This is a genomic window from Neisseria subflava (assembly GCF_024205745.1).
Lineage (GTDB): Bacteria > Pseudomonadota > Gammaproteobacteria > Burkholderiales > Neisseriaceae > Neisseria > Neisseria flavescens_B.
In genome coordinates this window covers 1,264,364-1,322,034 of the sequence record NZ_CP073117.1, presented here as the reverse complement: position 1 = coordinate 1,322,034, position 57,671 = coordinate 1,264,364, and the positions used below count along the sequence as shown (strand labels likewise).

Sequence of the window (57,671 nt, the reverse complement as noted above, 5' to 3'; positions counted from 1 at the left end):
TGCGGTTGTGGGGCTATTGTTCAGCAAACAAATCAAATTACACCTTTTCAACCCAATTACCGTTGCTACCATGCTGGTACTGGGTGGTTTCTTCATTTTATGGGTTGAAAAACGCCAAGCAACAGCCAAACCCAAAGTCAATCATGTAGATGATATGCGCCCAATCGACGCATTTGTTGTAGGATGTGCCCAAATTTGTGCCCTTATACCTGGTACATCACGTTCAGGCAGTACGATCATGGGCGGTATGTTGTGGGGGCTGGAACGTAAAACAGCTACTGAATTCTCATTCTTCCTTGCTGTACCGATGATGATTGCGGCAACAGGTTACGACATCTTAAAAAACTACAAACTCTTTACCTTGCAAGATGTCGGACAAATTGCCATCGGCTTTATCGCAGCATTTATCGCCGGTTTATTGGCAGTAAAAGCTTTACTGAAATTTGTCTCCAGTAAAAACTATGTGCCTTTTGCCTACTACCGTATTGTATTTGGTGGTCTGATTCTCCTTACTTGGATGCTGGGCTGGGTCAGTTGGAGCGAATAACCCCTCTCCCTCTAAGGACGTGCCTGAGCACGTCCTTTTTCTTTATCCGCATCCTCCCTTTAGATCAGATTTCTACCCCATAAAAGGCCGACACTCCGCATCATTACCCCTAAATATCTCCTCACCGTCCGTACAGCTTCCCTTCCCCTTCATCTTCCCGCACACCACCGCCGTCAGCGACTCATTCAAGCGCAATACCCTCGGTTCCGCCTCCCTATCCAGCGCCACCGCCTTCAAAGTAAACTTCCCCTCCAAGATCCCCTTAGCCTGGCCGCTCATCCTGATACAGAAACCGCCCGCCTCCTTGACCGGCAACTCCGGCCACTTCGTCGACGTCAGCTTAAAGCTGCCCTTTTTCGTATAGAACTGCTCCATAAAGCGCGCATTTTCCAGCAGGGCGGCATGCGCCGCGCGCAGGTTGGCCGAGCGGACCGATTCCCGATAGGCCGTAAATGCCACCGTCGCCAAGATCGAAACCACCAGCATCACCACCAGCAGCTGTATCAAAGAGTAGCCCCTCTGCACAGTTGTCCCATTCCGTTTTCCGTCAAATACCTTTAAGTACATATCTTTAATTCCCTTTATCTTTTTATCCCCATCCGACAGGATGGCTATCCGTTTGTCCCTTTTCACCCAATGGCCCCCATTGGTCCAAGCTCTCATTGCCGGCCCCATACAAAGCCGCCCGTCAGCCCGAACCGGCAAACGGTTCGGCATCAGGGCGGCGTACGGCAGTTAACCGTCAGGCTTATTTTTTCACGGCAGGCTGTGCGGTCTTAGGCGCGGCAGAAGAAACCGTCGCCTCCGCCTTCAACTTGTTCAGCACCGCATCACCGATGCCCTTCACGTTTTTCAGCTCCTCCACCGATTTGAACGCACCGTTCTTCTGACGGTATTCCACAATCGATTTCGCCTTAGCCGGGCCGATACCCGGCAAGGCCTCCAGTTCGGCAGAAGACGCGGTATTGATGTTCACGGCAGCCAAAGAGAACGCTGCACAGACGGCGGCAAATGCACCAAATAAAAATTTCTTCATCAGATTTTTTCCCATAACATATTTGATTGAATCAGTCATAAAGTCTACCGAATGGTTTTATCCCACTCTGTAAACACTGCACATACGCAGATAGGGCAACAGCCTATACCCGCATAAATGCTTACGACATATTAACGCAAATATCGTTTGATTTCAAATATTCTAAACAGTTAACCGTAACTTTCGGTACTTTTGTTCAAGAATAACAACAGGGCAATCATACAATACCTGTTACCCATCACCAAACCGACAGAAACGACAGGCATGTAAAAAGCCCCCGACATTAGTCGGGGGCTTCAGAATGGGTGTTTGGCGGTGACCTACTTTCACATGGAAGAACCACACTATCATCGGCGCTGAGTCGTTTCACGGTCCTGTTCGGGATGGGAAGGCGTGGGACCAACTCGCTATGGCCGCCAAACTTAAACTGTTACAAATCGGTAAAGCCTTAATCAATTATTTGGTGATGACTGAATCAGTCAGTAAGCTTTTATCTTTTGAAGTTCTTCAAATGATAGAGTCAAGCCTCACGAGCAATTAGTATGGGTTAGCTTCACGCGTTACCGCGCTTCCACACCCCACCTATCAACGTCCTGGTCTCGAACGACTCTTTAGTGTGGTTAAACCACAAGGGAAGTCTCATCTTCAGGCGAGTTTCGCGCTTAGATGCTTTCAGCGCTTATCTCTTCCGAACTTAGCTACCCGGCTATGCAACTGGCGTTACAACCGGTACACCAGAGGTTCGTCCACTCCGGTCCTCTCGTACTAGGAGCAGCCCCCGTCAAACTTCCAACGCCCACTGCAGATAGGGACCAAACTGTCTCACGACGTTTTAAACCCAGCTCACGTACCACTTTAAATGGCGAACAGCCATACCCTTGGGACCGACTACAGCCCCAGGATGTGATGAGCCGACATCGAGGTGCCAAACTCCGCCGTCGATATGAACTCTTGGGCGGAATCAGCCTGTTATCCCCGGAGTACCTTTTATCCGTTGAGCGATGGCCCTTCCATACAGAACCACCGGATCACTATGTCCTGCTTTCGCACCTGCTCGACTTGTCGGTCTCGCAGTTAAGCTACCTTTTGCCATTGCACTATCAGTCCGATTTCCGACCGGACCTAGGTAACCTTCGAACTCCTCCGTTACTCTTTGGGAGGAGACCGCCCCAGTCAAACTGCCTACCATGCACGGTCCCCGACCCGGATTACGGGTCTGGGTTAGAACCTCAAAGACACCAGGGTGGTATTTCAAGGACGGCTCCACAGAGACTGGCGTCTCTGCTTCAAAGCCTCCCACCTATCCTACACAAGTGACTTCAAAGTCCAATGCAAAGCTACAGTAAAGGTTCACGGGGTCTTTCCGTCTAGCAGCGGGTAGATTGCATCTTCACAACCACTTCAACTTCGCTGAGTCTCAGGAGGAGACAGTGTGGCCATCGTTACGCCATTCGTGCGGGTCGGAACTTACCCGACAAGGAATTTCGCTACCTTAGGACCGTTATAGTTACGGCCGCCGTTTACTGGGGCTTCGATCCGATGCTTGCACATCTTCAATTAACCTTCCAGCACCGGGCAGGCGTCACACCCTATACGTCCACTTTCGTGTTAGCAGAGTGCTGTGTTTTTAATAAACAGTCGCAGCCACCTATTCTCTGCGACCCTCCGAGGCTTACGGAGCAAGTCCTTAACCTTAGAGGGCATACCTTCTCCCGAAGTTACGGTATCAATTTGCCGAGTTCCTTCTCCTGAGTTCTCTCAAGCGCCTTAGAATTCTCATCCTGCCCACCTGTGTCGGTTTGCGGTACGGTTCGATTCAAACTGAAGCTTAGTGGCTTTTCCTGGAAGCGTGGTATCGGTTACTTCATGTCCGTAGACACTCGTCATCACTTCTCGGTGTTAAGAAGACCCGGATTTGCCTAAGTCTTCCACCTACCGGCTTAAACAAGCTATTCCAACAGCTTGCTAACCTAACCTTCTCCGTCCCCACATCGCATTTGAATCAAGTACAGGAATATTAACCTGTTTCCCATCGACTACGCATTTCTGCCTCGCCTTAGGGGCCGACTCACCCTACGCCGATGAACGTTGCGTAGGAAACCTTGGGCTTTCGGCGAGCGGGCTTTTCACCCGCTTTATCGCTACTCATGTCAACATTCGCACTTCTGATACCTCCAGCACACTTTACAATGCACCTTCATCGGCCTACAGAACGCTCCCCTACCATGCCAGTAAACTGGCATCCGCAGCTTCGGTTATAGATTTGAGCCCCGTTACATCTTCCGCGCAGGACGACTCGACCAGTGAGCTATTACGCTTTCTTTAAATGATGGCTGCTTCTAAGCCAACATCCTGGCTGTCTGGGCCTTCCCACTTCGTTTACCACTTAATCTATCATTTGGGACCTTAGCTGGCGGTCTGGGTTGTTTCCCTCTTGACAACGGACGTTAGCACCCGCTGTCTGTCTCCCGAGGAACCACTTGATGGTATTCTTAGTTTGCCATGGGTTGGTAAGTTGCAATAACCCCCTAGCCATAACAGTGCTTTACCCCCATCAGTGTCTTGCTCGAGGCACTACCTAAATAGTTTTCGGGGAGAACCAGCTATCTCCGAGTTTGTTTAGCCTTTCACCCCTATCCACAGCTCATCCCCGCATTTTGCAACATGCGTGGGTTCGGTCCTCCAGTACCTGTTACGGCACCTTCAACCTGGCCATGGATAGATCACTCGGTTTCGGGTCTACACCCAGCAACTGTTCGCCCTATTAAGACTCGGTTTCCCTACGCCTCCCCTATTCGGTTAAGCTCGCTACTGAATGTAAGTCGTTGACCCATTATACAAAAGGTACGCAGTCACACCACAAGGGTGCTCCCACTGTTTGTATGCATCAGGTTTCAGGTTCTATTTCACTCCCCTCCCGGGGTTCTTTTCGCCTTTCCCTCACGGTACTGGTTCACTATCGGTCGATGATGAGTATTTAGCCTTGGAGGATGGTCCCCCCATATTCAGACAGGATTTCACGTGTCCCGCCCTACTTTTCGTACGCTTAGTACCACTATTGAGATTTCGAATACGGGACTATCACCCACTATGGTCAAGCTTCCCAGCTTGTTCTTCTATCTCGACAGTTATCACGTACAGGCTCCTCCGCGTTCGCTCGCCACTACTTGCGGAATCTCGGTTGATTTCTTTTCCTCCGGGTACTTAGATGGTTCAGTTCTCCGGGTTCGCTTCGCTTATCCTATGTATTCAGATAAGGATACCTCCTAAGAGGTGGGTTTCCCCATTCGGACACCGCGGGATCATAGCTTTATTGCCAGCTCCCCCGCGCTTTTCGCAGGCTTACACGTCCTTCGTCGCCTATCATCGCCAAGGCATCCACCTGATGCACTTATTCACTTGACTCTATCATTTCAAGAACCTCTTTGACTTCGTTTGCCTACCCGTTGACTAGGGAAGCAAACTTGAAATTCCTACTTTGATAAAGCTTACTGCTTTGTTGTGTCTTAATCCTGCCTTTTGTGTTTCAGGATTAAGTCGATACAATCATCACCCAAATACTGTGTTTGTTTTCTTTTCTCTTGTGAGAGATTTTTTATCCTTTGCAAAGAACAAAAAATCAAAACAAACTCATTGTCTTTGTTTGTTGATTTCGGCTTTCCAATTTGTTAAAGATCGATGCGTCGATATTTCACTTCGCAAATCAAAATAAGCTGCTAAGTATAGCAGGCTTCCTTTGATTTGTAAAGTTCTTGGTGGAGGCAAACGGGATCGAACCGATGACCCCCTGCTTGCAAAGCAGGTGCTCTACCAACTGAGCTATGCCCCCGTTCTTGGTGGGTCTGGGAGGACTTGAACCTCCGACCCCACGCTTATCAAGCGTGTGCTCTAACCAGCTGAGCTACAAACCCGGATTCTCTTCTTAAGCGAATCTTGTCTTCACTCAAGCTTTTCTCTTCCGCATCTTTTACAGTTTACCGATAAGTGTGAATGCATCAGACCTCTTCTTTCTCTAGAAAGGAGGTGATCCAGCCGCAGGTTCCCCTACGGCTACCTTGTTACGACTTCACCCCAGTCATGAAGCATACCGTGGTAAGCGGGCCCCTTGCGGTTACCCTACCTACTTCTGGTATCCCCCACTCCCATGGTGTGACGGGCGGTGTGTACAAGACCCGGGAACGTATTCACCGCAGTATGCTGACCTGCGATTACTAGCGATTCCGACTTCATGCACTCGAGTTGCAGAGTGCAATCCGGACTACGATCGGTTTTGTGAGATTGGCTCCACCTCGCGGCTTGGCTACCCTCTGTACCGACCATTGTATGACGTGTGAAGCCCTGGTCATAAGGGCCATGAGGACTTGACGTCATCCCCACCTTCCTCCGGCTTGTCACCGGCAGTCTCATTAGAGTGCCCAACTAAATGATGGCAACTAATGACAAGGGTTGCGCTCGTTGCGGGACTTAACCCAACATCTCACGACACGAGCTGACGACAGCCATGCAGCACCTGTGTTACGGCTCCCGAAGGCACTCCTCCGTCTCTGGAGGATTCCGTACATGTCAAGACCAGGTAAGGTTCTTCGCGTTGCATCGAATTAATCCACATCATCCACCGCTTGTGCGGGTCCCCGTCAATTCCTTTGAGTTTTAATCTTGCGACCGTACTCCCCAGGCGGTCAATTTCACGCGTTAGCTACGCTACTAAGCAATCAAGTTGCCCAACAGCTAATTGACATCGTTTAGGGCGTGGACTACCAGGGTATCTAATCCTGTTTGCTACCCACGCTTTCGAGCATGAACGTCAGTGTTATCCCAGGAGGCTGCCTTCGCCATCGGTATTCCTCCACATCTCTACGCATTTCACTGCTACACGTGGAATTCTACCTCCCTCTGACACACTCTAGTCACCCAGTTCAGAACGCAGTTCCCAGGTTGAGCCCGGGGATTTCACATCCTGCTTAAGTAACCGTCTGCGCTCGCTTTACGCCCAGTAATTCCGATTAACGCTCGCACCCTACGTATTACCGCGGCTGCTGGCACGTAGTTAGCCGGTGCTTATTCTTCAGGTACCGTCATCAGACAGGGGTATTAACCCTGTCCTTTTCTTCCCTGACAAAAGTCCTTTACAACCCGAAGGCCTTCTTCAGACACGCGGCATGGCTGGATCAGGCTTGCGCCCATTGTCCAAAATTCCCCACTGCTGCCTCCCGTAGGAGTCTGGGCCGTGTCTCAGTCCCAGTGTGGCGGATCATCCTCTCAGACCCGCTACTGATCGTCGCCTTGGTAGGCCTTTACCCCACCAACTAGCTAATCAGATATCGGCCGCTCGAATAACGCAAGGCCCGAAGGTCCCCTGCTTTCCTCCTCAGAGAATATGCGGTATTAGCTAATCTTTCGATTAGTTATCCCCCATTACTCGGTACGTTCCGATATATTACTCACCCGTTCGCCACTCGCCACCCAAGAAGCAAGCTTCTCTGTGCTGCCGTTCGACTTGCATGTGTAAAGCATGCCGCCAGCGTTCAATCTGAGCCAGGATCAAACTCTTATGTTCAATCTCTAACTTATAACTTCTGGTCTGCTTCAAAGAAACCGACAGGACAATGTCTAAAACATCATCTTGTCTGTCTTTCAAACAGTGTGAGGCCTAATGCACTCACACTTATCGGTAATCTGTTTTTTAAAGAGCGAATCGAATTATACAGTACATTTAGCAAATGTCAACTAAAATTATCGAAAATTTCAACCAACTGTGTTATACTGTCTGCTTCGTTTTCTTCACCGCGTCAGCAGCGAAGAACCGAACTATACGCCTCACAACAAAACCAGTCAACACCTCTCGCAAAAATATTTTCAAAAATCCAACCACCGCCCTGTTTTAACAGGGTTTTTATTTTATAAAAAACTCCAGCAACCTTCCTATACAATCCATACATACAAAAAACACAAAACAAAGGCCGTCTGAATTGCTCTTTCAGACGGCCTTTTGAATTTGACCCTCGCTTTAATTTATATTGTTGGTGCTTGTTTTTTGGTATGATGTTTCTTTGATTCTTTTATATCAGCCTCGAGTTTGCTATGTCTGTCTATACCAGTGTTTCCGACGCCCAAATGCGTGATTTCCTACTGCAATATGATTTGGGAGATTTTGTTTCTTTGCAGGGGATTGCTCAAGGAATTACTAATAGTAATTATTTTTTGACAACTTCAACGGGTCGTTATGTATTGACTGTTTTTGAGGTTTTAAAATCAGAAGAACTGCCTTTCTTTTTAGAACTGAATCAACATTTAAGCCTGAATGGTGTTGCTTGCGCCGCTCCGATTGTTCGTAAAGATGGCGGACTGCATTCTATTTTGGCCGGGAAACCGGCCTGTTTGGTTACTTGTTTGAATGGTTCAGATACCGGCTGGCCAACTGAAGCTCAATGTTTTCATACTGGTGCAATGCTGGCCAAAATGCATTTAGCCGGTCAAAACTTTCCTTTAAAAATGAAAAATCCTCGTTATGATGACTGGTGGCATGATGCCTGCACTCAATTGCTACCTGTTTTAGATTCCGAGGATGCCGCACTGCTTCAATCTGAAATTGCTGCTTTAGATAAAAATCTAGGGGGCATTTGCCTTCCGGTATTATCCATGCCGATTTATTTAAGGATAATGTATTGCTTAATGGAGATGAAGTTTCCGGCTTTATCGATTTCTATTATGCGTGTAACGGTAATTTCATGTACGACCTGGCAATTGCGGTTAACGATTGGGCACGAACAGCTGATAACAAATTAGACCCAGTCCTTTATGATGCCTTTATCCACGGCTACGAAAGCGTACGTCCTTTATCCGATGAAGAACGCGCATATTTCCCTACTGCACAAAGAGCCGGATGTATTCGTTTCTGGGTATCTCGCCTGCTTGATTTTCATTTCCCTCAATCAGGAGAAATGACGTTTATTAAAGATCCGAATGCATTTAGGGATCTGCTCTTGAGTCTTAAATAATATATAGATAAAAGGCCGTCTGAGATTCAGACGGCCTTTTATCTAATGCCCTCCCCCGCCGGAACCGTTAAACGGAGGTCTTGCCAGCCAAATAATGGGGATCATGCTGATGAATATGATACTGCCTGCCAAGAAGATTTCATTTGAGCCAATAATAAAGCCTTGTTGGGAAATGGTGCTATTTATTGCCACCAAAGCCTGCTCCTTGCTCAGACCATTGGCCATCATGCCTTGAATAGATTGGTTACTGATTGAGGACAATAAGTTAACATGTTCGGTCAGTTGAGTATGGTGCAGAGCTTCGCGTCGTTCCCACATGGTACTGACAACAGATACTCCGACACCGCCCATAAAGACACGCAAGAAGTTAGACAAGCTACTGGCCGAGGCAATTTGGTTGCCTTTCATATGAGACAAGGTGATACTGGTCAAAGGCAGGAAGAACATGGCTACGCCTAAACCCTGCCAAAACTGCGGCCAAACGACGTTGCTCATATCCATACCGGCATAGAAATCGGTTCGCCAATGGAATGTGTAGGCAAATACCAAGAAGCTGGCACTGACAAACAAGCGCATATCGACACGATTGCCGAACTTACCGATAATCGGCGACAGAATAATCGGCAGGAAGCCCACCGGTGCAGCAGCCAGACCAGCCCAAGTAGCGGTATAGCCGAGATTTGATTGCAACACCAAAGGCAGCAGGGTCAATGTGCCCATATAGACCATAAAGCCCAACGATGTAGCAACAACGCCTATCGTGAAGTTTCTATTTTTAAACAATGACAAATCGACAATCGGGTATTTCTCGCCCAGCTCCCAAACGATAAAATATGTCAGGAACACCAAAGCGGTAACGCCCAAAACGATAATCTCTCCCGAGGCAAACCAGTCCAATTCCTTGCCCCTATCCAGCATCATTTGTAATGCGCCGATACCGACGATCATCAACACCAGCCCGACATAATCGATTGGCGCCCTGACGATTTCAGTTTCCCTGTGTCTAAGCTGCTTCCAAGAAATAGTTGCAGACAAAATCCCGATCGGGATATTGATAAAGAAAATCCATCCCCAATGCCAGTTATCCGAAATCCAACCGCCCAAAATTGGCCCCAATACAGGGGCAACAACGACGGTCATCGCCCATAATGCCAGTGCCAATGTTCGTTTTTCAGGCGGATAGGAAGCCATCAACAGGCTTTGGGACAAGGGAATCAATGGCCCGGCGATGAAGCCTTGCAATACACGGAAAAAAACCAAGGCTTGAAGATTATGTGCAATGCCACACAGCCATGACGTTACGACAAACCCGATTACAGCAGCGATAAAGATTTTGACCTCGCCAAACCGCTTAGCCAAAAAACCCGTCAGGGGGACGGAAATGGCATTGGCTACGGCAAATGAGGTAATCACCCAAGTTCCCTGCGTGGTAGCCGCACCCAAATCCCCTGCAATAACAGGCACGGCGACGTTGGCGATGGTGCTGTCCAAGACTTCCATAAATACGGCCAAGCTGAGCGCCAAAGTTGCCAACACCAGCTTAAACCCTTGTAACGGCGGATAATTCATATTTTTAAACTATAAGACAACCGCCAAAGCGGTCGATTGAAGAGAATCAATATTTCAGACGGCCTGAGCCTTCAATAAAAGACTCAGGCCGTCTGAAAAGATTATTTTGCGTATTGCTCGAAGATTTTATCGACTAAAGCATCGGCGGCTTTCCAATCCACACTTTCCGTTTCCGGCAATGCAGTATTTCGTTCCGCTTCGGCAGTCATGGCTTTACCGCTGCCCTTCTCGGCAATATCGACTTTAACAGTCATCGACAAACCGACACGGAGCGGATTTTGTTGCAATTCTTTGGCATCCAAACTGATACGCACCGGCACACGTTGCACAACTTTAATCCAGTTGCCCGTTGCGTTTTGCGCCGGCAGTAATGAGAACGCACTACCCGTACCGGCCGACAAGCCCATTACCTTGCCATGGTAAACTACTTTACTGCCGTACAAATCGGCTGTCATTTCAACAGGCTGGCCGATTTTCATTTTGCGCAGTTGCGATTCTTTAAAGTTGGCATCCACCCACAATTCAGACAGGGGCACAACGGCCATCATCGGCGTACCTTGTGCGATACGTTGGCCGACTTGGACATTGCGTTTGGCAATTTGGCCGCTAATCGGCGAACGGATTTGCGTACGTTGCAGGTTCAGCCAAGCGTCTTTGATGTGGCTGATGGCCGTCTGAACTGCCGGTTGTTGGCGCAGAGGAATATTGTTGCCCAACGATGCCTGAGCAGAAACTTCTTCCGCCTCAACCGCTTTCAATGCAGCCTGAGCCTGAACTACAGCGGCGCGGGCATGGCTGAGTTCTTCGCCGGAAACCGCTTCCGTACCCGCCAAAGATTCACGGCGGCGCAAATCGGCTTGTGCACGGGCCAAATCGGCTTTACGCAACAACACTTGCGCTTTGGCTTTTGAATTGACCGCAGTTTGCTGTTTGTTTTGACGAATGGCCTGAATTAATTCATTTTGCGCGCGATCGTATGCCAGCTGAAAATCGCTGTCGTCCAAAGCCACCAAAACATCACCTTTTTTCACGACATCCGTATCGTCATACATAACTTTGCGCACCGTGCCGTTCACCTGCGGCGTAATCATCACCAAATGACCGGCCACATAAGCATCTTCAGTTTCTTCTTCATGCTGCCAAAACAGGAAATACGCCAAAGCGAATCCGGCTGCCGTAATAAGGAATAGAAGTGTAACGATGACCAAATTGCGTTTGCGATGCGTTTTAGCGCCGGAAGCGGCTACTTCCGGTTCTTTTTGGACATTATTTTTTTCTGATTGAGTATCCATAAGTCCCAACTTTAATTCTGCACATGTGATAACGATATTATTGTTTGCTGGGCGCTGACTTATACTATCAGTCCCCAATACGCGTGTTTAACGCGCTAAAGGGTCATATTCTATAGTTACACTCTATTCATTACAATAATTTCTTCCGGTAGCAAATGTAAATAAGGTAAGCAAAAGGCCGTCTGAAAGTAATTTCAGACGGCCTACGTTTTGATAAAACGTCTATTTCTGATTTAATTTAAAGCCTCCGCCCAACTGGGCATTGAGGTTACTCCAAGCTGTCAGATATTCTGCATGGTATTGAGCCGCAGACATTTTCGTACGTGCAGCTTCGTCTTGTTTTTGCAAGGCGGTTAAGCCGTTATCCAAGCCTGCACGAACACGTCCTTTCGCATTTTGCACAGATTTATCGGCGATATTGACCATCTTATTCCAAGTATCTTGTCTGCTTTTCAGGCTTTGATAGTCGACTACAGCGTCTGCCGCCGAACGCATAGCATTCAAAACAGTTTGGTCATACACGGCAACCTGTTCGTTATACTGGGCACGTTTACCCGCCAATTTGGATTGCAGCGCCCCGGAAGTAAACAATGGCAGATTCAAAGCCGGAACGATGCCCAACATACCGGAAGTTCGTCCGCGAATCAGATTGAACGCATCAATGTGCGTCATACCTGCCAAAACTTTTAATTCGATATTCGGGTAAAACTCTGCTTCGGTCGATTTGACGATATGCCATTTCTCTTCAAGCAAGGCTTTTTGTGCCGCGATATCGGGACGGGCCGCCAACAAGTCCGCTTCAATACGGCTAACCGGCAATGACGGCACAGCCGCCATTTTTTCCGGAACCTGTCCATTCAATGCACCCGGCACTCGGCCGGTCAATACAGCCAGACTGTTGCGGATTTTCTCATTTTTCTGAGCCCATGCCGATTTTTCAAGCTGTAATTGCTGTTGCGCCATTTCCAGAGCGTGCAAGGCATCGGCAGGAGCCAGCTGCGCTTTAACGCGTTGTTGCATCAGTTTCAATGCCTTATCTGCCAGCTCTATGCGCGTATCCAGCAAAGCCAGTTGTTCTGTCGCCATCTGCCACGCAAAATATTGGGCAGCAACGGCATGAGCCAACTCGGTGCGAATGTGCTGCGCTTCATATACTGCTGCCCGGCTTTTTCCCAAAACGGCTTGAATCTGCTCTCGGTTTTTACCCCAAAAGTCAAAAACCAAGCTGCCTTGCAAGGCTGCGTTCGCCAAAACCAATGTATGGTCGGTATCAACCATACCGGCTTGAGGTTTGGGTGAAACATAAGCACCCAGACCTGTAACGCCCAAGCCGACTTGCGGTTTGTTTGCGGCTCCCACAACGCCCAGCTGCGCCTGAGCCTGCTCAAACCTTGCCTTGACGACACGCAGATTGGTAGACGTCTGAATGGCGGAAGCAATCAAATTGTTTAATTTTTTATCTTTCAGCTTCATCCACCAGCCGTCTTGGGCAGTAGCGGCAGATTGGCCTTGCGGCAGCGGATAGACTGTTGTCTCATCCAAAGGCGACTGTTTGCCGAACGGCGCACATGCCGCCAACAGCGAAACAGCGGCAACGCATACGCTTGATTTGACCAAACCTAATTTCATACAGACTCCGTTTATGTGTGCCAGCCGCAGACCATCAGGCCGTCTGTTGTTAATTGCCCAAACGGTTCAACAGCTTACCTAATAGGTGTTGCAGCGTGTCATAATCCTCTTTCGTGAAATCTTCCCACGCCTGACCGCTCTGACGGGCAATTTGCGGCCATACTTCGTGGATGAAGGTCTCACCCGAAGGGGTCAATTTTAGCACAATCTGACGGCGGTCTTTTTGATTGATATAACGCTCTACCCAGCCGCGCTCAACCATATCGTCCGACAGGCGTGTCGCACTGGTGCGCGTCAAGTCCATCAGGTCGCTCAAGCGTGAAGGCAGGATTTCGCTGTTTGGGCTGACGTAAACCGCCATCAGGGAAAACCACAGGTTTTCATTGATGCCGAACGCTTTCAGGTTTTCGTTCAAATGGCTGCTCAAACGTTCGGTTACGATGCGCAACATGCGGGATACTTGGTTTTGCTGCTCCGGAAACTGCGGCAGACGGGTAGAAAGCAAACGCATTGCGTTGACTAATTCGGTTTGTGAAAAACTCATAAATTCCTTCTTTCTGAGTGAGTTATTTTATTCGATATCAATCAAAATAAAATATGATGTAATAATTTACTTTAAGATACCAATTACTTACTTTAAGACGTTATACTAATTCAGATGATTATTTTAGTGTATGAAAATCTGATAATCGGTTATATGCTCCTACCAAACGGAGTTTTCTATGCCTAAATCATGAAAATTCGATCATAAAAAAGGCCGTCTGAAACCTTGATGACAACTTTCAGACGACCTCCATAACGGATTAAAATAAGCTTTTCCACTTGTACCGGATTCAAACCATGAACACTTCCGCCTTTTTCCCCCACATTACCCTTATCGGTGTCGGTTTAATCGGCGGCTCGTTCATGCTCGACCTCAAACGCTTGGGACTGGTGCAAACCGTTACCGGTATCGACACCAATGCCGACAACCTCAATTACGCACTCGAATGCGGCATCATCGACCATGCCTATCCGAATATTTGCGCCGAAAGCATCGGCAATGCCGATTTGGTTTTGATTGCCACACCTGTCTCCGTCCTGCCTGACGTATGCCGCGACATCAAGCCCTTCTTAAAAGATACAGCCTGCGTTTCCGATGTCGGCAGCACCAAACAATCGGCACTCAATGCCTTTCACACCCACTTATCCGACCGCCTGCCGCAATGTTTTGCCGCCCACCCGATTGCCGGCTCGGATCAAAGCGGGGCAAAATCCGCGCGTTGCGGTTTGTTTCAAAACAGCCGCCTTATCATTACGCTACACGGCCAAGAGGCTTCAGACGGCCTGAGACGGCTGAAAAGCCTGTGGCAGGCGGTTGGTTCGCAAATTTCGACCATGAGCGCCGAAGAACACGACAATATTTTTGCCGCTGTTTCCCACTTGCCGCACTTGGCCGCCTTTGCCTATGTTCATGCTTTGGTTGACCATCCACACGGCAAAGACTATCTCCCCTATGCCGCCACCGGATTTCGCGACTTTACCCGCATCGCCTCCAGCCACCCTGCCGTTTGGACCGACATCTGCATGGCCAACCGCCCTGCCCTGCTCAAACTGACCGGAGATTTGAAAGAACAATTATCCAAATTGGAACAACTCCTTTCAGACGGCAACAAAACCGAGCTTTACCGCTATTTTGAAGAAGCCGCACAAATGCGTAATGACTGGCTAAAAAACCGTTAAATCTGTTTTCAGACGGCCTGACGCCTTCTCAGCTAAAATCTTCATCACAATAAAAAGGGCATCTGTTTAGATGCCCTTTTGGATTTCTTACGACTTCAACGTTTCACTCAGCCTGAGACCTTTGCAAAATTCCTTTCCTTCCAACAGCCGAAATCCAAACACAGGTTTTCGGCTGTTTTCGCCTCCAATTACTCCTGATTTTACCCAAATTCCCCCTTTTTTCTCCCCGGACACCCCATAATCAGGCATCCGGCCGCCTTTTAGGCAGCTACAGGCGCACTTAGCCTGTTGGCGGCTTTCAAAAGGTTCAAACACATCGCCTTCAGATGGCTTTGCGCACTCACTTTGAGCAGCCCGAAATAGGCTGCCCGCGCATAGCGGAATTTACGGTGCAGCGTACCGAAGCTTTGTTCGACCACATAACGGGTCTTCGACAAATATCGGTTGCGTTTGGTTTGCGCTTCCGTCAGCGGATGTTTACGGTGGGCTTTGCGCATAATGCCGTCCTGCAGTCGACGCTCTTCCAGATATTGACGGTTTTCCGCACTGTCATAGCCTTTATCGGCATAGATAGTCGTGCCTTCGGCTATCCCTTCTAGCAAAGGCGACAGATGTTTGCACTCATGGGCATTGGCGGGGGTAATGTGCAGTTTCTCGATATAGCCTTCCCCATCGGTACGGGTATGTTGTTTGTAACCGAGTTTGTAGAGGCCGTTTTTCTTTATCCAACGGGCATCGCTGTCTTTACTCGGTGTGGTTTGGCTGCTGACTTGTCCTTCTTCATCGACTTCTATGGCCTGGCGCTGTTTGCTGCCGGCGGTCTGGATAATGGTGGCGTCAATGACGGCGGCGGATGCTTTCTCTACTTTTAAGCCTTTTTCGGTCAGTTGGCGGTTGATCAGTTCCAATAATTCGGACAGGGTGTTGTCTTGCGCAAGCCAGTTGCGGTAACGGCATAAGGTGCTGTAATCGGGGATGCTCAGTTCGTCAAAACGGCAAAACAGGTTGAAATCGATGCGGGTGATGAGGCTGTGTTCGAGTTCGGGATCGGAGAGGCTGTGCCATTGTCCGAGCAGGATAGCTTTGAACATGGACAACAGGGGATAGGCGGGACGGCCGCGGTGGTCTCTAAGGTAACGGGTTCTTTGACGATTCAGGTACTGTTCGATCGGTTGCCAATCAATCACCTGATCCAACTTCAATAGTGGGAAACGGTCGATGTGTTTGGCAATCATGGCTTGTGCGGTTTGCTGGAAGAAGGTGCTCATGGAAAATCCCCTAAATGTCTTGGTGGGAATTTAGGGGATTTTGGGGAATTTTGCAAAGGTCTCAGCCTTTCAAACGAAACTCAGCCGCTCTGGCGTGCGCGGTCAAGCTTTCGCCATGCGCCAACACGCTGGCGGTTTTGCCCAACTTCTGCGCGCCTTGTTCTGAAACCTGAATCAGACTGGAGCGTTTTTGGAAATCATATGTTCCCAAAGGAGAAGAGAAACGCGCCGTGCGGCTGGTCGGCAAAACGTGGTTGGGGCCTGCGCAATAGTCGCCAAGGCTTTCACTGGTATAGCGTCCCATGAAAATAGCGCCGGCGTGGCGGATTTTTTTCGCCCACGCTTGCGGATTTTCAACCGACAATTCCAAGTGTTCGGGAGAAATATAGTTAGCGATTTCGCAGGCTTCGTCCAAGTCTTTAGCCAAAATCATTGCGCCGCGGTTACCCAATGAAGCTTCAATAATCGCACGGCGCGGCATGGTTTCAATCAAGCGGTTCATGGCCGTCTGAACTTCGTCCAAATACGTTTGAGAAGTACCAATCAAAATTGCTTGTGCAATTTCATCGTGTTCCGCCTGACTGAACAAATCCATGACCACCCAATCGGCAGGCGTCGTGCCATCGGCAATCACCAAAATTTCAGACGGCCCTGCCACCATATCGATACCGACCACGCCGAACACGCGTCGTTTGGCCGCGGCGACAAAGGCATTGCCCGGGCCGGTAATCTTATCGACTTGAGGTACAGATTCCGTACCATAAGCCAAAGCCGCAACCGCCTGCGCGCCGCCGACTGTAAACACTTTGGTTACACCGGCCACAAAAGCAGCCGCCAACACGATATCGTTGCGCTCGCCTTTCGGAGTGGGAACGACCATGATGATTTCTTTCACGCCGGCAACGTGGGCAGGCATGGCGTTCATGATGACGGAACTCGGATAAGCGGCTTTACCGCCCGGAACATAAATACCGACTCGGTCAAGCGGCGTAATCTGTTGACCCAAAAGCGTGCCGTCTTCGTCTTCGTAAGTCCACGACTCCATTTTTTGGTGTTTATGGTAGCTTTCCACCCGTCGCGCGGCCGTTTTCAAGGCCGTCTGAATGTTTTCAGGCAAACGCTCAAACGCAGACTGCAAATCATCTTGTGTCAGGATTAAATCATCGATGGTTTGAGCGGATGTACCGTCAAAGCGGTTGGTATATTCAATCAGCGCCGCATCGCCGCGCTTTTGAACATCGGCGCATATGTCGGCAACAATACGGTCGATTTCAGGGTTTTGCGCGGTTTCAAAAGCGAGTAACGCTTTAAGTTCGGCTTGAAAATCAGGGGATTGGGTGTTGAGTTTTTTCATGGTTTGCTCTCTTCCTTGTTTCGTTCCTATTGTTTTCAGACGGCCTCATTCACTCAAAGGCCGTCTGAATATTATCTTTTCAAAAAACCTTTTTTCTGCAAAAACGCCAACATATGCGGTCGCACGGGATTACCCAAGGTTTTGGCCAGCGATTCCTTCCAAGGTATCGGTCTTCCCTTGCGTAACTCATAATAATCCGCTACTGCCTGATTATAAGCTTCAACCGCCTCAGCATTCAGGCTCGGACAAGCGTTTTCGGCATAGACCATTTCCTTAGGTAGGCGCGGTTTGAGCGGCGGGTCTTGATCAGGATAACCGAGGCACAACCCCACCAAAGGCACGCAATAATCCGGCAGGTTCAACACATCCGACACTTTTTGCGCATTATTGCGCAGCGCGCCGATATACACACCGCCCAGCCCAAGCGATTCGGCGGCAAGCAATACGTTTTGCGCCATAATGCCTACATCGACCGCGCCAATCAGGGTTACTTCCGCCCAATCAATTTGCGCATCGGGAAACATTGCCTTGTGTTTGGAAAAATCGATGCAAAACAATAAAAATTCCGCACAATGGACAATATAAGGCGCACTCCCTGCCGCTTCATGTATCCCCTGCCTCAACGCAAGGTCGGATACGCGTATGATGGAAACGCATTGCAGGTTGTTGGAGGTCGAAGCCTGCTGTCCGGCGCGAACCAGCGTATCGAGGATTTCATCGGCAATCGGCTCGGAAGTAAACCTGCGGATGGAACGATGGGAAAGAATCGTATCGAGTGTCGGTTTGCTTTGCATCATGACAGGGCTTTCAAACTGGGTTGGCAGACAGTTTTTGCAAAAAACTTTTCAGACGGCCTTAGCGGCATTTTCAAATGCCTGAATAATCGGATTCAACAGCGCATATTTGGTTTTCAACGCCGCTTTGTTGACCACCAAGCGGCTGGAAATATCAGCCACATGTTCCACAGCTTCCAAACCATTGGCCTTCAATGTATTGCCACTGGAAACCAAATCGACAATCGCATCGCTCAAACCGACCAAAGGCGCAAGCTCCATCGAGCCGTACAGTTTGATGATGTCCACATGCACACCCTTGTCGGCAAAGTGTTCGGCGGCAATGTCGGGGTATTTGGTGGCAATCCGCAAGCGGCTGCCGGGTTTGGAAGCGGCGGCGTAATCAAAACCTTTTTTTACCGCAACCATCATGCGGCATGAGGCGATGTGCAAATCCAAAGGTTGATACAGGCCATCTCCGCCATGCTCGATCAGCACGTCCTTACCGGCAATCCCGAAATCCGCCGCACCATACTGCACATAAGTCGGCACATCGGTTGCGCGTACAATCACCAAACGGATATTGTCATGATTCGTACCAATAATCAGCTTGCGCGATTTTTCCGGCTCTTCCGCAGGCACAATACCGGCGGCAGCCAACAGCGGCAGGGTTTCCTCAAAAATTCGCCCCTTGGATAAAGCAATCGTTAAAAGTGTGCCGGTCATTTTTTTATTCTCCTTTGCCGTATCATAAAGTAAGAAGGCCGTCTGAAATCCACAACCCATTTCAGACGGCCTCAACTACGTTTTTACAATAAAGTTTTCACATCAGCCGCAATCGTTTCCGGCTCGCTGCCATAAGGCGAGAAAATCGCCACTTCACCGTTTTTATCAATCAAATATGCACCTGAAGAGTGGTCGACCAAATAGTTTTCGCTGTCTTCTTTTTGGTTTACTTTAGCCGATACCACACGGTATTGCTGTTTGATGACAGGCAGGCTTTGATCGCCGGTTGCCGTCAGGCCGATAAAATCAGGGTTGAACTGTTTGACGTATTTGCCGATTACTTCAGGCGTATCGCGCTCAGGGTCGATGCTGACAAATACTACTTTCACGTCTTTAGCCTGATCGCCCAATTGTTTCAAAGTGTCGCTGTAAGTCAGCAACTCGGTTGGGCATACGTCAGGACAGTGGGTATAACCAAAAGACAGAATGACCACTTTGCCTTTCAAATCGCTCAGACTGAAAGGTTTGCCGTCGCCATCGGTCAATGTGAAATCACCGCCAATGTCTTCTTTGCGCATATCGGTACCGCGCGCTTGCACTTTGGGCGCAGACTCACCGGAAGCAGCAGGCGCGGCAGAAGCGGCAGGTGTCGAAGAAGCCTCTTTGGCCTCTTCTTTAGGCTGACAAGCAGCCAGAGCAGCCAACGCAAAAGCACTGAGTAGGAAAGTTCGTGTAACGGAAAGCATAAATTTTCTCCAAAACCGTTTCAAATTAAGTGAAGCCAAACAACCGCCCGGCCGATATAAAAACAAAACATCTTCATATTAACGCGTTTGACACATTAAATGTAGCCCTTTTTGCAGATAAATACTGCCTTTTTTGTTTTAAAAATCTGTCCTCCATTTAGATAGCATCAAACGAAAAAAGTTTAATTCATTAAAAATCAAACAAATATAAAAATAATCCAATTTTTTTTCAATTACTGCTTTACAAGATTCGAGAACTCGCTATAATGACGACTTCTTCGCTAGCCCAGGTGGCGAAATTGGTAGACGCAGGGGACTCAAAATCCCCCGCCGCAAGGTGTGTCGGTTCGAGTCCGACCCTGGGCACCAAATTAAAAAAACCTCTTGATTCAGTCAAGAGGTTTTTTGCTATTTATCATTTGTAAAAACCTTCTCCTTACTCAAACTGTCAACAATCCACCCACATCAAGCTCAATAAAACTGTTTTTTTATTTCTTTAAAATCAAACGATAATCTATTTTCTCTCCTTAAACGTTAAAAGATGAAAGATTTTGTCTTGCTTGTACAGTCGGATTGCGTTATCGTTTCTACTCTTTTTCACAAACTCTGTGTTTCTTCCCAATTGCTTGGATAGTCTGACTGTCATCGTATTCCCTCAGTGCGCGTACCCTAAATCGCTGCTTGGTGGAATTGCATTACAGGTGCTGTGGTGAGGCGGATTATTCCTATTGGTTTGAGGCCATATAAAAGAGGTCAATATGCAATTATCTGGCGCACAAATCATCGTGCAAAGTCTCAAAGCCGAAGGTGTCGAGTATGTATTCGGCTATCCGGGCGGCGCGGTTATCGAAATCTACGATGCCCTTTTCCAACTCAATAAATTCAAGCACATCCTGGTTCGCCACGAGCAGGCAGCCGTACATGCGGCAGATGCTTATGCCCGTGTCAGCGGCAAAGTCGGCGTTGCTTTGGTAACTTCCGGCCCAGGCGTAACCAATGCACTGACCGGCATCGCTACCGCTTACAGCGACTCCATTCCGTTGGTAGTCATCAGCGGCCAGGTGGGCAACTCCCTCATCGGAACAGACGCATTCCAAGAAGTGGATACAGTCGGCATTACCCGCCCTTGTGTCAAACACAATTTCTTGGTGACCAATATCGCTGAGTTGGCAGACACCATCAAAAAAGCTTTCCAAATTGCTGCAAGCGGCCGTCCGGGTCCCGTTGTTGTCGATGTTCCTAAAGATGTCACCCAAGCGATGGCTAAATTCAGCTATCCGCAAGAAGACATTTTCATCCGCTCTTATCAACCGGTTGTACAAGGCCACATCGGTCAAATCAAAAAAGCCGTACAAATGCTGGCTTCCGCCAAACGCCCTATTGTTTACTTCGGCGGCGGCGTAGTTTTGGGCAATGCCTCTGAGGAAATGACCAAATTTGTCCGCATGATCGGCGCTCCTTGTACCGGTACATTGATGGGCCTGGGCGCATACCCTTCCAGCGACCGCCAATTCTTGGGTATGCTGGGCATGCACGGTACTTACGAAGCCAACCTCGCCATGCAGAATGCAGACGTTGTACTGGCAATCGGTGCGCGCTTCGATGACCGCGTAATTTCCGTGCCGTCCAAATTCTTTGAAAAAGCCAAAAAAATTATCCATATCGACGTTGACCCGTCCAGCATTGCCAAACGCGTCAAAGTGGATATCCCGATTGTCGGCGACGTGAAAAACGTATTGTCCGAAATGATTCAATTGTGGGGCAAACAAGAATCTGCACCTGCAGCCGACTCATTGGATAAATGGTGGAAAAGCATTGAAGAATGGCGTTCGCGCAACTGCCTGTGGTTTGACAATGAAAGCGAAATCATCAAACCGCAATACGTCATTCAAAAACTGGCCGAAATCACCAATAATTCTGCCATCATCACTTCCGACGTCGGTCAACACCAAATGTTTACCGCCCAATATTACCCATTCGAGCGTCCTCGCCAATGGCTCAATTCCGGCGGTTTAGGCACAATGGGTGTCGGCTTGCCATATGCCATCGGCGCGAAACTGGCCGCTCCTGATCAAGATGTATTCTGTATCACCGGCGAAGGCTCGATTCAGATGAACATCCAAGAGCTGTCCACCTGCTTCCAATACCGCGTTCCGGTTAACGTCGTTACCCTGAACAACGGCTACCTCGGCATGGTCCGCCAATGGCAAGAACTTTATTACGGCAACCGTGAATCGGAAACCTATTTCGATTCATTGCCTGATTTTGTCAAACTGGCTGAAGCCTACGGCCATATCGGCATCCGTGTGGACAAGAAATCCGATGTAGAAGGCGCATTGCTGGAAGCATTAAACCAAAAAGACCGTCTGGTATTCCTCGATTTCTTGACCGACAAGAAACAAAACGTACTGCCTATGGTCGGCAACGGCAAAGGCTTGGACGAGATGGTTCTGCCGCCGCATATGCGCGAAACATTGTCAGCGTAAGGAGAGAAAAATGCGACATATCTTATCTATTCTGATGGAAAACGAATCAGGTGCGATGAGCCGTGTGGTAGGTTTGTTCTCCGCGCGCGATTACAACATCGACTCCCTGGCTGTTGCACCAACCGAAGACAAAACCTTGTCTCGCATGACCATCGTTACCCATGGCGACGAACACGTTATCGAGCAAATCACCAAACAGCTCAACAAACTGATTGAAGTTATCAAAGTGGTCGATTTGAACGAAAGCCGTTTTGTCGAACGTGAGCTGATGTTGGTAAAAGTCCGCGCCGTCGGCAAAGACCGCGACGAATTCCTGCGATTGACCGAAATCTACCGTGGCAGCGTCATTGACGTAACAGACCGCAGCTACACCATCGAAATCACAGGTTCTACCGAAAAACTCGACTCTTTCCTTGAAACAGTCGGTCGTGCTCAAATTTTGGAAACCGTACGCACAGGCGCAGCCGGTATCGGCCGTGGCGAGCGTATTTTGAAAATTTAACGCTGTATCGTTCAGACGACCTTTTACTTTCAACAAAGGCCGTCTGAAAAACAGCAGGAGACAAACATGTCAAGCATCCAAATCGTTGCATTAGTTACCGTCAAACCCGAATACACCGAGGCTCTGGCTACCCAGTTTAAAGAATTGGTCAAAGCCAGCCGTGCAGAAGAAGGCAACATCAGCTACGACCTGCACCAAGAAATCGGCAAACCCAACCGTTTCGTATTCGTAGAAAGCTGGAAATCCCAAGCAGCTATTGACGAACATAATGCCAGCGAACATTTCCAAAACTTCGTCAAATCCATCGAAGGAAAAACCGAAGCATTGGAAATCGTCTTGATGAACCAAGTCCCCGCTTAAGCCCCTATTACTTTTAACTCAACCCGGATTATCCGGAACCCTCTTACACTAAGGAAATAAAATGCAAGTTTATTACGATAAAGACGCTGACCTTTCTCTGATCAAAGGCAAAACCGTTGCCATCATCGGTTACGGTTCACAAGGTCACGCACACGCAGCAAACCTGAAAGATTCCGGCGTAAATGTCGTAATCGGTCTGCGCCAAGGCGGCTCTTGGAAAAAAGCCGAAGCAGCCGGCCACGACGTACGCACTGTTGCTGAAGCAACCAAAGCAGCCGATGTTGTAATGATTCTGTTGCCTGACGAAAACCAACCTATCGTATACAAAAACGAAATCGAGCCTAACTTGAAAGAAGGCGCAGTATTGGCGTTCGCTCACGGCTTCAACGTACACTACAACCAAATCGTCCCTCGCGCCGACCTCGACGTTATCATGATCGCCCCTAAAGGCCCAGGCCACACCGTACGCAGCGAATTCCTGAAAGGCGGCGGCGTACCTTCCCTGATCGCCGTTTACCAAGATAAAAGCGGCAAAGCCAAAGACATCGCCCTGTCTTACGCAGCAGCCAACGGCGGCACTAAAGGTGGCGTAATCGAAACCAACTTCCGCGAAGAAACCGAAACCGACCTGTTCGGCGAACAAGCCGTATTGTGCGGCGGTGTGGTCGAACTGATCAAAACCGGCTTCGAAACCCTGACCGAAGCAGGCTATGCGCCCGAAATGGCCTACTTCGAATGCCTGCATGAAATGAAGCTCATCGTTGACCTGATTTACGAAGGTGGCATTGCCAACATGAACTACTCCATTTCCAACAACGCGGAGTACGGCGAATACGTTACCGGTGTGGAAGTCATCAACGACAAATCCCGCGAAGCCATGCGCAATGCCCTCAAACGCATCCAAACCGGCGAATACGCCAAAATGTTCATCCAAGAAGGTGCCGTCAACTATGCCAGCATGACTGCCCGCCGCCGCCTGACTGCCGACCACCAAATCGAAAAAGTCGGCGCGCAACTGCGTTCCATGATGCCTTGGATTGCCAAAAACAAACTGGTTGACCAAGACAAAAACTAATCTGTCTTTCAAGCAAATGAAACCTGCCTGATCACTCAGGCAGGTTTTTTATAATTTTAAAATCCAATACACTATAAATCTAACTCAACAAGGCCGTCTAAAAACAATATAAACGACATTTGATCCCCAACTTCAATAAGCCGGCGTTTATGGTTCTCCTAAAATTTCCTTTTAGAAAAACATATTACAAAATAAACGACTATTTCTCATACCTACTCTGTCTGTAAAAAACAACGTTTCCCAACAAAATACGTTCAAAACAAGAGGAAAATTTGTTTTCTTAAGCCATAACCTTTATATTATGGTCATGGAATCGTTGAAACAGAACGATATCGTAATAAGAAGAACGAATGCTCGCTTCTTCACACTTAAAAAAGGAAAACAGCAATGAAAAAATCCCTGATTGCCCTGACTCTGGCAGCTTTGCCTGTTGCAGCTATGGCTGACGTAACTCTGTACGGTCAAATCAAAGCCGGCGTTGAAGTATCCAAAGTAAAATTGGGTGAACAAACTGCTGCTAAACTGGGTCATGAGAAAAGCTCTAAAACTGCTACTGAAATCGCTGACTTCGGTTCACGCATCGGCTTTAAAGGCCACGAACACTTGGGTAACAACCTGAATGCCATCTGGCAAGTTGAACAAAACACTTCTATCGCCGGTGGCGACAAAGAGTGGGCTTCTCGCGAATCTTTCATCGGTTTGGAAGGTGGCTTCGGTAAAGTTCGTGCCGGTAAATTGAACTCTACTGTTAAAGACTCTAGCGACAACGTTGACCAATGGGAAAGCAGCAACGGTGCTTTGAACATGTCTGTATTCACTCGTGTTGACGAACGCGCAGTATCTGTACGTTACGACAGCCCTGTATTCTCAGGCTTCAGCGCAAGCGTACAATACACTCCACGCGACAACGCTAACCCTTCTGACAAATACACTCACAACGACGCTACCCGTGACACTTACTACGCTGGCCTGAACTACGAAAACTCTGGTTTCTTCGGTCAATACGCTGGTGGTTTCCGTAAAAACGCCGTTTCTGAAAAAGACGGTCACGTACACCGCTTAGTAGGTGGTTACGATGCTAACAACCTGTTCGTATCTGTAGCCGGCCAATACGCTAAAAACTGGGAAACTTTGGGTGACTATGCCGAAGCCCAATCTAACGGTGTTGTAACTTCTGCTATGCGCGCTGCCGGTACTAACGCTTCTAACGTAGTATTTGGTACTGCTGCTGGCTTGGACAGCCGTCCTGCTGAAACTATCGAAGTTGCTGCTACTGCCGCTTACCGCGCTGGTAACGTAACTCCTCGCGTTTCTTACGCTCACGGCTTCAAAGCTAAAGTTGACGGTCAAAAACTGAAAGGCACTCAATACGACCAAGTTATCGTTGGTGCTGACTACGATTTCTCTAAACGCACTACTGCTCTGGTTTCTGCCGGCTGGTTGCGTGGTGCTGAGTCTGGCCCTCACAAAGTTGAAACCATCTCTGGTTTGGTTGGCCTGCGTCACAAATTCTAATCTTCGGATTAGTATAAAAAAGAGCCTGTTTTATGCAGGCTCTTTTTTTATTCCTATCCCCTACCCTCAACGAAAATTAATTTAAGCGTTAACATACGAAAAAGGCCGTCTGAAACCAATCGGTTTCAGACGGCCTTTAGTCTATCTACCCCTATTGCCAAATTACAATAAGGTCAACAGACAAGCTTTATTTTTCATTCAAAATCTTACCGACAATCTCGCCCACATCTTTGGACAAACCTTCTTGTGCATGGATGCGTTGCAATTCTTTGATCATGATAGCTTTGCGGTTGGCTTCCAATTTGTTGCAGATGTTGAAAGCCTGCACCAATCGGGCAGCAACTTGCGGATTAAAACGGTCGATTTCCATCACTTTATCGGCTACAAAGCGGTAGCCGCTGCCGTCTTCTGCATGGAAGTGCGGAATATTGCGACTGAAGCTGATCAACAAAGAACGGGCCTTATTCGGGTTTTCGATGCTGAATTTAGGATGATTCAAGGCCGTCTGAACTTGTTGTAAAGTATCTTTGCGGCGACTTGAGGCAATCAGGGCAAAGTATTTGTCCATTACCAAAGCATCATCGGCGAATTTATCGGCAAATTGCGTCAACAAGTGATTGCGGATTTCGCTTTCATTGCTGTTGATTGCGGATAAGATACCCCATTCGTGGGTCATGTTTTGCGCCATTGCTTCGTAATTCTCCGCAACGTGTTCGATATGCGCTGCGTCAGCACGAAGGATAAATGCCCTGCAAGCATTACGCAAAGTACGCCAGCCGGCCAGTTCCGGACTGTATTCATAACGAACAGCAGCATCGGCTTGGTTTTCTTGCTCGGCAGCTTGACGGTTCAGCTCGCGCCATTGAGGCAGGAACTTGACGGCAACGGCATTGAGCAAGGCTTCTCGCGCTTGATGAACCTGAATCGGATCAATATTTTCTTCTTCCGCCCATACATCGGTTTCAGACGGCATTTGCAACAAAATGGCGCGGAATGCTGGGTCGAAATCACCGGAAACCACCAAAGCCAAAGCATCCATCAATGCTTTATGTTCAGGCAAAGGACGGCCTTCCGCCAATGCCTGACGGTTGGCGTTAATGGCACGATGATACAAGGTTTGGGCAGCTTCCCAACGGGCAAACTCATTTTCATCTGCCGCCAGTAAAGTTGCTAATTCTTGCTCGCTGTACGGATAGTTCAGGGTGACCGGCGCAGAGAAATCTCGCAGCAGAGACGGGATAACCGGCTCATTGACGCCGCCCAATACAAAAGTCTGCTCGGCTTCGGTCAATACCAAAACCGCCTCTTTCACCCGTTCACCTTGATATTCAAACTCAACCGCTTCGCCTTTTTCATTCAGCAAACCGGTTTTGACCGGAATCATCATCGGCTGTTTGTCCGCCATATCGGGCGTGGCCGGAATGGTTTGTTTGATGGTCAATTCAAACGCTCCATCTTTCAGACGGCCTTGAGCATCTAAAACCGGCGTGCCAGCTTGGCTGTACCACAAAGCAAACTGATCAAGATTGATGCCGTTTGCGTCTGCCATTGCGGCACGGAAATCATCACAAGTCACAGCTTGACCGTCGTGGCGTTGGAAATACAGCTTCATGCCTTTTTGGAAGCCTTCTTCCCCAAGCAAGGTGTGATACATGCGCACCACTTCCGCACCTTTTTCATAAACGGTCATGGTGTAGAAGTTGTTCATCTCTTCATAGCTGGCCGGGCGGACAGGATGCGCAGTCGGGCCTGCATCTTCAGGGAATTGGAACAAGCGCAGCATGCGGACATTGTCGATACGGCGTACCACGCGGCTGGCCCGGTCGCCGGAAAACTCTTGATCGCGGAATACAGTCAAACCTTCTTTCAGCGACAATTGGAACCAATCACGGCAGGTCACGCGGTTGCCTGTCCAGTTGTGGAAATATTCGTGGCCGACAACAGATTCGATGCCTTCAAAATCGGTATCGGTCGCGGTACGGCTGTTGGCCAGCACAAACTTGGTGTTGAAAATATTCAAACCTTTGTTTTCCATCGCGCCCATATTGAAATCACCCACGGCAACGACCATGAAAATATCCAAATCGTATTCCAAGCCAAAGCGTGTTTCGTCCCATTTCATTGCATTTTTCAACGATTCCACGGCAAACCTGACTTTAGGTTTGTCTGTCTCAGTGGTGTAGAACTCAATTTTGACCTTACGGCCGCTCATGGTCGTAAAATAATCTTCCGTTACTGCCAAATCGCCAGCCACCAAAGCAAAGAGATAGCTCGGCTTGGCAAACGGGTCTTCCCATTTCACCCAATGACGGCCGTCCGAAAACTCGCCGCCATCGATTTTATTGCCGTTAGACAGCAACACCGGATAGCGTGTTTTGTCTGCAACGATGGTGGTGGTAAATTTAGACATGACATCCGGACGGTCGATGTAGAACGTAATTTTGCGGAAACCTTCCGGTTCGCATTGGGTGAACAGGTTGCCGCCGGAAGCATACAGACCCATCAGAGATTTGTTCTCAGCAGGCAGAATTTCAGTTTCCACTTCCAGCGTGAAGTTTTCAGACGGCACGCCGGCAATCGTCAGTTTTTCGTCTTCCAACACATAATCTACGGCCTGGCCGTTTACTTTCACAGACAGCAGTTTTGCCGAACCATCCAATACCAATGGCTCCCCTGCTCTTTCAGGTTGAACGGTCAGACTGGATTTGACGATGGTTTGCGGTTCTAAAATATCGAAATGCAGGTCGGTTTTCAGAATACGGTAAGCTGGCGCGGCGTAGTCTTTCAAATAATGGATGGTTTTGCTCATTTGTTCTCTTTCAGAGTCATGCGGTAAATAGATGAAGCATATCGTTTCAGATAGTCTAAATTCAAGTGTTTTCAGAAAAAAAGGCCGTCTGAAACCTAAAATTTCAGACGGCCTCCCTATTCAGGCAGTAAATCTAGTTGCCTGTCATTGCCAACTTACCACTGATACAGCGCACCGGCACCGACACCGACATGACCGTCGGTATTGGCCGAGAAGTTGCCTTTGACAATCCAGTTGCCGCCGTCGCTCATCGCAGACACGCCGATGGCCATGGCAGACTGACCACCATAGTAGCCGCTGCCGACACCGATACCGGTCGCACCCGGACGGGTTACTTGCGGAATCGAGCCTTGGGCAATCGCACCGGCCACACCCGCGTAGGCTTTCTTACCTACTTGGTTGATGTTGTTCTGCAACTCGGTACCTAAACCAATCAACTGGTTCACGTTTGCCGCGTCTGTACCGTCTTTACCCGGAGCCACATTGGTAATGCGTTGGCCGCCGTTGTTCAGACCGACAGGAGACAGTTTGACTTGGTTGTTCGGGTTGTTTTCAGTCGGTGCAGCGATGGTTACGCCATCGTTGTTGACCACGGTGTTGCCTGCGGTCAGACCGTCTTTGTTCAACGCAACTTTATCGCCGACTTTCATGCCGTCGTTATTCATTACAGTATCGCCTGCTTTGAAGGTATCGGCATTCACTGTCTTCACGCTAATCTCGTCAGCCAACTTCAGTTGAGCGCCACCGGCTACGGTTTCGCTGATGATGTTGCTGTCGCCTTTGACATTGATGGTGTCACCCAACGCGTAGTTGTTGCTGCCGGTCGTACCGCCGAAGTTGATGCCTTTGGCGATAGTCGCAGCATTGTTGGCTACGTTTTGGTTGGTTGCGTACAACTGGCTGCCGTTGACGGCATCTTTGCTGTTGGCGTTGATGTCGCCATCCGCTACGTTGGTTACTTTGTTACCCGCATTGTCCAAGCCATCTTTAGTCAGGTTTACCTTGCCTGCTTTCAAGCCGTCTTTGTTCAATGCAACATCGTCACCAACTTTGACACCATCATTGTTGACAGTGGTATCACCGGCTTTGACGCTGTCAACGTCCAAGTCTTTATCGGTAGCAACCTCATAAACAGTCTGACCTTTGTCACCTGTTTTTTCAGTCACAACGATGTTCTTACCTTGAACGACTTCAGTTTTAGATGCCGCCGCAGCTTGTTTCAGTTGAGAAACATTGACCGCATCAGTGTCATCCGTACCGGCTGCAACGTTGGTAATCTTGTTGCCGCCATTGTTCAAGCCAGCTTTAGTCAGGTTCACATCACCTGCTTTCAAGCCGTCTTTGTTCAATGCAACATCATCGCCGACTTTCACACCGTCATTATTCATCACGGTATCGCCTGCGGTAACGCTGTCTACTTTCAGGTTTTTATCGGTAGCCACTTTGTAAATGGTTTGGCCATTGGCGCCGACATCCTGAGTAACAACAATGTTATCGCCTTGAACAACTTCAGTCTTAGCCGCAGCCGCAGCTTTGTTCAACTGAGCAACATTCACCGCATCAGTGTCATCAGTACCGGCCGCAACGTTGGTAATCTTGTTGCCGCCATTGTTCAAGCCGGCTTTAGTCAGATTAACATCGCCAACTTTCACGCCATCGGTATTGACTGTGGTATCGCCGGCTTTCACGCTGTCAACTGCTAAGTCTTTAGCCAATTTGACTTCCAACTTATCAGAGCCATTCGCTACAACACCGATATTGCCGTCTGAAAGTTTGGCTGCATCGGTTTGACCGCCAACAATATTCAGCTTCGTACCCGGTTTGCGTTCAACATCTTTGCCGCTGTCGCCGCCGAAAGTCAAAGGCAGATTGGCAGTTGCATTAACGGCTTTGATTGCATCGTGGATGTTGTTCTCACCAGTACCGCCAATATCAGTCATGCTGATGTTGCCGCCATTATTGGCCGCATTGCCACCCAATACATTCACCAACTGATCTTGGGCTGCATTCAGCTGCTCTTCAGTCGCCGCACGTTTGCCTTGGGCAAAGTCGCTGCCGCCCAAAGTCGTATTGCTCAAGCCGCTGACTTCGCCTTTGTTGCCATCGATTTTCACCGGAGCCGCTTGACCAACATTCAACACATCGGCCAGTTTCAGCTGTGCACCACCGGCTACGGTTTCGCTGATGATGTTGCTGTCGCCTTTGACATTGATGGTGTCGCCCAATGCGTAGTTGTTGCTGCCGGTGGTACCGCCGAAGTTGATGCCTTTGGCGATATTGGCGGCGTTGTTGGCTACGTTTTGGTTGGTCGCAAACAGTTGGCTACCGTTAACGGCATCTTTGCTGTTGGCATTGAGGTCGCCATCGGCGACGTTGGTCACTTTGTTGCCGGCGTTGTTCAAACCGTCTTTGGTCAGTTTGACATCGCCTGCTTTCACACCGTCTTGGGTCAATGCAACATCGTCGCCTACTTTCACACCGTCGTTGTTCACGGTGGTGTCGCCGGCTTTGACGCTGTCTACTACCAGGTCTTTGTTCAGCTTGACGGTCACTTTATCGTCTTGGGCTTCGGTGGTGATGTTGTCGTCGCCGGCAACGGTCACGGTAGAGCCGAGTTTTTCGATATTGGTGCTGCCGCTGTCGCCGTTGAAGGTCAGGCCTTTGGTGTCAACGGTGGTTTTGGCGTCCACACCTTTTTGGATGTCGTCTTTGGTGTCTTGTGCCAAGTCGATGCTGTAGTCGGTCACGTTGTTCGCGTCTGCAGCGGCGGCGGTAACGGTCACTTTGCTCGAACCTGCGCTCGCAGTTGTGCCTTTGGCGTTGACGGTGTAGATGTCTTGGCCGTTGGCACCGGTAGTTTTCACCACGTCTTTGATGTTGGTGCCGGCGGCAACTTCGGTACGGGCGGCGGCGCTTTGCTGTTTCAGCTGGCTGTAGTTGACCGCGTCGGTGTCATCGGTACCCGGGGCAACGTTGGTAATCTTGTTGCCGGCGGCATCGATGCCTGCTTTGGTCACACTCGGGCCGCCGGTAATGGTGAGGCCGTCTGTATTCAGTTTGCTGTCGCCTGCGGTAACGCTGTCAACGGTGATGTCTTTGGCCAGTTTCAGCTGTGCACCACCGGCTACGGTTTCGCTGATGATGTTGCTGTCGCCTTTGACATTGATGGTGTCGCCCAATGCGTAGTTGTTGCTGCCGGTGGTACCGCCGAAGTTAATGCCTTTGGCGATATTGGCGGCGTTGTTGGCTACGTTTTGGTTGGTCGCAAACAGTTGGCTGCCGTTGACAGCATCTTTGCTGTTGGCATTGAGGTCGCCATCGGCGACGTTGGTCACTTTGTTGCCGGCGTTGTTCAAACCGTCTTTGGTCAGTTTGACATCGCCTGCTTTCACACCGTCTTGGGTCAATGCAACATCGTCGCCTACTTTCACACCGTCGTTGTTCACGGTGGTGTCGCCGGCTTTGACGCTGTCTACTACCAGGTCTTTGTTCAGCTTGACGGTCACTTTATCGTCTTGGGCTTCGGTGGTGATGTTGTCGTCGCCGGCAACGGTCACGGTAGAGCCGAGTTTTTCGATATTGGTGCTGCCGCTGTCGCCGTTGAAGGTCAGGCCTTTGGTGTCAACGGTGGTTTTGGCGTCCACACCTTTTTGGATGTCGTCTTTGGTGTCTTGTGCCAAGTCGATGCTGTAGTCGGTCACGTTGTTCGCGTCTGCAGCGGCGGCGGTAACGGTCACTTTGCTCGAACCTGCGCTCGCAGTTGTGCCTTTGGCGTTGACGGTGTAGATGTCTTGGCCGTTGGCACCGGTAGTTTTCACCACGTCTTTGATGTTGGTGCCGGCGGCAACTTCGGTACGGGCGGCGGCGCTTTGCTGTTTCAGCTGGCTGTAGTTGACCGCGTCGGTGTCATCGGTACCCGGGGCAACGTTGGTAATCTTGTTGCCGGCGGCATCGATGCCTGCTTTGGTCACACTCGGGCCGCCGGTAATGGTGAGGCCGTCTGTATTCAGTTTGCTGTCGCCTGCGGTAACGCTGTCAACGGTGATGTCTTTGGCCAGTTTCAGCTGTGCACCACCGGCTACGGTTTCGCTGATGATGTTGCTGTCGCCTTTGACATTGATGGTGTCGCCCAATGCGTAGTTGTTGCTGCCGGTGGTACCGCCGAAGTTAATGCCTTTGGCGATATTGGCGGCGTTGTTGGCTACGTTTTGGTTGGTCGCAAACAGTTGGCTGCCGTTGACAGCATCTTTGCTGTTGGCATTGAGGTCGCCATCGGCGACGTTGGTCACTTTGTTACCTGCGGCATCGATACCGGACTTGGTCAGGCTAGGACCACCTGCGACGGTCACACCGTCGTTGTTCACGGTGGTGTCGCCGGCTTTGACGCTGTCTACTACCAGGTCTTTGTTCAGCTTAACAGTCACTTTATCGTCTTGGGCTTCGGTGGTGATGTTGTCGTCGCCGGCAACGGTCACGGTAGAACCCAGTTTTTCGATATTGGTGCTGCCGCTGTCGCCGTTAAAGGTCAGACCTTTGGTGTCAACGGTGGTTTTGGCATCTACGCCTTTTTGGATGTCGTCTTTGGTGTTTTGTGCCAAGTCGATGCTGTAGTCGGTCACGTTGTCGGCCTTTTCAGCAGCGGTAACGGTCAACTTGTCGGAACCGGCGCTCGCAGTCGTGCCTTTGGCGTTGACGGTGTAGATGTCTTGGCCGTTGGCACCGGTAGTTTTCACCACGTCTTTGATGTTGGTGCCGGCACGTACCTCGGTACGGGCGGCAGCGCTTTGTTGTTTCAGCTGGCTGTAGTTGACCGCGTCGGTGTCATCGGTACCCGGTGCAACGTTGGTGATCTTGTTGCCGGCGGCATTGATGCCTGCTTTGGTCACACTTGGGCCACCGGTGATGGTGAGGCCGTCTGTATTCAGTTTGCTGTCGCCTGCGGTGACGCTGTCAACGGTGATGTCTTTGGCCAGTTTGAAGTCAATCTGGTTGTCAGACACGGTGGTCACGATGTTTTTGTCGCTGCTGCGGTAGGCAACGGTTTCGCCCAGTTGGACGTTGTCGTCGTTACCGTTGTCGGCGGCAATGTTCAGACCTTTGGCCACATTGGCGTTGGTCTCTTTCAGCTGACCGTAGTTAACGGCGTCGGTATCGTCGGTACCGGCGGCTACGTTGGTCACTTTGTTGCCGGCGTTGTTCAAACCGTCTTTGGTCAGTTTGACGTCACCTGCTTTAACGCCGTCTTGGGTCAATGCGACATCGTCGCCTACTTTCACACCGTCGTTGTTAACGGTGGTATCGCCGGCTTTGACGCTGTCTACTACCAGGTCTTTGTTCAGCTTGACGGTCACTTTATCGTCTTGGGCTTCAGTGGTGATGTTGTCGTCGCCGGCAACGGTCACGGTAGAGCCGAGTTTTTCGACATTGGTGCTGCCGCTGTCGCCGTTGAAGGTCAGGCCTTTGGTGTCAACGGTGGTTTTGGCATCTACGCCTTTTTGGATGTCGTCTTTGGTGTTTTGTGCCAAGTCGATGCTGTAGTCGGTCACGTTGTCGGCCTTTTCAGCAGCGGTAACGGTCAACTTGTCGGAACCGGCGCTCGCAGTCGTGCCTTTGGCGTTGACGGTGTAGATGTCTTGGCCGTTGGCGCCGGTAGTTTTCACCACGTCTTTGATGTTGGTACCGGCGGCAACTTCGGTACGCGCGGCGGCGCTTTGCTGTTTCAGCTGGCTGTAGTTGACCGCGTCGGCGTCATCGGTACCTGGGGCAACATTGGTAATCTTGTTGCCGGCGGCATTGATGCCTGCTTTGGTCACACTTGGGCCACCGGTAATGGTGAGGCCGTCTGTATTCAGTTTGCTGTCGCCTGCGGTCACGCTGTCAACGGTAATGTCTTTGGCCAGTTTGAAGTCAATCTGGTTGTCAGACACGGTGGTCACGATGTTTTTGTCGCTGCTGCGGTAGGCAACGGTTTCGCCCAGTTGGACGTTGTCGTCGTTACCGTTGTCGGCGGCAATGTTCAGACCTTTGGCCACGTTGGCGTTGGTCTCTTTCAGCTGACCGTAGTTAACGGCGTCGGTATCGTCAGTACCGGCGGCTACGTTGGTCACTTTGTTACCGGCGTTGTTCAAACCGTCTTTGGTCAGTTTGACGTCACCTGCTTTAACGCCGTCTTGGGTCAATGCGACATCGTCGCCTACTTTCACACCGTCGTTGTTAACGGTGGTATCGCCGGCTTTGACGCTGTCTACTACCAGGTCTTTGTTCAGCTTGACGGTCACTTTATCGTCTTGGGCTTCAGTGGTGATGTTGTCGTCGCCGGCAACGGTCACGGTAGAGCCGAGTTTTTCGACATTGGTGCTGCCGCTGTCGCCGTTGAAGGTCAGGCCTTTGGTGTCAACGGTGGTTTTGGCATCTACGCCTTTTTGGATGTCGTCTTTGGTGTTTTGTGCCAAGTCGATGCTGTAGTCGGTCACGTTGTCGGCCTTTTCAGCAGCGGTAACGGTCAACTTGTCGGAACCGGCGCTCGCAGTCGTGCCTTTGGCGTTGACGGTGTAGATGTCTTGGCCGTTGGCACCGGTAGTTTTCACCACGTCTTTGATGTTGGTGCCGGCACGTACCTCGGTACGCGCGGCGGCGCTTTGTTGTTTCAGCTGGCTGTAGTTGACCGCGTCGGTGTCATCGGTACCTGGGGCAACGTTGGTGATCTTGTTGCCGGCGGCATTGATGCCTGCTTTGGTCACACTTGGGCCACCGGTGATGGTGAGGCCGTCTGTATTCAGTTTGCTGTCGCCTGCGGTGACGCTGTCAACGGTAATGTCTTTGGCCAGTTTCAGCTGTGCACCACCGGCTACGGTTTCGCTGATGATGTTGCTGTCGCCTTTGACATTGATGGTGTCGCCCAATGCGTAGTTGTTGCTGCCGGTGGTACCGCCGAAGTTAATGCCTTTGGCGATATTGGCGGCGTTGTTGGCTACGTTTTGGTTGGTCGCAAACAGTTGGCTACCGTTAACGGCATCTTTGCTGTTGGCATTGAGGTCGCCATCGGCGACGTTGGTCACTTTGTTGCCGGCGTTGTTCAAACCGTCTTTGGTCAGTTTGACATCGCCTGCTTTCACACCGTCTTGGGTCAATGCAACATCGTCGCCTACTTTCACACCGTCGTTGTTCACGGTGGTGTCGCCGGCTTTGACGCTGTCTACTACCAGGTCTTTGTTCAGCTTGACGGTCACTTTATCGTCTTGGGCTTCGGTGGTGATGTTGTCGTCGCCGGCAACGGTCACGGTGGAACCGAGTTTTTCGATATTGGTGCTGCCGCTGTCGCCGTTGAAGGTCAGGCCTTTGGTGTCAACGGTGGTTTTGGCGTCCACACCTTTTTGGATGTTATCTTTAGTGCTTTGAGCGAGGTCGATACTGTAATTAGTTGTGACTGCACCATCGGCTGCGGTTGTAGCATTGGAGGTCAGATTCAAAGCATTGGAAACTTGTACCGTTGCTTTATCTGCGCTGACGGTATAAGTGGTTTCTTTGCCCGAAGTTGTTTTATTAACGTGCGTGTTGCTGCCTGCCTCCACCTTGGTTGTGGTTTTGGCATTATTGATGGCATTGGCTACATCGCCAGCAGTCGCTACACCGGCAGTCGGGGCGGACACTGTGCCATTATTATCGACAGACAATGTGCCTTGAGTGACATTGATTTGGACTTTTGATGCATTCTCGCCATCGGTAACTGCAACGGTCGTCAAATTACCATCGGCGTAGTTGACTGTACCGTTATTATTGATACGAGATTTGTCTGTACCGTTTTGTTGGATATTGTGTCCAACATTGTTCATAACGGTGTACAGTTGGCTACCATTAACTGCATCAGTTGAAGTGGCGGAAATACGGCCTGCAGCAACATTCTGGATTTGGCGTTCATTGCCTGCGCTGCCTACAGAAACCGCGCCTGTTGTAGAGGATGAAGAAGCAGCATAGCTGACATTGGTCGCAGCACCGCTATCATTTTTAAATGAGGCATTTTTAGCGGTTGCATCAAAATTATTGGCTGCACCGACAGCACCATTGCCCAAAGCGACAGAATCTTGAACAGAAGCAGTAGTACCGTTACCCAAAGCAACAGCATTGACGCCTGTAACATTCGCCTGATTGCCGATAGAGACACCATTTGTGGCTGCACTTGTCGTAGATGCAGATGGGCCAATGGCAATTGAGTTTGCACCTTTCGCACCATCGTTATTCCAGTTTTTGGTGCCGTCAGTGCTACCATCAGTTGAATTAACAGAAAAATAACGGACACGCTCAATTGCACTCAATACACCATAAAGTTGAGAGCCATTGATGGCATCAGTAGAAGTAGCAGAAATATCGCCGGGGGATACATTGATGATTTGGCGTTCGTAACCTTTAGAACCGACAGACACAACATCACCAGCATCGGTAGTTTGACCGCCTGCCCAAGTGTAGGTCACGCCCATGATTTCGCGTTGAACGTATGCCTTACCTTCTTTATCGGTTTTAGAAGCCGTACCCAAAGCCACAGAATTCAGCAAAGTAGCCTTCGCACCTGTACCCAAAGCTACACCACCAAAGGCAGTCGCCTGAGATTTAGTACCGATGGCCAAAGACAAATCGGCAGATGAATTAGACTGCACACCCAATGCAACAGAACCTTGACCGGCAATAGTATTACCATAAGAACCGTAATTCATCGTATCACCAGTCATCTCTTTATAAATATCACGCAGACTTTTACCGCTCAGCGTATATTCACCGGTCTTTGCACCTTTTTCATTATAGTTGATGAATTTATCCGTTGCATTGCCAGAATATCGAGTACCACCTACCGCATCTAAATCATCACCACCAATAGCAACAGATGAATTACCATTAGCCAAGACATTACCACCAACCGCAATAGATTGGTCTCCCTTTGCCCACGCACCCTCAGGTCTGCCCTGTGGATCAACACGGTTACCTGAACCAATAGCAATAGACTGAGTTATCTTAGAACTACTTGAATCGCCTACTCGAGCCGTATTACCAATAGCAATATTATTGTGAGTTGAATTCACGTTCATACTATTTTGGGAGAGAACCTCAGATGCACGTCCAATAGCAATCGTACCAAGGCCGGTTGCATTCGCGTCTGCACCAAGTGCAATAGCACTTGATGGCGCACTACCCGAAGCCGGAGAATTTGCCACTGCACTTTTACCGATGGCAATGGTATTTCCAGTTTGAGCTTGGGCTGAATTACCTATGGCAATAGCGTTACCTTGATTGGCTTGTGCCGCTAATCCTACCCCTAATGCACCAAAACCCGTTGCTGTTGCACCACTGATAGCAATTGCACCACTACCATCAGTAGCAATTTGCCCTTGTGGAGCAGTTGCCGCATATGCATTGCTTGCCCCAAAAAGAGCTGCCGAAATTACTGTCAATCTGAAAACTGTCGCAATACCATTTTTACCGGATTCGGCAGATACATCTGTACTGTTTTGTTCTGCAGACGATTTCACACGGCCTTTGGCCAATTCGGATGTTACGACGAAAGATTGAATCGTACGGTTCCAAACGACTTTAAATATCTTATTCATTAGTGTGTCTTTCTCTTTTTTTGATGGATAAAAGCGTAGGCATGAGCATGACGCTACTTTAAAAAGTCTATTGCGGAGGATTTCCTTGCAAAATACTTGCTTCGAGCTGACGTTTATTGTCACTTTAAGACGAAATTTAGGTCTTTTACTATCTCGAAGTGAAATAGTATTTCATACTTACCAAATATCCGCTAGTCGGAAATATAAACCGATTATCTTTAATTTCTAAATAAAATCACGGCTTTCAATCAAAAAAACCAATCATCAAAAGGGTTTCGGCCATGTTTCTATTAATAAGCGGTGTGTTGTATTCCATTGACAAGTCACAAGTAAACACAGTAATCATGCAAGCCATATGCCAATTATTTGAAATATTATTTAAAATGAATTATTTATTGAAAAAACGAAAGGGAAAGGCCGTCTGAAATGTTTCAGACGGCCTCTAATGAAATAATATAGAACAACTACTTACTTGAATAATTTGTTTTTTAAGCTATCAATAAAATCGGCAATATGCTTTTAATACGTCATAGAAAGAATACGCATATCCCTACTTATACAAACGCAGATGGTTTTACAAACCGAACACGGCAATATCGCCCTTGCCTTGACGAATCAGCTCGGTGCCATCGGTCATATCGATAACCGTCGTCGGCTCAGTACCGCACCAGCCGCCATCAATAACCAAATCGACAGCATGCTCAAGACGATCTCGGATTTCGTATGGATCGGTCAATGGCTCGTCGTCTTCGGGCAACATGAGGGTGCAACTTAAAATAGGTTCGCCCAATTCTTGCAGAAGTGCCAAGGTGGTGGCGTTATCGGGAACACGCAGGCCGATGGTTTTGCGCTTGGGATGAAGCGTGCGATTGGGTACTTCTTTGGTTGCCTGCAGGATAAAGGTGTAGCTGCCGGGCGTAGCGGCTTTGAGCTGGCGGAATTGGGCATTATCTACTTTGGCGTAAGTACCCAATTCGCTCAAATCGGCACACATCAGGGTCAGATGGTGTTTTTGATCGATTTTGCGAATCGTGAGAATGCGCTCCATCGCGGTTTTGTCACCGAGTTTGCAACCCAGTGCATAGCAGGAATCCGTAGGGTAAACGATAACGCCGCCACTGCGGACAATATCGGCGGCTTGTTTGATGAGGCGGTCTTGGGGATTATCGGGATGAATAGCGAAAAATTGTGCCATGTTTTTTTCCTTATCATTCTAATAGTTTGTTGTTTGACATTTTAAAACTTATTTGGCCGTCTGAATATTGGATTTCCAACACTATGAATGGATTTAGCCTCAGCTACAACACGGCTGCACCCAGTGATACCTTATGTATTACTTTGATTTACCGGCCGATATCGAAAGTCAATTTAATACACTATATAATGCGTTATTTTGTTTGAAAGTCATCTCAATGTCTGCTTCTTCCCTCCCCGCCCGCCGCTTGTCTGTCGCACCTATGCTCGATTGGACAGACAGACACTATCGTTTTATGGCGCGACAAATTACACGCAATGCTTGGCTTTATAGCGAAATGGTCAATTCAGGCGCAGTAGTTTACGGAGATAAAGACCGCTTTTTGAGTTTCAACGAAGGCGAGCAACCGGTAGCTTTACAGCTTGGCGGCTCAGATCCGCATGACTTGGCAATCGCTGCCAAAGCGGCTGAGGCGTATGGCTATAATGAAATCAACCTAAATTGCGGCTGCCCCAGCCCGCGCGTTCAAAAAGGCGCTTTCGGCGCTTGCCTGATGAACGATGTAGATTTGGTGGCAGATTGTTTGAACGCGATGCAGGATGCAGTTGAAATTCCGGTAACGGTCAAACACCGCATCGGCGTAGACAGACAAACAGAATATCAAGTCGTGGCAGATTTTGTAGGAACGCTTCGCGAAAAAACAGCCTGCCGCACATTTATCGTCCATGCACGTAATGCTTGGCTGGACGGTTTATCCCCGAAAGAAAACCGCGAAGTTCCGCCACTCAAATATGAATACGTGTACCGCTTAAAACAAGAGTTCTCCGACTTGGAAATTTTGATTAACGGCGGCATCACCACCAACGAAGAAATCGCCGAACATCTGAAATTTGTCGATGGCGTCATGATCGGGCGCGAGGCTTATCACAACCCAATGCTGATGCGCGATTGGGATGCACTGTTTTACAACGACGCACACGCACCCATCCAATATGCAGATTTAGCAGCTTGGCTATACGCATACAGCCGCGAACAAATCGCCTCAGGGCGCGGTACCATTCTGCGCCACATCGTCCGCCATGCACTAGGCTTGATGCACGGCCTAAAAAATGCCCGCACTTGGCGCCGTATGCTATCAGATGCCGCCTTGCTAAAAGACAACGACGGCAGCCTGATTCTAGACGCATGGAAAGAAGTCGAACGCGCAAATATTTGGGATTAATGTCATATCGTGCGAATAAATAAAAGGCCGTCTGAAATATCAAATGATGTTTCAGACGGCCTTTTAAATTGCAACAGACTGCTAAAGGTATATTCATTTCTCTTTAGCTACTATGACGATTAATTCATCGAATAAACCCAAAACATAATCTAAGCATAAAAAATGCGGCCTAAATTAGGCCGCATTTACTTTGCTTCGTCTTTTCAGACGGCCTTTTCAGGCCGTCTGAAAGTCAGATTACCATTGGTAACCAACTGCTGCGGTAGCACCGAAGTGACCACGTGAGTTGCCGGAAGCAGTACCTTTGATGATCCAGTTACCACCATCGGAGATGCTAGAGAAGCCGACAGCGTAACCGGTTTCACCGCGGTAGTGACCGCCACCGATAGCCAGCATGCTCTTACCTGGCAAGTAAGCTTGTGGCAGACCTGCAGTAGCCAGAGCTTGAGCCACACCTGCGCGGGCGTTGTTGTCAACCTTGTTCACATTGCTGTTCACATCGCCGAATTTTTGGTTCAGCTGGTCAACGTTAACCGCATCAGTACCGTTCTTACCTGGAGCAACATTTTTAATAGTAGTGTTGCCGGCATCGATACCACCTTGGTTGATAGTTACAGGACCTGCTTTCAGTTCGTTAGTAGTAACACTGTTAACGGTCAGATCAGGGTTCAAGCTGACTTTCAGCGCATCGCCGTCTTTCTTAACGAAGATGTTTTGAACTTCTTTCTCTGAAGTCTTACCGGTTGCTTTGTCGAATACTTGAACTTTAGTACCCGCATCACCTTTAATCTGAATAGTGTTATTCAGTTTTTTGGAGATAGAGCCATCAGTAGTACCAGTCTCGTCAACCAGACCGAAGGTGCCATCAGCATCTTTACCGTCTTTACCGTCTTTCACGGTTGCAGTAGTAGTAGAGATGACTTTACCGTCTTTATCGAAGTTGTTGATAGTGATGGTAGAAGTACCTTTAGCTTCATCACGCTCAACTTTACCTTCAGCAGACTTACCGTTTTCACCGGTATCACCTTTAGCACCAGTTGCACCAGTATCACCTTTAGCACCGTCTTTAACAACAGTAGTAGTAGTGTTACCGTTACCGTCTTTGATGGTTACAGTATGAGTACCATCACCGTTGTCTTTAACTTCAGCTTCAGCATTTTTACCGTCTGCACCAGTTGCACCAGTAGCGCCAGTTGCACCGTCTTTAACGATAGTAGTAGTGGTATTACCTTCGCCATCAGTAATGGTTACAGTGTGAGTGCCGTTGCCGTTGTCTTTAACTTCGGCTTTAGCATTCTTACCGTCTGCACCAGTTGCACCAGTAGCGCCAGTTGCACCGTCTTTAACGATGGTAGTAGTGGTATTACCTTCGCCATCAGTAATGGTTACAGTGTGAGTGCCGTTGCCGTTGTCTTTAACTTCGGCTTTAGCATTCTTACCGTCTGCACCGTCTTTAACGATAGTGGTAGTAGTGTTACCGTCACCGTCAGTGATGGTTACGGTGTGAGTGCCGTTGCCGTTGTCTTTAACTTCGGCTTTAGCGTTCTTACCGTCTGCACCGGTATCACCTTTGGCACCAGTTGCACCGTCTTTAACGATGGTAGTAGTAGTGTTACCGTTACCGTCTTTGATGGTTACAGTGTGAGTGCCGTTGCCGTTGTCTTTAACTTCAGCTTCAGCATTCTTACCGTCGGCACCAGTTGCACCGGTAGCGCCAGTTGCACCGTCTTTAACGATGGTAGTAGTGGTATTACCGTTACCGTCTTTAATAGTTACAGTGTGAGTACCGTTGCCGTTGTCTTTAACTTCGGCTTCAGCATTCTTACCGTCTGCACCAGTGGCACCAGTTTCACCTTTAGCACCAGTTGCACCGTCTTTAACGATGGTAGTAGTGGTATTACCTTCGCCATCAGTAATGGTTACAGTGTGAGTGCCGTTGCCGTTGTCTTTAACTTCGGCTTTAGCATTCTTACCGTCTGCACCGTCTTTAACGATAGTGGTAGTAGTGTTACCGTCACCGTCAGTGATGGTTACGGTGTGAGTGCCGTTGCCGTTGTCTTTAACTTCGGCTTTAGCGTTCTTACCGTCTGCACCGGTATCACCTTTGGCACCAGTTGCACCGTCTTTAACGATGGTAGTAGTAGTGTTACCGTTACCGTCTTTGATGGTTACAGTGTGAGTGCCGTTGCCGTTGTCTTTAACTTCAGCTTCAGCATTCTTACCGTCGGCACCAGTTGCACCGGTAGCGCCAGTTGCACCGTCTTTAACGATGGTAGTAGTGGTATTACCGTTACCGTCTTTAATAGTTACAGTGTGAGTACCGTTGCCGTTGTCTTTAACTTCGGCTTCAGCATTCTTACCGTCTGCACCAGTGGCACCAGTTTCACCTTTAGCACCAGTTGCACCGTCTTTAACGATGGTAGTAGTGGTATTACCTTCGCCATCAGTAATGGTTACAGTGTGAGTGCCGTTGCCGTTGTCTTTAACTTCGGCTTTAGCATTCTTACCGTCTGCACCGTCTTTAACGATAGTGGTAGTAGTGTTACCGTCACCGTCAGTGATGGTTACGGTGTGAGTGCCGTTGCCGTTGTCTTTAACTTCGGCTTTAGCGTTCTTACCGTCTGCACCGGTATCACCTTTGGCACCAGTTGCACCGTCTTTAACGATGGTAGTAGTGGTATTACCGTTACCGTCTTTGATGGTTACAGTATGAGTACCGTTGCCGTTGTCTTTAACTTCGGCTTCAGCGTTCTTACCGTCTTTAACGATGGTAGAAGTAGTATTACCGTCACCGTCAACAACAGTTACTGTGTGAGTACCGTCACCGTTGTCTTTAACGTCGGCTTTAGCGTTCTTACCGTCTGCACCGGTATCACCTTTGGCACCAGTTGCACCGGTAGCGCCAGTTGCACCGTCTTTAACGATGGTAGTAGTGGTGTTACCGTTACCGTCTTTGATGGTTACAGTATGAGTACCGTCGCCGTTGTCTTTAACGTCGGCTTCAGCGTTCTTACCGTCTTTAACGATGGTAGTAGTGGTGTTACCGTTACCGTCTTTGATGGTTACAGTGTGAGTACCGTCGCCGTTGTCTTTAACGTCAGCTTCAGCGTTCTTACCGTCTTTAACGATGGTAGTAGTAGTGTTACCGTTACCGTCTTTGATGGTTACAGTGTGAGTACCGTCGCCGTTGTCTTTAACGTCGGCTTCAGCGTTCTTACCGTCTTTAACGATAGTAGTAGTGGTATTACCTTCGCCATCAGTGATGGTTACAGTGTGAGTGCCGTCGCCGTTGTCTTTAACTTCGGCTTTAGCATTCTTACCGTCTACACCGTCTTTACCGTCTTTAACGATGGTAGTAGTGACTGAACCGGTCTCAAGATCAGTAATAGTGATTGTATGGGTACCGTCACCATTATCTACAACTTCACCTGTAATGCTGCCACCTTTTTCACCAGTGTCACCTTTGTCGCCTTTAGCGCCGGCTGCACCAGTGTCACCTTTATCGCCTTTGTCGCCTTTAGCGCCGGCTGCACCAGTGTCACCTTTATCGCCTTTGTCGCCTTTAGCGCCGGCTGCACCAGTGTCACCTTTGTCGCCTTTGTCGCCTTTAGCGCCGGCTGCGCCAGTGTCACCTTTGTCGCCTTTGTCGCCTTTAGCGCCGGCTGCGCCAGTGTCACCTTTGTCGCCTTTGTCGCCTTTGTCGCCTTTGTCGCCTTTAGCGCCGGCTGCGCCAGTGTCACCTTTGTCGCCTTTGTCGCCTTTAGCGCCGGCTGCGCCAGTGTCACCTTTATCGCCTTTGTCGCCGGCTGCGCCAGTGTCACCTTTGTCGCCTTTGTCGCCTTTGTCGCCTTTAGCGCCGGCTGCGCCAGTGTCACCTTTATCGCCTTTATCGCCTTTAGCGCCGGCTGCACCAGTGTCACCTTTGTCGCCTTTAGCGCCGGTTGCACCAGTGTCACCTTTTTCGCCTTTGTCGCCAGTTGCGCCAGTAGCACCAGTGTCACCTTTTTCGCCTTTAGCGCCAGTAGCACCGTCTTTAAGGATGGTAGTAGTGGTATTACCGTTACCGTCTTTGATGGTTACAGTGTGAGTACCGTTGCCGTTGTCTTTAACTTCGGCTTCAGCGTTCTTACCGTCTTTAATGATAGTAGTAGTGGTATTACCTTCGCCATCAGTGATAGTTACAGTGTGAGTACCATCGCCGTTGTCTTTAACGTCGGCTTTAGCATTCTTACCATCTACACCGTCTTTACCGTCTTTAACGATGGTAGTAGTGACTGAACCGGTCTCAAGATCAGTAATAGTGATTGTATGGGTACCGTCACCATTATCTACAACTTCACCTGTGATGCTGCCACCTTTTTCACCAGTGTCACCTTTATCGCCTTTGTCGCCTTTAGCGCCGGCTGCACCAGTATCACCTTTGTCGCCTTTATCGCCTTTAGCGCCGGCTGCACCAGTATCACCTTTGTCGCCTTTGTCGCCTTTAGCGCCGGCTGCACCAGTGTCACCTTTATCGCCTTTGTCGCCTTTAGCGCCGGCTGCACCAGTGTCACCTTTATCGCCTTTGTCGCCTTTAGCGCCGGCTGCACCAGTATCACCTTTGTCGCCTTTAGCGCCGGCTGCACCAGTATCACCTTTGTCGCCTTTATCGCCTTTAGCGCCGGCTGCACCAGTATCACCTTTGTCGCCTTTGTCGCCGGCTGCACCAGTGTCACCTTTATCGCCTTTGTCGCCTTTAGCGCCGGCTGCGCCAGTGTCACCTTTATCGCCTTTGTCGCCTTTAGCGCCGGCTGCGCCAGTGTCACCTTTATCGCCTTTGTCGCCTTTAGCGCCGGCTGCGCCAGTGTCACCTTTATCGCCTTTGTCGCCTTTAGCGCCGGCTGCACCAGTATCACCTTTGTCGCCTTTGTCGCCTTTAGCGCCGGCTGCACCAGTGTCACCTTTATCGCCTTTGTCGCCTTTAGCGCCGGCTGCACCAGTATCACCTTTGTCGCCTTTAGCGCCGGCTGCACCAGTATCACCTTTGTCGCCTTTATCGCCTTTAGCGCCGGCTGCACCAGTATCACCTTTGTCGCCTTTGTCGCCTTTAGCGCCGGCTGCACCAGTATCACCTTTGTCGCCTTTAGCGCCGGCTGCACCAGTATCACCTTTGTCGCCTTTATCGCCTTTAGCGCCGGCTGCACCAGTATCACCTTTGTCGCCTTTGTCGCCTTTGTCGCCTTTAGCGCCGGCTGCACCAGTGTCACCTTTATCGCCTTTGTCGCCTTTAGCGCCGGCTGCACCAGTGTCACCTTTATCGCCTTTGTCGCCTTTAGCGCCGGCTGCACCAGTATCACCTTTGTCGCCTTTAGCGCCAGCTGCACCAGTGTCACCTTTATCGCCTTTGTCGCCTTTAGCGCCAGCGGCACCGGTGTCACCTTTTTCACCTTTAGCGCCAGTAGCACCGGTGTCACCTTTATCGCCTTTGTCGCCTTTAGCGCCAGTAGCACCAGTGTCACCTTTAGCGCCAGTAGCGCCGTCTTTACCATTCTTACCATCTTTTACGATAGTAGTAGTAACTGTACCGGTCTCAAGATCAGTAATAGTGATTGTATGGGTACCGTCTTTATTATCTACAACTTCACCAGTGATGCTGCCGCCTTTTTCACCGGTATCACCTTTGTCGCCTTTAGGACCGGCAGGACCAGTATCGCCTTTTTCGCCTTTAGGACCAGCAGGACCGGTATCGCCTTTTTCGCCTTTAGGACCAGCAGGACCGGTATCGCCTTTAGCACCAGTAGCACCAGTATCGCCTTTAGCACCAGTTGCGCCGGTAGCACCAGTAGAACCACCACCAATTACGCTCAGGGTATATTCGTTAGTGCCGTTTGAGGTCATTGTCAAACCGTTACCGGCGATCAGTTTCAGGGTGTTATTGGCATTTGATTTAGGATCGTATTTGTATGTACCTTCAGCTGGTGAGCTACCGCTGCCATTGTGGCCTGAGAATACAAACGGATTCAGATTTTCGATGCGGTTTGCAACAGCATACAATTGAGAGCCGTTGATTGCATCGGTAGAATTTGCAGAGATACGACCTGCAGCAACGTTTTGGATTTGACGTTCGTTACCTGCAGAGCCTACAGACAATACTGCGCCGTTACCCAAGCCGCTGGTTGCGCCTGCGAAACCACCGTAAGTGTATTTGCCAACGGTAGCGCTGTTAGTAGGTGCGAATGCGCTGGTTGTAGAACCGTTACCCAGGGCTACGCTGTTTTCGATAGTAGATTTAGCTTCTGTACCCAAAGCCAGAGTGTTTTTAGCTGTTGCCTGAGCGCTGTTACCCAAAGCAGTTGCAAAGTTGCCGTTAGCTTGAGAGAGGCGACCCAATGCGATGGCTTGTTCTGAAGTGGCTTGGCTTTGTACGCCCAAAGCTACTGCGTATTTGGCAGTTGCTTGAGCAGCAGGACCGAATGCAGAAGCGGAAGTACCGTTAGCTACGGAACCGCGACCGATTGCTACGTCAGAACCTTGTTTGGCTTGAGCGTCGCCACCCAATGCTACCGCGCCGTTTGCCAGGGCTTGAGAACGTTGACCGATGGCAGTTGCTACGATACCGGTTGCTTGAGCATTAGTACCGATTGCCATTGCCGAACCGGCATTGTTTACTGTGCCTTCAGCATTAGTACCAGTAGAAGTACCATTGGCTGTCGCACCATGGCCCACTGCAACGTCGGCAGCTTGTTGGGCATTTGATTTAGAACCTACTGCAACAGAGTTAGCACCAGCTGCTTGAGCAGCTTCAGCCGCAGTCATTGAACCACCGACAGCAACAGAGTTTACACCAGCAGCGTTAGCTGATGTACCACCAGCAAAAGAGGCTGTACCAGTTGCTTTTGAGGCCGCACCAACCGCAGTAGCGCGTTCAGCTGAAGCTTGAGAATAACCACCTAATGCTGAAGCAGCACGAGCAGAAGCATTAGATTGAACACCAACCGCAACGGCATTATCAACACTTGCAGCAGCGCTCTTACCTGTCGCAACAGTATTAGCTCCCGAAGCATTTGCCAGATAACCAACAGCTACTGCAGCAGTGCCTGCACCTTTACCATTAGCTGCTGCAGGACCACCGGCATTTGAGTTTTGACCGATAGCGACAACTGAGTCTGCAGTAGCGTTAGAGAATGAACCGATAGCAATAGATTGAACACCAGATGCGTTTGCCTCTGTTGAGATAGCTACCGCATGATCTTGACTTGCTTTACTATCTCTACCAGCTGCAAAGGTATTTTGACCATTCGCTGCGGCATTTTGACCTACTGCAATTGCGGATTGTTCTGTTGCAGTGGCGTTATTACCCACAGCTACTGATGCCGCTACCATTGCTTTTGCTTTAGAGCCAACAGCTGTTGCATCATAATCAACTGCATTTGCCTCACTACCGATTGCAGTAGATCGAAGTGCTGTTGCATTGGCACGGTTACCGTATGCGGTTGCACTATCCTCGGTTGCATGTGCATTATTACCTACAGCCGTTGAACGAATTGAAAGAGCTTGAGTGAGATTACCAATTGCAACAGACGCTTCACCATGTGCAAAAGATTTCGAACCTATTGCAGTCGACGCACCGCCGGTTGCTTCATTATTATTACCTACAGCCAATGCAGAGTTTTCAGTTGCTTTGTTTTTAGCGCCATAAGCAATAGTGCCTTCGTTGTCATTAGTAGTATTTTGATAACCTACCACAACAGAATTTTTCCCAACGGTGTTATGACCGTTAGTAGTATAATCAGGAGCAATGTTTACTGCACTATTACGCAAATTCACATCTGCCTGAGCAGTGCCGGAAGCCATCAAAGCACCTGCCGCCGCAACTGCAGCAGCTACAGCTTTACGCTTGTCAGAAGCGGATTTTTTGCCATGTGCATGGCTGATTTCGGAAACCGCGGTCCATGTCTGGGTCGCGTGGTTCCAAATGACTTTAAAGACTTTATTCATATCGATTTTCCTGTAAGGGGTTTGATTTCTTTTGGGACGTGTTGCTCGGCTGTAAACCGCCTGTCCACACATTTGCCGCATTTCAGAGTCTCCCCTTTATGCGGTTTCATGCCGTAATCTCGTGTATGCAATTCCCGTGCCAAAAGTCTCCACTCGGCCGAATAACAGCTAAAAGCCTGTTTTATGGGGTTTTATGCTGATACATTTTGGGAAGCTTGTGAAGTTTGGGAAACGATGTGCCGTTTTTTGTCAGCTTGTTTCTTAACAAGTCACTTTTTGTCAGCTTCTATCAATGCATTCGGAATCCTTGTCCAAATTTTATATGCGTTTGGTTTCGTAAATCAACTCTTCCGATAAAGTGTTACTTTTTCGGCCTCAACGGTCATGCCCGTTAAATTTACTTGTTGCTTTTTTTAAACGGTTTTTCTAGCTATTTGATTTTACTTTTTTATTCCCAAACAATAATGATTAATAAATAATATATGATTTGAATAGTTTCTTTGGTGATAGATTTAAATGCGGGCTTTTATTTAGAGAATTAATGAAATTTGTATTGAAGATCGGTTTGAAACGTGTAATGGGTTTGTATGTCCTGTTTTCAGACGGCCTTTGACGTTTCCTAACATATAAATAGTAACCAAATGACACGAATTTATGCGCTATTAAGCCGATAAACAGCGTTAAAAAGGCAAGTGTAAAACTTGCCTTTACGTTTGGGATTTAGTTGTTTCTCTATCGTAGAAAACCGTGTTGTTTTTCAGACGGCCTTACCAACGGAATGTTTGGGTTACGCCTGCGGAGGCGCCGTTGTTGCCGGCATAGCCGTAGCCGCCGGTATGACTGGAAGCGCAGGCGGTGAGTGTGGCGAGGGTAAGGATGAGGAGGATGTGTTTCATGTTTTTTCTCTGAGTGGGTTGGTTTTAGGCTTGTGTGGCGTTTTGTTGCTGCATGAATCGGACGGGCTGGGGCTTGGTTGCTTTGTCCTGATTTGCAGTTAGTCCGCTAAATTGTTTGATGATTGAAGAAGGCCGTCTGAAACAGGTTTCATGATATTGAAACTTTGTTTTCAGACGGCCTTGATTTTATATCAGCTTATTAGTGGCGGAAATGACGGATGCCGGTTACGACCATGGCGATGCCGTGTTCGTCCGCTGCATCAAAGACTTCTTGGTCGCGCATGGAGCCTGCCGGATGGATGATGGCTTTGATGCCCTGCTCGGCAATGACATCTACGCCGTCGCGGAATGGGAAGAAGGCATCGGAAGCGGCACATGCGCCGTTGAGGTCGAGATTGGCATCTTGCGCTTTGCGGGCGGCGATGCGGGTGCTGTCCACGCGGCTCATTTGGCCTGCGCCGATGCCGTAAGTTTGACCGCCTTTGCCGAAGACGATGGCGTTGGATTTGACGTATTTTGCGACATTCCATACAAACATCAGGTCGTTCCATTCTTGCTCGGTCGGTTGGCGTTTGGAGACAACTTTCAAATCGGCGCGGCTGAGGCGGTGGATGTCGGGGGTTTGTACCAACAGTCCGCCGCCGACGCGTTTGAGTTCAAAGCGGTTGGCACCTGCTTCAAGCGGCACTTCTAATACGCGCACGTTTTTCTTAGCGGCGGCGATTTCGAGGGCTTCGGCGGTGAACTTCGGCGCCATGAGGACTTCCATAAATTGGTTGTCGGTAATTTGTTTGACGGTTTCGCCATCCACTTCGCGGTTGAAGGCGATGATGCCGCCGAATGCGCTGGTGGTATCGGTAGCGTAGGCGAGTTTGTAGGCGGTCAAGGTATCGGCTGCAACGGCAACGCCGCACGGATTGGCGTGTTTCACGATCACGCAGGCCGGCGCGTCAAAGGATTTGACGGCTTCCCATGCGGCATCTGCATCGGCGATGTTGTTGTACGACAATTCTTTGCCTTGCAGTTGTTTGTAGGCGGAAAGGCTGCCTGCGGCTGGATAAATATCGCGGTAGAACGCGGCGCGTTGGTGCGGGTTTTCGCCGTAGCGCATGTCTTGCACTTTAATCCAGCTTTGGTTGAACTGGCTTGGGAATTCGCCGATTTTGGGCTGGCCGCTCAAGACGTCGTCTGAAAGCGAGGTCAGGTAGTTGGAAATCATGCCGTCGTATTGGGCGGTATGGCTGAATGCTTTGCGTGAAAGGTTGAAACGGGTTTTGTCGCTCAATGCGCCGTTGTTGGCTTCGAGTTCGGCGGCGATAGCGGGGAAATCAGCTGTGTCGGTAACGATGGCGACGTGTTTCCAGTTTTTCGCGGCAGAGCGCACCATGGTCGGGCCGCCGATGTCGATGTTTTCAATCGCGTCTTCCAGTGTGCAGTTTGGTTTGGCGATGGTGGCGGCGAAGGGGTAGAGGTTGACGCACACGAGGTCGATATTGCCGATGTCGTGTTCTTCCATTTTGGCGATGTGTTCGTCCAAATCGCGACGGCCGAGGATGCCGCCGTGGATTTTCGGATGCAGGGTTTTCACGCGGCCGTCGAGCATTTCGGGGAAGCCGGTATAGTCGGCAACTTCGATAACGGGAACGCCTGCATCAGCCAAGAGCTTTGCTGTACCGCCGGTAGAGAGGATTTCAACACCGAGCTTGGTCAGGGTTTGGGCAAATTCGACTGCGCCTGTCTTGTCGGATAGGCTGATCAGGGCGCGTTTGATGGAAGACATTTGGATTTCCTTTGTTGAAGGTTTAATCAGTATGAGATGAATTTTCAGGGCGGTATTATCCCCAGTTTCGCATTTTTGGCAGTAGGTTTTTGCAAATATTGTTAACAATTTTATTGTAAAAGGCCGTCTGAAACTTGGTTTCAGACGGCCTTTTGCTTTTGCCTATTTAAATCCCATTTTCTTTGCCACCCATACTGCGCCTGCCATGCCTGTGCATAATGGCATGAGTAAGGCAACGGGGGCGTAGGTGAGCTCCAAAATAAAGGCTATAGCTGTCAGGGGCATTTTGAGGGAAACGCCGAGGAAAACGGCGGCGCCGACAACGGCCGCGCTTTCAGACGACATTTCCGGGAAAACGCTGTTCCACGCGGCGGCAGCGGCAAAGGCGATGGTACTGCCGAGCATCATGGACGGGGTAATCAGGCCGCCGTATGCACCTGCTGCCAGCGCCATCAAGACGACCAGCCATTTGACGGCGGTCAGCTCAAGGCTGTGTTGCCAGTCGGTCAATCCGCCAAAGGTCAGTTGGTTGCCTGCTTTGCCGTTGCCCAAAATTTCGGGAAACCAAACGGAAATCGCGCCAATGAGTGCAAACATACAGACGGCCAAGGGAATGATTTTGATGTTGTCGCGCTTGATGAAGGGGAACTTTTGGGCGGTGCGCTGGAAAAAGACGGCGGTTGCGCCCAGTACTGGGCCGATGATGGCGGAAAACCAAAGTAATGATGTGTTGATGGAAAGGTTGGTCGGATGATATTGCTGCACGTCTCCCAAGCCGATGCGCGCGACAGCGGTGGCGATGACTGAAGTCAGCAATGCGGCGGCGACGGCTTGCTGCGTCCACAAACCCAGCATGGCTTCAAGGATGAAAAGTGTGGAGGCGAGCGGCACGTTATACACGGCCGCCAAACCTGCACCCGAGGCGCAGGCAATGACCAGCCTTGCGTCGTCTTCGCTCAACCCGAAACGGTTGACGCCGACTGAAGCGAAAGCGGCGGTCATTTCGCGCGGCGCAACTTCACGGCCGAGCGGCGAGCCAAGCCCGACGGTAATGATTTGCAACAGGGCATGGCTGACGGTTTCAAAAAACGGAAAACCGGCAAGCGGATTTTTAACCACGGCTTTAATGCTCGGTTGCAGCCTGCCGTAGCGTTTGAGCAACCACCACCCCAAGCCGACCACCATGCCGCAAAAGGTCATCACGCCGATACGCCGCTCCGGACTTGCCTGCGATACGCCCTCCCTGAAAGAAACGTATAGGCCGTCTGAACCGTAACCATAAGCAAGATGTTGAATCGCGTGCATGATTTCAGTTAATACAATGCCGACCATGCCGCCGATAATGCCGGTAATGATGAGGGCGGCCCAAAGTTTATGCGTTTCTTTCACGAGATTTGACTTGAGGTAGTAATGGTTTGATAAAAGCGTTTTTCAAGGGAACTATTGTCCGCCTAAGGGATAGTTTTTGGGGGCGACATGGGTTTTACCGTTATAAAGGAAAATATATTTCTGATTTTTATAATTTTTCTTTCCTGATACGCCGCTGAGTTTTGCAGCCAACGCCCATACGCCGGATACGGCAGGATGGCTTTTGTCAAAAGCGATTTTAGCTTCCAGACTGGTATATCTGTCTTTGCAGTTTCGTTTTTCGCGCCCTTTATATTCATCGCAATTGCCGTAATATGCGCCGTTATCGTTACCGCTGATTATGACGCTGTTGCGGATTCGGTTGCTATTATCGGTAAACAGGAAATTTTCTCCGATTGTCGTTTCACCCTGACCTGTATAACCTGATTCGACAGTGTAACCCCAGTTTTGCTCACCCATCTGGACAAACCGCCAATCCTTATTCTCCGGCACATCCCCCCATGCGCCGATTTCATCGCTTCCATGTTGTTTGATTGCCCACTTTCCGTCTGCTTTCTCCAAAACAAACAATTCCGCCAGACCCGAAGAAGCATGGGCATTCTGTTTGACTTTGAGCTTCATATCATAGGCAAAACCAGTGTACAACACATAGCGCGTAGGCGTGCCGTTGCGCGTTACGGTATGATCGGCAACGGGTTTCATGCAATACATAATATTGTCAGATGCTGTCTCACTGTCTTTCGGCGGCTCGGTAAGCTGGCATTTGTGCGCGGCAAGCGGTCGGTTGTAATGTTTGGCAATGACGGCCTGTACGGCGGCTTTGTCATTATCGGGTGCAGCCGACGCCAAAACGGGGCAGGCAAGCAAAAGCAGGGAGATGATGCGTTTCATAGAAATTTTCCCAAAATGTTTTATTGAAAAAGTACGGCTACTTTAGGCCGTCTGAAACTGTTTTCAGACGGCCTTTTTGTGTTTGCTGCCGATACGCGCCAACACTCCGGCGACAAAAGTGGACGAAATGACGACGGTAATGCCCAGCGCGGCCATGCTGCTTAAATGTTCGCCCAAAATCAACACCGCCATGATAACGCCGATGACGGGCTCAAGCGAAATCAGCAGGCCGGAGACGTTGGCAGGGACTTTATTCATGCCTTTGTTCCACAAAAGATAGGCGAGCCAGCTGCAGCCAATCCCATATATAACACCGACAGCGTACCGCCCCACGACCAGTTGATTTGATAGCTGTCTGCCAACACCAGCGAAAACGGCAGGCACAACAGCGCCGCCGCCGCCATGGAAGCCGCGGTAAATGCGGGCGCACCGATACGGGCAATCATTTTTTGGCTCGGGCGTATCACGCCGGCGAAACCGAACCCCGCGAGCAAAATCAGCAAACAGCCGAACCAGTCAATCGCACCGCCCTCTTCCGCGCCGCCCAATACCATCATGCCCACGCCGGCAAACGCCGCCGCGCAGCAAATCCAGTGGTACAGTTTGGCTTTGTCGTTGAAGAAGAAATGGCCGACAAAGACGACCAGCAAAGGCTCCAGCCCGACCATGGTAATCGCGCTGGCGGCAGATGTGTATTTCAAACCGATAAACTGGAGCATCAAAACGACAACGTAGTTGACAAAGGAAATCCATAACAAGGGCTTCCACTCGCTCCGCGGAATCCTACCCAAATGACGGCGGCACGACGGCAGCACCATCAACGCGGCAATCAACAACCGCGCCTCGACCATCAGCGCCGGATCGATCATCTCGTAGGAATACTTGGCAGCGATAAACGAGCTGCCCCAAATCAGCAGGGCAAGTATTTGATAGAACATGGTCCGACCTTTTAAAAAGGGTTAATCGTTTCTTCTCTATATTTATTATTCAGACGGCCTGGAGGGTTGGCCTTTTTTATTTTGTCTGTGTCAGCGAATCCAAAAAGTCGAAGAGTTTGGCATTCATTTCACTGAAATCCGCCGCTTCGATTTTATCCGGATGCTGGACATAAGTTTGGGCTTGGCTTTGTTCGGCTACATTTTCGCGCCCGTCCGCCGCAATCAGCAGCCCGACGGCTTCGCGGTCAAACTCCAAATGAGCCTGGAAAGCATAATGTTTGGGCGCAAAACGGATAATCTGGCGCGGACAGCCTTTGCTGGTTGCCAACACAACCGCCTCATCCGTCAAACCGGGCATATCGCCGTGCCAATGGCCGGTATTCAGGGTTTTGCCCAACAGGGAAACATGGTCATCCGCCAAACCTTCCGCCGTCAGCTCAATCGGATAAATGCCGATTTCACGCTCAGGGCTGCGTGTGTGGCGCGCGCCGTAGGCAACGGATAAAAGCTGCGCACCCAAACACACGCCGACAATATATTTATCCGCCGCCATCGCCTGACGCATCAGGCGCAGCTCGGATTCGGGGTCGTAATACGGGAATGCCTGCCTGTCTTCATCAGGCGATTGCGGCCCGCCCATCACAATCAAAAAATCTATATCGTCCACATTGTCAGGCAGGGCTTCCCTTTCGTACACTTTGGTTGCACTGATGTTATGTCCGCGCCATTGCGCCCATTTCAAATATGCGCCCGGCACTTCAAATGCCTCGTGCAGGATGAAATGGATATTTAATTTATTCGGATTTTGCATTGTTATTTCTCCTTCGACCGTCAGAACGGGTTGCCCTGCAGTATTACAGCATACCGTGCTGTTGTAATTTTTTACGCAAGGTATTGCGGTTCAAACCCAAAATAACGGCAGCTTTAGACTGATTGCCGCCGCATTGCTCCATTACGCAGGCAAGCATCGGCTTTTCGACTTGGTGCAACACCATATCGTACACGCCGCAAGGTTCCGTACCATCCAAGTCTTTGAAGTATTGTCGTAAGTTTTGTTCAATACATTGCGCAATGTCAGTAGTCGTTTGATTCATCGTGATGTCTTTCTTTGGATTTGTTTTTAAATGATGAGGCCGTCTGAAACTCTTCAACCTTCCCGATAATGGCATACCCAACGGTCGGTTTTCTCTGAAAGCGTCTCAAGATAGGCGGCAAGGGTGTCGTATTGTGCCGCGGCGCTGTCCAAGCGGTTGATGTCTCGGCGTGTTTGTTCGCCGTCGGGCATTTCGTCGATATACCAGCCGATGTGTTTGCGGGCGATGCGTACGCCGGCCACTTCGCCATAAAATTCGTGCATGGCGCGGATGTGGTTCAAAATGGTGGCATTGCATTCTGCCAAGCTCAAGGCCGGCGGCAAAACGCCGCGTTCGGCGTAATGTTTTAAATCACGGAAAAGCCACGGCCTGCCTTGTGCGCCGCGCCCTATCATGATGCCGTCGGCGGCGGTTTGTTTGAGGACGGCGGCTGCTTTTTGCGGCGAAGTAATATCGCCGTTGACCCAAACGGGGATGTTCAGACGGCCTTTGGTTTCGGCAATCAGTTCGTAACGCGCTTCGCCTTTGTACATCTGCGTACGGGTGCGGCCATGGATGGCAAGGGCTGCGATGCCTGATTCTTCGGCGATTTTGGCAATGGTCGGCAAATTTTGATGTTCGTCGTGCCAGCCCAGACGGGTTTTGAGGGTAACAGGTACGTCCACCGCGTTGACAACGGCTTCCAAGATTTCGGCAACCAAAGGCTCGTTTTGCATCAATGCGCTGCCTGCCTGCACATTGCAGACTTTTTTGGCCGGGCAGCCCATGTTTATATCAATGACCTGCGCACCTAAGCCGACGTTGTAACGCGCGGCTTCCGCCATCTGCTGCGGATCGCTGCCGGCAATCTGCACGGCCACAACTCCGCCCTCGCCTTCAAAATCGCTGCGGCGCAAGGTTTTTTTGGTATGGCGTAAGCTTGGATCGCTGGTCAGCATTTCGCATACCGCCCACCCTGCGCCAAACTCGCGGCAAATCCGGCGGAACGGTTTGTCCGTAATGCCTGCCATGGGGGCAAGTGCGATAGGGTTGTCAATGAAATAGCCGCCGATGTGCATGATGTGTGCGCCAAATTGGAAGGGCTGAAATTGTACAATTTTTAAGCAACTTTTCCAATCGTATTTACATGTTGCACAATGAAAAAGGCCGTCTGAAACTAAGTTTCAGACGGCCTTTTCAGCCACAACATTTAAATAAACAGCATGACAACCATCTGCACTGCGTCCTGAATCATGTTGATAATCGGCCAAATCAGTTTGGCCAGCAGGCCGGTAAACAACAGGATCAGGATAATCCATGTGCCGTATGGCTCGATTTTACGGAACTGCATGGACTGTTTGGCGTTGAGAAAGGTATCGATAAAAATACCGCCGTCCCAAGGCAAAATCGGAATCAGGCTGAACGTGACCCAAATCGAGTTCACCATCACGCCGTAACCGGCCATCTGCACCAACGGTGCTTGATAAGACTCAGGCACATACGCGGACAATACGACGACAAAGCCCCAAAAGAACGCCAAAATCAGATTGGCAATCGGACCTGAAATCGACACCCAACGCCACGCACGGCGCGGATCACGGAAATTACGCGAATCGATGGGCATAGGACGCGCCCAGCCGAACAGAAAACTGCCTATCATCAGACACACCAGCGGCACGACAATCGTACCGACAGGATCGATGTGCGGCAGCGGATTGAGGGTCAAACGCCCAAACTGCTCGCCGGTATGGTCACCCCAATACCGCGCCGTATAACCGCGTGCCACTTCGCGCACGGTAATGGCCAACAACACGGGCAATACTGCCAGCAGAAATACGCCTAAATCAAAATTTGCAAACATGGTTTTCCTTATCAAACATGCCGTCTGAAAACAGAAAATATCCTTTCAGACGGCCCGAGGCTTTAATCTTCTTCTGTCTTATCCGAATCGAAAGACTCTTCTAGCTCTTCCCAAGTAATGCCCTTACCTTGCGGATTTAGCTTGAAGACTGGTTCACTATAAAGTAATGGCGAATATCTTTAATAAAAGGCCTGTCATGCTGAAATTTAACACGCAGTACCAATTCCATAAAGGCTTTCAAACGGTATGATTCATTGCTTCTCGCTATCATACCTAATTCGATCGCCCTATCTATTCCAAGCCTAAAGGCCGTCTGAAACTTCAAATCCAGTTTCAGACGGCCTTTGATTTCCTATTTAAAATGCCTCAGCTGTTTTACAGGCTGTAATACATTTCAAATTCCAGCGGATGCGGTGCCATGCGGATGCGGCGGACATCTTCCTCTTTAAAGGCGATGTAGCTGTCGA

General features: G+C 49.6%; 32 protein-coding genes, 3 tRNA genes, 3 rRNA genes and 2 pseudogenes (2 of these 40 running past the window's edge). 10 read left to right on the top strand and 30 right to left on the bottom strand.

Annotated features, from left to right (window positions below; translation table 11 throughout):
* Positions 1 to 547: the 3' portion of an undecaprenyl-diphosphate phosphatase gene (locus tag KCG55_RS06370; RefSeq protein ID WP_070713410.1), read on the top strand. 278 nt of this gene lie to the left of the window's left edge; only the last 547 of its 825 coding nucleotides appear in the window; its start codon lies beyond the left edge, outside the window; its stop codon occupies positions 545 to 547.
* Positions 548 to 619: 72 nt separating this feature from the next.
* Here the strand turns inward: KCG55_RS06370 and KCG55_RS06365 are convergent, their stop codons facing one another.
* The 7 genes from KCG55_RS06365 to KCG55_RS06335 form a co-directional block, all read right to left on the bottom strand.
* Positions 620 to 1,033 (bottom strand): type IV pilin protein, encoded by a 414-nt coding sequence (locus KCG55_RS06365; protein ID WP_254323645.1) that lies wholly within the window; start codon positions 1,031 to 1,033, stop codon positions 620 to 622.
* A gap of 262 nt (positions 1,034 to 1,295) precedes the next feature.
* Positions 1,296 to 1,583, bottom strand: a complete 288-nt coding sequence (locus KCG55_RS06360) for a ComEA family DNA-binding protein (protein WP_254322411.1) — start codon at positions 1,581 to 1,583, stop codon at positions 1,296 to 1,298.
* 307 nt (positions 1,584 to 1,890) lie between these two features.
* A 5S ribosomal RNA gene (rrf, locus tag KCG55_RS06355) occupies positions 1,891 to 2,004 on the bottom strand.
* A 95-nt stretch (positions 2,005 to 2,099) separates the two neighbouring features.
* A 23S ribosomal RNA gene (locus KCG55_RS06350) occupies positions 2,100 to 4,988 on the bottom strand.
* A gap of 348 nt (positions 4,989 to 5,336) precedes the next feature.
* Positions 5,337 to 5,412, bottom strand: a tRNA-Ala gene (locus KCG55_RS06345).
* A 5-nt stretch (positions 5,413 to 5,417) separates the two neighbouring features.
* A tRNA-Ile gene (locus KCG55_RS06340) sits at positions 5,418 to 5,494 on the bottom strand.
* Positions 5,495 to 5,599: 105 nt separating this feature from the next.
* Positions 5,600 to 7,140 (bottom strand): 16S ribosomal RNA (locus KCG55_RS06335).
* Together the 16S, 23S and 5S rRNA genes with 2 tRNA genes alongside form the textbook arrangement of a ribosomal RNA operon.
* A gap of 524 nt (positions 7,141 to 7,664) precedes the next feature.
* Here KCG55_RS06335 and thrB point away from each other — a divergent pair.
* Positions 7,665 to 8,581, top strand: a pseudogene (gene thrB, locus KCG55_RS06330) (homoserine kinase).
* Between the two features lie 42 nt (positions 8,582 to 8,623).
* Here thrB and KCG55_RS06325 read toward each other — a convergent pair.
* From KCG55_RS06325 to KCG55_RS06310, 4 genes are all read right to left on the bottom strand, one after another.
* Positions 8,624 to 10,150: a DHA2 family efflux MFS transporter permease subunit gene (locus KCG55_RS06325; RefSeq protein ID WP_250580767.1), complete on the bottom strand. Its 1,527-nt coding sequence runs from the start codon at positions 10,148 to 10,150 to the stop codon at positions 8,624 to 8,626.
* 101 nt (positions 10,151 to 10,251) lie between these two features.
* Positions 10,252 to 11,442 (bottom strand): efflux RND transporter periplasmic adaptor subunit, encoded by a 1,191-nt coding sequence (locus tag KCG55_RS06320; protein WP_188209938.1) that lies wholly within the window; start codon positions 11,440 to 11,442, stop codon positions 10,252 to 10,254.
* A gap of 222 nt (positions 11,443 to 11,664) precedes the next feature.
* The gene (locus KCG55_RS06315) at positions 11,665 to 13,071 is read right to left on the bottom strand and encodes an efflux transporter outer membrane subunit (RefSeq protein ID WP_254322408.1); all 1,407 of its coding nucleotides are present in this window, start codon (positions 13,069 to 13,071) and stop codon (positions 11,665 to 11,667) included.
* Between the two features lie 49 nt (positions 13,072 to 13,120).
* A complete protein-coding gene (locus KCG55_RS06310; protein WP_004521040.1) occupies positions 13,121 to 13,615 on the bottom strand; it encodes a MarR family transcriptional regulator in 495 nt (164 codons plus the stop codon).
* Positions 13,616 to 13,911: 296 nt separating this feature from the next.
* On the opposite strand from KCG55_RS06310, the gene KCG55_RS06305 reads away from it, so the two are divergent.
* Positions 13,912 to 14,793, top strand: a complete 882-nt coding sequence (locus KCG55_RS06305) for a prephenate dehydrogenase (protein ID WP_254322407.1) — start codon at positions 13,912 to 13,914, stop codon at positions 14,791 to 14,793.
* Between the two features lie 260 nt (positions 14,794 to 15,053).
* On the opposite strand, the gene KCG55_RS06300 is transcribed toward KCG55_RS06305, so the two are convergent.
* The 5 genes from KCG55_RS06300 to KCG55_RS06280 all read right to left on the bottom strand — a co-directional run bounded on the left by KCG55_RS06300 (position 15,054) and on the right by KCG55_RS06280 (position 19,660).
* Complete coding sequence (locus tag KCG55_RS06300; protein WP_254322406.1) at positions 15,054 to 16,061, bottom strand: IS5 family transposase; 1,008 nt, start codon at positions 16,059 to 16,061, stop codon at positions 15,054 to 15,056.
* 61 nt (positions 16,062 to 16,122) lie between these two features.
* Positions 16,123 to 17,415: a histidinol dehydrogenase gene (hisD, locus tag KCG55_RS06295; RefSeq protein WP_254322404.1), complete on the bottom strand. Its 1,293-nt coding sequence runs from the start codon at positions 17,413 to 17,415 to the stop codon at positions 16,123 to 16,125.
* A gap of 71 nt (positions 17,416 to 17,486) precedes the next feature.
* Complete coding sequence (gene nfsA, locus KCG55_RS06290; protein ID WP_254322402.1) at positions 17,487 to 18,212, bottom strand: oxygen-insensitive NADPH nitroreductase; 726 nt, start codon at positions 18,210 to 18,212, stop codon at positions 17,487 to 17,489.
* A 48-nt stretch (positions 18,213 to 18,260) separates the two neighbouring features.
* Complete coding sequence (gene hisG, locus KCG55_RS06285; protein ID WP_254322401.1) at positions 18,261 to 18,914, bottom strand: ATP phosphoribosyltransferase; 654 nt, start codon at positions 18,912 to 18,914, stop codon at positions 18,261 to 18,263.
* An 83-nt stretch (positions 18,915 to 18,997) separates the two neighbouring features.
* Complete coding sequence (locus KCG55_RS06280) at positions 18,998 to 19,660, bottom strand: SCO family protein (protein ID WP_070748279.1); 663 nt, start codon at positions 19,658 to 19,660, stop codon at positions 18,998 to 19,000.
* Positions 19,661 to 19,944: 284 nt separating this feature from the next.
* Between KCG55_RS06280 and KCG55_RS06275 the strand changes: the two genes are divergently transcribed.
* The 6 genes from KCG55_RS06275 to porB all read left to right on the top strand — a co-directional run bounded on the left by KCG55_RS06275 (position 19,945) and on the right by porB (position 25,598).
* A tRNA-Leu gene (locus tag KCG55_RS06275) sits at positions 19,945 to 20,029 on the top strand.
* 389 nt (positions 20,030 to 20,418) lie between these two features.
* Complete coding sequence (gene ilvB, locus KCG55_RS06270) at positions 20,419 to 22,146, top strand: biosynthetic-type acetolactate synthase large subunit (protein ID WP_003680037.1); 1,728 nt, start codon at positions 20,419 to 20,421, stop codon at positions 22,144 to 22,146.
* A gap of 10 nt (positions 22,147 to 22,156) precedes the next feature.
* Positions 22,157 to 22,648, top strand: coding sequence for an acetolactate synthase small subunit (gene ilvN, locus KCG55_RS06265; RefSeq protein ID WP_003685820.1), 492 nt, complete (start codon positions 22,157 to 22,159; stop codon positions 22,646 to 22,648).
* A gap of 66 nt (positions 22,649 to 22,714) precedes the next feature.
* Positions 22,715 to 23,008, top strand: coding sequence for a putative quinol monooxygenase (locus KCG55_RS06260; protein ID WP_254322400.1), 294 nt, complete (start codon positions 22,715 to 22,717; stop codon positions 23,006 to 23,008).
* A gap of 61 nt (positions 23,009 to 23,069) precedes the next feature.
* A complete protein-coding gene (gene ilvC / locus KCG55_RS06255) occupies positions 23,070 to 24,083 on the top strand; it encodes a ketol-acid reductoisomerase (RefSeq protein ID WP_003680040.1) in 1,014 nt (337 codons plus the stop codon).
* 387 nt (positions 24,084 to 24,470) lie between these two features.
* A complete protein-coding gene (porB, locus tag KCG55_RS06250; protein ID WP_254322398.1) occupies positions 24,471 to 25,598 on the top strand; it encodes a trimeric porin PorB in 1,128 nt (375 codons plus the stop codon).
* A gap of 187 nt (positions 25,599 to 25,785) precedes the next feature.
* On the opposite strand, the gene pepN is transcribed toward porB, so the two are convergent.
* The 3 genes from pepN to KCG55_RS06235 form a co-directional block, all read right to left on the bottom strand.
* Positions 25,786 to 28,407, bottom strand: a complete 2,622-nt coding sequence (pepN, locus tag KCG55_RS06245) for an aminopeptidase N (protein WP_254322396.1) — start codon at positions 28,405 to 28,407, stop codon at positions 25,786 to 25,788.
* A gap of 155 nt (positions 28,408 to 28,562) precedes the next feature.
* The gene (locus KCG55_RS06240) at positions 28,563 to 38,003 is read right to left on the bottom strand and encodes a YadA-like family protein (protein ID WP_254322394.1); all 9,441 of its coding nucleotides are present in this window, start codon (positions 38,001 to 38,003) and stop codon (positions 28,563 to 28,565) included.
* Positions 38,004 to 38,577: 574 nt separating this feature from the next.
* Positions 38,578 to 39,198 carry an L-threonylcarbamoyladenylate synthase gene (locus KCG55_RS06235; protein ID WP_254322392.1) on the bottom strand — a complete coding sequence of 207 codons (621 nt, stop codon included), beginning with the start codon at positions 39,196 to 39,198 and terminating at the stop codon, positions 38,578 to 38,580.
* Between the two features lie 217 nt (positions 39,199 to 39,415).
* On the opposite strand from KCG55_RS06235, the gene dusA reads away from it, so the two are divergent.
* A complete protein-coding gene (gene dusA / locus KCG55_RS06230; protein ID WP_432761057.1) occupies positions 39,416 to 40,420 on the top strand; it encodes a tRNA dihydrouridine(20/20a) synthase DusA in 1,005 nt (334 codons plus the stop codon).
* Between the two features lie 237 nt (positions 40,421 to 40,657).
* On the opposite strand, the gene KCG55_RS06220 is transcribed toward dusA, so the two are convergent.
* From KCG55_RS06220 to glnA, 11 genes and pseudogenes are all read right to left on the bottom strand, one after another.
* The gene (locus tag KCG55_RS06220) at positions 40,658 to 48,397 is read right to left on the bottom strand and encodes a collagen-flanked surface repeat-containing protein (protein WP_283255518.1); all 7,740 of its coding nucleotides are present in this window, start codon (positions 48,395 to 48,397) and stop codon (positions 40,658 to 40,660) included.
* A 767-nt stretch (positions 48,398 to 49,164) separates the two neighbouring features.
* A complete protein-coding gene (locus KCG55_RS10580; protein WP_256388401.1) occupies positions 49,165 to 49,293 on the bottom strand; it encodes a hypothetical protein in 129 nt (42 codons plus the stop codon).
* Between the two features lie 199 nt (positions 49,294 to 49,492).
* A complete protein-coding gene (gene purH, locus KCG55_RS06215) occupies positions 49,493 to 51,073 on the bottom strand; it encodes a bifunctional phosphoribosylaminoimidazolecarboxamide formyltransferase/IMP cyclohydrolase (RefSeq protein WP_254322391.1) in 1,581 nt (526 codons plus the stop codon).
* A 162-nt stretch (positions 51,074 to 51,235) separates the two neighbouring features.
* Positions 51,236 to 52,405 carry a chloride channel protein gene (locus KCG55_RS06210; RefSeq protein ID WP_254323643.1) on the bottom strand — a complete coding sequence of 390 codons (1,170 nt, stop codon included), beginning with the start codon at positions 52,403 to 52,405 and terminating at the stop codon, positions 51,236 to 51,238.
* 108 nt (positions 52,406 to 52,513) lie between these two features.
* Entirely contained in the window at positions 52,514 to 53,332 is an 819-nt protein-coding gene (locus tag KCG55_RS06205; protein ID WP_254322390.1) for a hypothetical protein, read from the bottom strand.
* Positions 53,333 to 53,395: 63 nt separating this feature from the next.
* Positions 53,396 to 54,270, bottom strand: a pseudogene (locus tag KCG55_RS06200) (DMT family transporter).
* Between the two features lie 76 nt (positions 54,271 to 54,346).
* Positions 54,347 to 55,081, bottom strand: coding sequence for a glutamine amidotransferase-related protein (locus KCG55_RS06195; protein ID WP_254322388.1), 735 nt, complete (start codon positions 55,079 to 55,081; stop codon positions 54,347 to 54,349).
* A 43-nt stretch (positions 55,082 to 55,124) separates the two neighbouring features.
* The gene (locus KCG55_RS06190) at positions 55,125 to 55,364 is read right to left on the bottom strand and encodes a Fis family transcriptional regulator (protein ID WP_003684241.1); all 240 of its coding nucleotides are present in this window, start codon (positions 55,362 to 55,364) and stop codon (positions 55,125 to 55,127) included.
* A 53-nt stretch (positions 55,365 to 55,417) separates the two neighbouring features.
* Positions 55,418 to 56,422 (bottom strand): tRNA dihydrouridine synthase DusB, encoded by a 1,005-nt coding sequence (dusB, locus tag KCG55_RS06185; protein ID WP_254322386.1) that lies wholly within the window; start codon positions 56,420 to 56,422, stop codon positions 55,418 to 55,420.
* Between the two features lie 131 nt (positions 56,423 to 56,553).
* Positions 56,554 to 57,204 (bottom strand): site-2 protease family protein, encoded by a 651-nt coding sequence (locus tag KCG55_RS06180; protein WP_254322384.1) that lies wholly within the window; start codon positions 57,202 to 57,204, stop codon positions 56,554 to 56,556.
* Positions 57,205 to 57,579: 375 nt separating this feature from the next.
* Positions 57,580 to 57,671, bottom strand: the final stretch of a protein-coding gene (gene glnA / locus KCG55_RS06175) for a type I glutamate--ammonia ligase (protein WP_254322383.1). It continues 1,327 nt past the right edge of the window; only the last 92 of its 1,419 coding nucleotides appear in the window; its start codon lies beyond the right edge, outside the window; the stop codon is at positions 57,580 to 57,582.

Coding starts and splice junctions, on each gene's coding strand:
- dusB (WP_254322386.1), bottom strand. CDS start 56,422: ATGCACATCGGCGGCTATTTCATTGACAACCCTATCGCACTTGCCCCC.
- KCG55_RS06305 (WP_254322407.1), top strand. CDS start 13,912: ATGAACACTTCCGCCTTTTTCCCCCACATTACCCTTATCGGTGTCGGT.
- KCG55_RS06315 (WP_254322408.1), bottom strand. CDS start 13,071: ATGAAATTAGGTTTGGTCAAATCAAGCGTATGCGTTGCCGCTGTTTCG.
- ilvC (WP_003680040.1), top strand. CDS start 23,070: ATGCAAGTTTATTACGATAAAGACGCTGACCTTTCTCTGATCAAAGGC.
- hisD (WP_254322404.1), bottom strand. CDS start 17,415: ATGAAAAAACTCAACACCCAATCCCCTGATTTTCAAGCCGAACTTAAA.
- KCG55_RS06190 (WP_003684241.1), bottom strand. CDS start 55,364: ATGAATCAAACGACTACTGACATTGCGCAATGTATTGAACAAAACTTA.
- nfsA (WP_254322402.1), bottom strand. CDS start 18,212: ATGATGCAAAGCAAACCGACACTCGATACGATTCTTTCCCATCGTTCC.
- ilvB (WP_003680037.1), top strand. CDS start 20,419: ATGCAATTATCTGGCGCACAAATCATCGTGCAAAGTCTCAAAGCCGAA.
- KCG55_RS06365 (WP_254323645.1), bottom strand. CDS start 1,033: ATGCTGGTGGTTTCGATCTTGGCGACGGTGGCATTTACGGCCTATCGG.
- KCG55_RS06300 (WP_254322406.1), bottom strand. CDS start 16,061: ATGAGCACCTTCTTCCAGCAAACCGCACAAGCCATGATTGCCAAACAC.
- porB (WP_254322398.1), top strand. CDS start 24,471: ATGAAAAAATCCCTGATTGCCCTGACTCTGGCAGCTTTGCCTGTTGCA.
- KCG55_RS06240 (WP_254322394.1), bottom strand. CDS start 38,003: ATGAATAAGATATTTAAAGTCGTTTGGAACCGTACGATTCAATCTTTC.
- KCG55_RS06235 (WP_254322392.1), bottom strand. CDS start 39,198: ATGGCACAATTTTTCGCTATTCATCCCGATAATCCCCAAGACCGCCTC.
- KCG55_RS10580 (WP_256388401.1), bottom strand. CDS start 49,293: ATGAAACACATCCTCCTCATCCTTACCCTCGCCACACTCACCGCCTGC.
- KCG55_RS06320 (WP_188209938.1), bottom strand. CDS start 11,442: ATGGATACTCAATCAGAAAAAAATAATGTCCAAAAAGAACCGGAAGTA.
- KCG55_RS06260 (WP_254322400.1), top strand. CDS start 22,715: ATGTCAAGCATCCAAATCGTTGCATTAGTTACCGTCAAACCCGAATAC.
- KCG55_RS06195 (WP_254322388.1), bottom strand. CDS start 55,081: ATGCAAAATCCGAATAAATTAAATATCCATTTCATCCTGCACGAGGCA.
- KCG55_RS06180 (WP_254322384.1), bottom strand. CDS start 57,204: ATGTTTGCAAATTTTGATTTAGGCGTATTTCTGCTGGCAGTATTGCCC.
- KCG55_RS06360 (WP_254322411.1), bottom strand. CDS start 1,583: ATGAAGAAATTTTTATTTGGTGCATTTGCCGCCGTCTGTGCAGCGTTC.
- KCG55_RS06280 (WP_070748279.1), bottom strand. CDS start 19,660: ATGCTTTCCGTTACACGAACTTTCCTACTCAGTGCTTTTGCGTTGGCT.
- KCG55_RS06220 (WP_283255518.1), bottom strand. CDS start 48,397: ATGAATAAAGTCTTTAAAGTCATTTGGAACCACGCGACCCAGACATGG.
- KCG55_RS06210 (WP_254323643.1), bottom strand. CDS start 52,405: ATGGTCGGCATTGTATTAACTGAAATCATGCACGCGATTCAACATCTT.
- dusA (WP_432761057.1), top strand. CDS start 39,416: ATGTCTGCTTCTTCCCTCCCCGCCCGCCGCTTGTCTGTCGCACCTATG.
- hisG (WP_254322401.1), bottom strand. CDS start 18,914: ATGACCGGCACACTTTTAACGATTGCTTTATCCAAGGGGCGAATTTTT.
- KCG55_RS06205 (WP_254322390.1), bottom strand. CDS start 53,332: ATGAAACGCATCATCTCCCTGCTTTTGCTTGCCTGCCCCGTTTTGGCG.
- ilvN (WP_003685820.1), top strand. CDS start 22,157: ATGCGACATATCTTATCTATTCTGATGGAAAACGAATCAGGTGCGATG.
- pepN (WP_254322396.1), bottom strand. CDS start 28,407: ATGAGCAAAACCATCCATTATTTGAAAGACTACGCCGCGCCAGCTTAC.
- purH (WP_254322391.1), bottom strand. CDS start 51,073: ATGTCTTCCATCAAACGCGCCCTGATCAGCCTATCCGACAAGACAGGC.
- KCG55_RS06310 (WP_004521040.1), bottom strand. CDS start 13,615: ATGAGTTTTTCACAAACCGAATTAGTCAACGCAATGCGTTTGCTTTCT.
- KCG55_RS06325 (WP_250580767.1), bottom strand. CDS start 10,150: ATGAATTATCCGCCGTTACAAGGGTTTAAGCTGGTGTTGGCAACTTTG.